This window comes from Bradyrhizobium cenepequi (assembly GCF_020329485.1).
Taxonomy (GTDB): domain Bacteria; phylum Pseudomonadota; class Alphaproteobacteria; order Rhizobiales; family Xanthobacteraceae; genus Bradyrhizobium; species Bradyrhizobium cenepequi.
In genome coordinates, this window is the sequence record NZ_JAGKJI010000008.1 from 115344 (window position 1) to 173014 (window position 57671).

Sequence of the window (57671 nt, forward strand, 5' to 3'; positions counted from 1 at the left end):
GCATCGATAGTGTCGCCGGCGCGGTCGGCGCGCGTGCCGGTATTGCCGATGAACAGCGCGGAGTGCTCCATCCAGCGCAGCGATTCGAACACCGAATAGGCGAGACCCCGCTTCTCGCGCACTTCGCGATAGAGCCGGGAGGACAACGCGCCGCCGCCCAGGATGTGGTTGACGACATAGGCCGCCATGAAGTTCGGATCGCTGCGCTTGAAGCCCGGACCGCCGAAGGTAATCACGGTCTGCGGCACGTCGAGCGGCACGAAGGCGCGTTGTGGCGGCTTGGCAGCTACAATATCAGGGACCGGCGTGAGGTTGGCCTTGGCGGGCAGGCTGCCGAAGGTGTGGTCGAGCAGCTTGCCGAGGGTGGCGGGATCAACGTCCCCGACGACCGCGACCTTCAGCGTATCCTTGGCAAGCATGCGGCCGACGTAATCCTTCAGGTCAGCGATCGTGATGGTCGGTACGCTGTCCAGCGTGCCGTTGGTCTGCCGCCCGTAGGGATGATCGCCAAAGGCGATCTCCAGGAATTTGCGGCTTGCCAGCGAGGTCGGGTTGGTGGTCTCGCGGCGCAGCCCCGAGATGACCTGCGAGCGGATGCGCTCGACATCAACGGTGTTGAAATGCGGTGAAGTCAGCGCCATCCGCAACAGGTCGAAGGCCTCGTCCTTGTTGTCGCGCAGCATGCGCAGGCTGCCGCGGAAGGTGTCGCGGTTGGCACTGAAGCTGAGCTTGATGGCACGGCGGTCCAGACGTTCGTGGAAGGTCTTGGAGTCGAGTTCGCCGGAGCCCTCGTCGAGGAGATCGCCGACCAGATTGGCGACGCCCGGCTTGTCCTTGGGATCCTGGGCCGAGCCACCTGCAAACGAATATTCCATGGCGATCAGCGGCACCGTCGCGTCCTGGACGAACCAGGCCTCGATGCCGCCCGGCGAGACGAGGTACTGGATCTTAGCGGCGGCCTCGGACGGCGTAACCGCGGCGAGCGCCAGCGCAGCGCCGGTGAGGAACGACAGTGCGATATGTCGCGCGCGAAGGAAGGGATGGGTCACGAACGCTTCTCCTCGCGCTTGGCGGTAGCGGTGTCCTTGATCAGATAGCCAGTCACCGAGCGCTTCTTCTCGAGCCATTTTTGTGCGGCGGCGCGAACCTGCTCGGCGGTGACGGCGCGGATGCGGTCCGGCTGGCTTCCGATGTCTTCGATGGAAAGACCAGTGGTCAGCGCGCCGCCGTACCGATACGCCAGCACTGCCTGATTGTCCTGGGCGTAGATCGCTTCAGCGATCAGCTGGGTCTTGGCCCGCTCCAGATCTTCGGCGCGGATCGGGTTCTGCACAACGTCGGCGATGACGCCGTCGATCACCTGCTCGACCTCAGCGAAGCTGACGCCGGATTTCGGCGCGGCCGAGATCGAGAACTGCGTCGGATCGAGCGAAATGCTCGAATAGCTGGCGCCGGCGGAGACCGCGAGCGGACGATCGACGACGAGGGCGCGATAGAGATAGGAGTTGCTGCCGCTGCCCATCAACTGCGCCAGCACGTCGAGGGCCGCGCTCTCGCCGGCCGCGGCTGTCGTCGCCGAGGGCACCAGATAGTAGCGGCGCATGCTGGGCTGCTCGACGCGCGGATCGGACAGCGTCACGGTGCGCGGGGCGGCCGGCTCCGGCTCCTGCGGGCGAATGCGCCGCGCAGGGATCGCGGGTTGCGCCGGGATCGGGCCGAAATTGCGTTCGACGAGCGGACGCAGGTCAGCGGCCTCGACGTCGCCGGCGATCACCAGGATCGCGTTGTTGGGCGCATAGAAGCGGCGGTAGAACGCCAGCGCATCCTCGCGGTTGAGCTTCTCGATCTCCTGGTGCCAGCCGATCACCGGCCGGCCGTAGGGCTGGTTGAGATAGAGCGCGGTCATGATCTGCTCGTTCAGCCGCGCGTCGGGGCTATTGGCAACCCGCATGTTATATTCCTCCAGCACGACATCGCGCTCGGGCAGCACGTTGTCGTCCTTGAGCACGAGGCCGGTCATGCGATCGGCCTCGAGCTCCATCATGGTCGGCAACTGCTCGCGTGGGACGCGCTGGAAGTAGCTGGTGTAATCAACTGAGGTGAAAGCGTTTTCGTTGCCCCCGACGCGAAACACGGTCTGGGAAAATTCGCCGAGTGCATGCTTGTAGGTGCCCTTGAACATTAGATGTTCAAGGAAATGGGCGAGCCCCGATTTGCCGGGCGTCTCGTCGGCCGAGCCGACCTTGTACCAGATCATCTCCGTGACCACGGGCGTGCGGTGGTCGGGGATCACCACGACCTGGAGGCCGTTACTGAGCGTGAAGCTGGTCGGCGGAGCCGACGTGACCGCGGTCTGGGCAAACGCGCCGCCGGTGGAGAGACTGCAACTCGTGAGCAGTGCAGCAACAAGACAAGCCGCCGATCGGTATGAGGACATCGGGATACGTGTAAACACCCGAGCCCAAAGGTCCCAGGAGAAAGCACGATAGGGTGACTGGTATTTTGCCCCGGCGTTGTCACCGACATAGTTCGTCAGCTGCTGGATCGGCATGGCCCTTCAAAAGCTCCATTGCAGTTCGTTTGGTATAAGGAATGAGGTGATGAACGAATTTCATCTCTCGGTTGCTCTATACTCTCCGATAATCCGATCGAGAGAGCCTATGCTTTTCCGCGGGACTATGGTCGGTCCAACGCGATTCGCATAACCCAAAGCATTACCCGTGCCAAAGAAAAAACTCTTTTAAATACAACGGGGGCACCCGAACCAGCTATGTCGCGTCTCCAACACCGTCGTACATCGGACAATGCCAATCGACATTGACCCGTTGCGGGCCGCGTCGACAAGAGCGCTCCGCTCATCGAAGTGCTCTTCACGCTGCTTTCCATCGAGTCACCCCTGAATTCAATGGTCGTTCCGGTCGCCCTTTTCCCGGCCGCAATTGGTCGTTGATCGTGATGACGTCGCCAGCCTTGAGCGTCGGCCAACGCAGTCTTCGGAGAAAAAGACTCATCGCGAGATCCGAAGCACGCACGAGCGCAAAAATCCGCGGATCGTTGGCCTGGATCAGGAGCAGTAAACGCCCTGGAAAGCCTTCCACATGATGCGACCCATTAGAGCTCGCGCGCATGGCGAAGGAAGGCGGGCTGTCGGTCTCAAGGATGCAGCGCATCTGGCGGGCCTTCAGGTGCAGCCTCACCCGATGGACACGTTCAAGCTCACGACCGACCCGGATCTCGTGGCCAGGGCGGTACAATACTCAAGCCCAGGCATCGTAATGTCGCGAATTTCTGGTTCGGGACACTAGCTAGATAGAACGAATTGGGATGGCGTCCGAATGAGGTCTATTGATGCAGGCCGGCACTCTCTAACGAGATGAATCAGTACTCGACGCACGAAGATATTTTGTCGTCTTCATCGCCGTTCGTTATCGTCAGGTCAAATGCCGTCGACGCTCAGCACCGATAGACCCCTTGCTATGAAACGCTGCCATCGGAATTCTCTATAGTGTGACCGGATCAAAGGCTCTCTGGGAAATTATCAGCTCGACTGGAGCATTCTTCAAGCCAAGCGAACCTCTGGTTGCTGGGTGGAGTATCGGCTTCACCTCAATGAGAGGGAACGCGAACCACTACGCCGTGACGGTCGAAACTTTGACGCTCATTTCCGGGGAAGCTATCGTACATCCAGCCGATCTACCTAACGACTTTGATCAACCGAGGAATGGGGGCCAAACACCGCGGAATTGAGTGCCGGAGCCGATGCATCGCTCCGGCATTCTGTTGCTCCGCGCGTCGAGGCCCCAAGACTAAACCGTTTGCACGCGTACCAACGTGACGAGATTGGTGCGCCGAACAACTTGGGTTTGGAATGGAAGATTCCACAGTGCTGCGAACGGCCAGTCAACTTGGAAGAGAGTGCTTTGCGATCTCCTCAGGGCGCCTCCTGGGCTTCATAGGGGTTTGATCTACCCGCAGAGAGACCAAGCAGACATTCACGTCCCGGCGGCAAGTACTAGATTTCAGCGCATGGTTGGGAATAGGGATGTTCAAGTTCGAACGAATGGACCGAAGAAGCATCCTAAAGAGCTGGAAATACGGCGCAGTGATCCCAATCAGAGCATCGTCAATAGTCGATGCTCCAAATTCCGGCCCACCAGCCTGTCGCGCGCGATCACGAGGCACTCTACCGTACCTGCCTCTTGATCGGCGGCAAGCGGAATGACGCCTTCCTTGTGTGTGCTATCGAATAGCAATCCCTCATCGACCAAATAATCAACCGCCATTCGGAGCGAGCTTAGTCGAACGTTCCGCACAGAGGAAATCACGTAGGAACGGGAATAGTCGGGTCCTAGCAACCGGTCAGCAATGCTGTGCAACACCGAGCCCCCGCCCCACCGACCGTTCGCTTCATTAAACAGCAGCCGCCCGTCAATCGAGAAAATGGCGTCTATGTTGATCATTCCGCAGTATCCCAACGTCCGCGCAAGCTCTACAAATCGATAGGCGTGCGCGTAAGCGGTCGCGCATTGCTCATTGCTCAGGTCGCTTGGAAGCTCTAGTCCGGTCCAGACGAGAGCTCTTTCGGATCGATCTTCGCTTGGACGCAGACGTATGTTCCCGCTGTTGACGTATTCGATTGAACCGTTTTCCTCGATTTCAAACTCAAGGTAGAACAGAGAACGAGCCAAGTGGTACGATTCGACGACCACCGTTTTGCACGACGGGGTTGTCATCTCATACCAAAGTGCGTCAGGATCAAACGACGGCCAAAGGACTCGCCGGGTGTCTCTTGCCCCAGGTAGTGGAGCGCTCTCCTTGCCGGTTAATATGACATTTCCAACCCCGCCGGCTCCATTGTCTAACTTTACAATCACGCTGCCGGTTTCAGACCTCAGGGAAGTGACCGCTCTGAATAATTCGTCTGAGCTTGTTGTCACGCATCCGCTGGGCAGCGGAAGTGCGACACTTGCTGCCAATTGACGGAAGTGGCTCTTGCGGTTCAATAGATCAGGCCCTCGCTGCAGAGCGAAGTCGTCCCCGTTCTGCGGTATGCCGAGCATCGCGGCTAAGCGAGCAACGCCTTCAGTAGAGTAGCAGGCACATAGTTTCCAATGTGTTTTCTGACCGATGTGGCGGCTGAGTTGTTCAACAACTGTATTGGACTGCAGAGTGAAATCACTAAGGATTGTCTCGTGCGCGTTTTCTGGCGCGAGCACCAAGACGGTCGAGGGGTCAAACTTAAGCGTCGCGCCAACGTAGTGTAGCAGGTCAGTTGGGATCGCTACCGGAGAGACAATTAGGTCGCCCGCTTGTGCGAACCATACGGAGCGCCAAGCCGATTTGGCGGCAAGCAAAAGTTGGATTGCCGTCAGATCGGCGCCCGACATTTGGGCGGTACCGGCATTCATAATTAGGATCCGCGGCATCAACTAGCTCCGGGGTATTTGGCATATTTGGAGGCAGTCCCGCACTACGATGAACGTGCGCCAGCGTATTCGTGTAGAACAGTTGACCGAAACGACTTCCGTGAGCTTGAGACGCAAGATCGCCTGCGGATGGCAAGGGAGTTATTGCTTAGCGCCAAACCGTCGATACTCAATTGCTGCCTCCTTGCTGGCTTGATCGCGCATCGAGCTCTTTCAGCATAAAATGCTGGATTTTACCCAGCGCGGTTCGCGGCAATTCTGCCGTGAAGATGATTTCGCGCGGCGTTTTGAAGTGGGCGAGCTGCGACTGCACATGCGCGGTCAGTGCTTCCGCGTCAATCCCAGCCCCCGACCGCCTGATCACGTAGGCGACCGGCACTTCATCCCAGCGCGGATCTGGCCGACCGACGACTGCGCATTCTGCAACATCGGGATGCTCCATAAGCACACGCTCGACTTCCGCCGGATAGATGTTTTCTCCGCCGGAAATGATCAGATTCTTTTTGCGATCATGGACCCAAAAATATCCATCGGCGTCGCGGCGGCCTATGTCACCAGTGTGATACCAGCCGTTATGCAGCGCCTCGCGCGTTGCTTGTTGATTGCCCCAATACTCGCAGAAGACATGAGGTCCGCGCACTGCGATCTCACCCGGGGTGCCTGGCGGCAGCTTGTTGCCGGCATTATCGATGATTGCCGCTTCGCAGCACAGGCCGGGCAGGCCAGTCGTACCCCCACGCGTGAGATCGCCGCCGAGTCTCGTATAGACAGCAATTGGGCAGGTCTCCGTGGAGCCATACACCTGCAGCACCGGTACGCCGCGTGCGACAAAGCGTTCGATCAGGTGCTGCGGCACCATGGTTGAGCCGGTGGAAATTGCTCTGAGTGAGGTTAGGTCGGTGGTCGACCACTGAGGATGGTCGGTCAGGGCTTGAATCGTGGCAGGCACCAGCACGGCTAGCGTAGGCCGGTCGCACTCGAACGCGGCAACCGTCGCCTCTGGCGTAAACCGAGTGTGGATCGTGACCGTCGCGCCCTGATGCAGCGCCGGCGTGGTCTGGATATTGAGGCCGCCGACGTGGAACAGTGGCAACACTGTCAAGACATGGTCAGCCGAGGTGAGTCCATGCATGTGCTGACTCATAACCCCATTCCACAGCAAGGCCTCTTGGCGGAGCACAGCGCCTTTCGGCCGTCCTGTGGTGCCCGAGGTATAGACGATCAGAAGCGGGCAGGACAGGTCCGTGTGCGGATTGCGACCATCGCCGCGCCCTCGGTCTAGCAGGCCATCCCACGTGCTTCCGCCGAGGGGCGCAAAATCGAAGCCGACGACGAAGATATCTGGCAGTTGCTCCGCCAGCGCCGGCAGGAGTGCCTCGAAGGCGTGTTCGACCACCAGCACCTTGGCGGCGGCGTCGGACAGGATGAAGAGCTGCTCGGCGACCGCAAGCCTCCAGTTCAATGGCACGAGCATTGCGCCGAGCCGTGCGCAGGCATACAGCAGCACCAGGTAGTCAGGCCGGTTAAGGCTAAGGATCGCGACGCGATCGCCTCTCCCGACACTGAGTTGGCTCTTTAGGGCGCGCGCGACCTGCTCGATCCGTCGATTGAAGACGGCGTAGCTTAAGGTCTCGCCCTCGAAATGGATCGCGGGCTTGTCGGGAGCGAACGCCGCGTTGCGCTCAATCAGCGTGCAGAGATCAACCATCAGTCTTCCGCTTTCCCTGGCTTGCACACTACTTCCCTCCCGAAGCGGCCAATGAGAGCTCCTCAACGTCCCTCGGAAGGTGTCGATGACCGCGTTGTTGTCTTAGATGAGGCGCCTCCGGTCAGGTATCTGCAAAACGGTGCAGCTTGTGACGATGTCATGAGGCTCAGGTACGGTGGAATGTAATCCGAGGACTCAAAGTGTAGGCTCTTGCTCACGTCCGTCAGTTTTGCTCGACAGGGGCTCCGTGCATCCGACAATGGTGATAAGCGCACCATGAGGAGATTTTGCTGCGCGATCTGCTCAATACAGGCTCGCCACACATATAGGCGGCTCTGGGATCCCCATCTTTGAAGCCGATAATGGCTCGGCATTGGCCTTCAGTGTGATTGACTAGCAAGACCGTCTTGGAGCCGTCAGGTCTTTTCACATTGCCGCTCCGAGATACGGGGCAATCTCTCGCAATGTCGCGCCGATCATGGCGAGCGAAAGTTGCCGCCAAAGCTCCTTGGGAACTTCTGCAGCCCGATCGACCTTTGTGCGATGTTGTCGCCATACCAGCTCCCAGGGATCTGTGCGCACACGACAAAACCACGTTCCTCGGATTGAGCGCGGCGCGGCCGGAAACCGGCGCCACCTACTTTGAGATCGTACAATCTGACGCCACGTGCGATTCAAGTCCCTTTGGGGGCCGTCGTGTGAATATGTCCAAACTCCGAGGCCTCCAGGAGCAGCGACGATACGAAAACTGAAAAAAGCACCGCCATTTCCTCAAAGGATCTGGCCCGAGCCGGGCTAGCGTTGCCGGCGCCAAGGCCTTGAGGCGCCGTCTTTGTGAGCAGCGCAGCTGATGCGCTGAGTTTCCCGTTCAGGGCTGATCTTCTCGCTGCCATGATGCTGTTCGCTTCTGGGTAAGAAGCCGAGCTGCCAGAGGAGTCGCTATCGAGACAGAGTAATTACTGGTGTCACTTGCATGCAGGGCAGGAACTTGCTGGATGCGAGCTGCCTCGGATTTTTCCGATCAGAACCTTCTTACGATGTGTGCGCGAATCGCATTTGCTTTGGCGTCAATCCAGCCGCGCTCGCGCGCGCTTGCGACCATCTTGGCGTAGGCCGCTTCCCAGGTTTCGTTGTCCTTGGGGCAGCCAGGCAGGATAGGCACTAAATCAATAGGCACCAGCGCATTGTCGTGGTCAACAAGCGTGATCCATTTCAAGTCTGAAGGCTTAGCGGCAAGTGGGCCCTTCAAGACGAGCTCAAACCTGCAAAAATCGAAGGGCTCCGCCAGTTGCACTCCCGTCTCGGGCGAGTATTCTATGATCACGACGCGGCCCCTTCATTGTGACTTTTCAACATGAGCCTAGCCGTAGAGTTTCGTTAGGAACAGCGACATTGCGGTGAAAGCCTGCACTCAGCCGTACGGTACCGTTCGAAGCTCGCTACGGAAGTTAATGAGTGGATTGCCTTGAGCTGATCGCGTCGCGACAATCCGGCCGATAAAGATCCCATGGGTGCCGACGACTTGGTGGTGATGCAAGACGCATTCGAGCACGCAGATTGCGCTTTGCAGAATCGGTACGTCAAGAACGCCCTGATCCCATGGCGCTGTATCGAAACGGTGGACACCGTTTGCGCCATGCCGGCCGGCGAAACGCAGTGCGAGGTCTTGCTGATTGCCGCCGAGAAGAGTCACGCCAAAAGTGCCGTTGGCGAGTATCGTGTCGTGAGTTTCGGAACTTGCATTAATACCGACCAGCAAGCAGGGCGGCTCATTGCAGATCGAGGTAATAGAACTGACCGTTAGTCCGCGCCGTCCGACAGCCGTTCCGGTCGCTACAATGGAGACACCGCTCGCCAGATTTCGCATGGCTTGGCGAAACTCGATCGCCTCGATGGACTGAATATCGCTCATCCGGGAAGACGATTGCCAGCTCACAGCCCAGCTCCGGAGTGGCGCTTGACTTCGAACGTTTGCGCTATGCGGGGATTGCGTGGGTCGCGACTTCCGAACTTGCGCCCGCGCAGTTCGTATTTGATCGTACCGATAATCTGACTGCTCCACAGCAGGATCTGGCGATGCAGCTGAACACAATCGGTGGCTCCGCTTGGATGACAACGTTCAGCGTACCTCCGCGTCGGATCGCATCCGTTCCGCGTCCTCGTGGCGTAGCAACAGCGATGGCGAAGGGGCCCCGTACGCCCGAAGGGCAGGCGGTCGGTGATCTGTCTGCGCGTGGCGTTAGTCGCTGCGAGTTGTTCCTCGGTGTGAGATTGGCATCGCCGTCGCGCCGTTTTGCTTTCCGACGCTGTTGAAAAGGCGCTCTTTCGCGACGAGAAGACGCTCGTCCAGCGTCGCGTGCAACGAAACCCGCAGCTCGGGCGGGATCGATTCGTCTGTATCGATCATTTCCCGAAACCTCCGAAACATGCGTTCGATCTTTGCGATCGATTCGAGTACCGTGATCATCTGCCAGGACATCATTGCTTGTCGCCTTTGGCGCGAGAGCGCGAAGCGTGAGTCCCCAAGCCGCTTGTCCTTTCGACGATCTCGGTGCGTCGCTTTGCACCGGCTCTCGCGATCTTAGCGGCGGTCGATCTGTCAGGCGCCGCATTGGCTTCGATCAGCTCGGCAAGGTCGATACGGTACGCAGGCGGCAGCCTGATAAGCGCGCTGCTCCGAGCATACACCGCCCTCATCTGACGAAGCTTCGCCTCGATTTGTGAAACATTTTCCATGATTTGCTCTTACTGTCTTAGGTTAAGCTACGGCTATTCCGTGCAAACGGTGCATTTCGTCCCACCATCGCCGGCCGCGCTTCTCGGCCGTCGTCAAATGCAAGACAGAGCACCGGCTCGGTGCGGACGTGATTGAGTTCCGCGGACCTCTGAATGCTGATCTAGCCGTTGTCGAACAGCGGCGACACCTCAATGTCGCTTGCGGCGAGCAGCATTCGGAGCGAAGCGAGCTCCGCTGGGAGGCGTTGCGCGCCATCACTGCGCTCCGATCGCAACCGTCGCCTCGCGCGAGAGCAGCGCACGGGTCGCCGCCGTCACATCGGCCTGCCGCATCAGGCGTTCGCCGACCAGGAAGGGCGAAATGCCGAGCCGCGAAAGCCGCATGAGATCGAAGTGCGAAGACGCCTCTTTCGCGGACGATCAGGCGATCTTTGGGAACGAGGCGCGCCAGCGCTTCGCTGCTCGCCAGTGTCGTCTCGAAGATGCGCAGTTTGCGGTTGTTGATGCCGATCATTGACGATCGAAGGGTGAGGGTGCGATCGAGTTCCGCGCGGTCATGGATCTCGATCAGCACGTCCATGCCGTGCGCCAGCGTGGCGGCCTCGATGCCGCGGGCCGCAGCGTCGTCCAGCGCGGCCATGATGATCAGGATGCAGTCGGCGCCATGGGCACGCGCCTCGGCCACCTGATAGGTGTCGAACAGGAAATCCTTGCGCAACACCGGCAGAGTTGTGGCCGCGCGCGCCGCCGCAATGAAACCGAGATGCTCCTGGAAGGATGGCGTGTCCGTCAGAACGGAGAGGCAGGCGGCGCCGCTCGCCTCAAAGGCGTTCGCGAGCGAATGTGGATCGAAGTCGGTGCCAATGAGTCCCTTTGAAAGCGAGGCCTTCTTGATCTCGGCGATCAGGGCATGCTCGGCTGCAGCATGTTTATTCCGGATCGCGCTGAGGAAGCCGCGCGGAGGCGGCGCACGCCGCGCGAAAGCCTCGACGTCTGAAAGCGGCAGCGCGCGCTTGGCGGCTGCGATCTCTTCGCGCTTATAGGCTTCGATCTTGGTCAGAATATCGGACATCGGCCAGCTCGGCTGTCAAGCGTTGGAGACGGCGATCAGGTGTTTTAATCGCGCCGCTGCGGCGCCGCTATCAAGCGATTTCTGCCCAAGGGCGACGCCTTCCTTCAACGTCTTGGCACGGCCGGCCACGATTAATGCCGCGGCCGCATTGAGAAGCGCGACATCGCGATACGGGCTTGGGGTGCCGTCGAGCACGCTTTGCAGCGCGACTGCATTGGCATCGGCATCGCCGCCCTTCAGCGCCTCGCTGCCGCAGCGGGGGAGACTGGCCTGTTCCGGGGTCACTTCGAAGGTCCGGATCTCGCTGGTCTCAAGCGCGGCAACAAAGGTCGGGCCGGTCAGGGTGATCTCATCGAGTCCGTCCGAGCCGTGCACCACCCACGCCGACTCAGCGCCAAGATCCTTCAACACCTGCGCCAAAGGCTTTACCCACTGCCGCGAAAACACCCCGACTACCTGTCGCTTGACGCCGGCTGGATTGCACAGCGGTCCGAGCAGATTGAAGATGGTGCGGGTCGCAAGCTCAACCCGGGTCGGGCGAACGTGCTTCATGGCGGGATGATGGACGGGCGCAAACATGAAGCCGATGCCGGCCTCGTGCACGCAGCGAGTGACGTCCTCAGGGGTGATGTCGATCCTCACGCCGAGCGACGTCAAGACGTCGGCAGCGCCCGAGCGCGAGGACAGTGCGCGGTTGCCATGTTTGGCCACCCGTACGCCAGCGCCAGCGACGATGAAAGCGGCGCAGGTCGACACGTTGACCGAGCCCGAAGCGTCGCCGCCCGTACCGACAATGTCGACGGGATCGCGCGGCGAACTGACTCGCAGCATCTTACTCCGCATCGCGGAAGCCGCGCCGGTAATCTCTTCCACCGTCTCGCCGCGCACCCGCAGCGCCATGAGAAGTCCGCCCATCTGCGAGGGTGTGGCTTCGCCCGACATCATGCTGTCGAAAGCGGATGCTGCTTCCTCGCGGGTCAGCGTGGCGCCACTGGCGACTTTGCCAATGATCGATTTGAGAGCGTCCATCGTGCTTTCGAACGGTGCTTAGTTGTTGCTACTGGCGGCAGTTGCCTAGGCGAAGGCGGCCTCGTTGATGAGCCGATCTCCTTTTCCAGATTGCTGACGAGGGCCGCCAGCCGCTTGTCGGCACAACATGCCTTGAAGGCTCTCTTTCAGCTCTTTGCTGTCGTCCGATGCGAACTCGACAGGCGGCACGACCTCGCAGCCTTCCGGCTTCATCAGCGGGAGGCCGATTCGAACAGGCGTCCGTGCCAAATTTGCAATCATGCGCACGACAACCCGGCTGCCGCGTCGGCCGGTACCCATTGCTTGCGTGGTGTAGGTCTGGTCATAATTCCAAGCCTACAACCTGACGCTGCGTAAGGTTCAACCCCTTTCAGTGGTTTGGCTGAACATTATTCCATTGTGCCGCCAACAGTATGTATTTCCTCGCGTTCCTGAGGCACGAGGACACAAGCAGCCAAATGCAAGCCGCCGCCATCGTGGGAACCGCTTCCCAGCGCAGTCTGGCTGACATGAGAACGCTTACTGCGGGCGTTTCCAGACAGACGCGCTCAAGATCCTTACGGCGCAAAGAGGAAGGATTGGAATGCAAAACGGTGGCCGACGTGCCCCGGCCCTGTCTCGGACATTCCAGAAGCGAATAACGCTAGCGAGGCCAGCGCCGAGCGTGTTTGAGACCGCCCATCGGGTTCGTGCTTCAACGACATATCGGCATCGGAAACGCATAGATCACCATTTGCCTGATGACGTCGCATTGACACACGACCGATTCTGAATCCGTGCGCCCGTGTTGCGTCAGAACGTCGTTTTTAGCCATCAGCGGCTCAGTGGTCTCCGCCGGAGCGGGTTTGAGGCCAATGCCCTCTGGCTGCTTCGGGAGTGTCGACACTGGGGCACATTGAAACCGGATCCGGCTGGTTGAGTTGAACTGACAACAACAACCGTCACGATTGTGTATAATGGCGTGGAGAGCGCCCCAAACTGCGCGCTGCGTGTCGCTGATTGTAGCCATCGATACCTCGCCTAGCATTTGGCAGCGGCAAGACAGCGATCCTTCATGAGACCCAGCAACGCCAGCGCCTCAATCTCGAAAATCCTCACAGAAGCGCGCGACCATCTCGGTATCGCTATCGATATTGACGTTCAAGACCAAAGCGAGCGTTCGAGCTGCTTCATCCGAGGCGATGGTGGACTTTGTCATGAATGAAGCGGCGGCTTCTGAGGCAACGGAGGGCATTCAATCTCTCGCGTCGACGGGACGGTTTTTGTGCTGCGGTGCGACTCGACGGACCGGAATCTGGGCAGGATCCTATCAGGGGGCACGCCGACATTCCGATGGCGCGGGGGTGAGCAGGAGGCTGCTGTTACGGCGCCGATCATCAGGGATGTGCGGATTGCTTTGTTCTGTTTCTGATTGTGCTCTGTCTCTGATTCGCGTCGTCTCGGTGAAACGCCTTCGTGCTCGCCTTGCCGTGATCGCCGCGAGCTTGCTCGCGGTGATCAGTCCTTGCGCCGCCTGATCTGTGCGGGCGGACGCGATGCATGGTGACGTTGATCGAGCGGATGCCGGCAAGGAAGCCGGCGCTGGCTTCGAGCTGGGGCCGGCGTGCGCCGCACTCGTGTGCGCGAGCAGCGCCGGGTGAAGGTGATGCGTTTCACTTGCCTTCCTTTCCGTGGGTGTGGAGGGAGACCCGGCCGCCGAGATGAAAGCCAGCCAAATCGAAGGATGGGCACGACCACCGCCTTGCGACCTGATCAGATCGCTACATTCTGAAGACGCCGTAATTTGGCGCCTCGATGGGAGTATTGAGCGAGGCGCTCAGGACGATTGCCAGCGCGTTTCTGGTGTCGACGGGATCAAGAATGCCGTCGTCCCAGATTTCGGAGGTTGCATAGTAGGCGCTCGATCGTTCCCGATACTCGTCCAGTATCGGCTCTCGAATGGCTGCCAACTCCTGCTCCGACAGGCGCCCGCCCACGTGGGCCAATTGTCTTGCCTTGACATGGGTGAGCACACCTGCCGCTTGCTCGGCACCCATCGCAGAAATCTGAGACTGCGGCCAGGTGAACATAAAGCGCGGGTCGAAAGCCCGTCCCGCCATAGCGAACGTGCCCGCTCCGTAGGAGCCGCTGCAAACGACCGTAAATTTAGGCACCGACGCTCCAGACACGGCCATGATCAGCTTGGCGCCATCCTTGGTGATGCCACGCCGTTCGTATTCGCGGCCGACCATGAAACCGGTAATATTCTGCAGGAAGAGCAGGGGCGTTCGGTTCTTGTCGCACAATTGGATGAAGTGAGCGCCTTTCAACGCACTGTCGCTGAACAGCACGCCATTGTTTCCAAGAACCCCGATTTGATATCCATGAAGCCGCGCGAAGCCGCACACCAAAGATTCGCCATAGCGCGGCTGGTATTCATGGAATCGGCTGCCATCGACCAGACGGGCGATGATCTCCCGCATGTCGAACTGCACTCGGGGATCCTTGGGAATGATGCCGTACAATTCGGATGCATCGTAGGCGGGAGGCTCTGGAGGGGCTCGATCGATGGAGGCTTTCGTAGGGCGATCGAAGCGCGCGACGATGTCGCGGGCAATGGCAATCGCGTGCATCTCGGAGCTTGCGAAATAGTCGCTCGTCCCAGACACGCTGGTGTGCATCTGAGCGCCGCCAAGCTCTTCGACAGACACGTTCTCGCCAGTGGCGGCTTTGACGACTGGGGGGCCGCCGAGAAAAATCGCTCCCGTGCCCTGCACGATGATGTTGTAGTCGCTAAGCGCCGGGACGTACGCCCCTCCCGCGGTGCAATGACCCATTGCGACGGCGACCTGCGGCACTCCCATCTTCGAGAGAATGGATTGGTTGCGGAAGATTCGACCCGCGTGGTAGCGATCCGCGAAGAACTCCGCCTGCAAAGGTAGAAATCCGCCGGCACAGTCGCACAAATGAACCACGGGAAGACGGTTCTCGATCGCCATGTCCAAGGCCCGCACGATCTTCTTGACAGAGAGCGGATACCATGCCCCGCCCTTCACGCTGGCGTCATCGGCGTGAACAATCACCTCGCGACCCGCTACGATGCCGATGCCAACGACCTGCGCTGCGCCCGGCACCTCGCCATCGTAAGCCTTGTTAGCGGCCAGCGTCGAGAGCTCGAGGAACGGAGTTTCTGGATCGAGCAAAGCCTCGATGCGATTACGAACAAACAGCTTGTTCTGCCGCCGCAGGCGCTCAAGGTCCCGTTCGGGACGGCTGAAGCGGGCGGCGCGCTGACGCTCCTTCAATTCGGCCGCAAGTCGTCTGTTGTGGACCTCGTTGATGCGAAATTCTTGCGATTTGACATCGGCCACAGAAGCGATCCGCTGCATCTCAACGCCCTTCCTTCGAGAGCATAACCAGAACAGCGTCTCGCTCGAAACTCTCGCCTTCGCTGAAGTGAATTCGGTCGACCACGCCGTCCTGTGGAGAGCGAATGACGGTTTCCAACTTCATGCTCTCGATCGTCATCAGCGCCGCGCCTGCGGAAACGAGTTGACCAGGCGAAACGCTGGTCTTAACGACGACGCCCGGCATTGGCGCGCGGGCCACGAGGTGATCTTCCTCATTATCTGCACAAGCGAGCGTTCTCAACGGGTCGCGGTAGTGCAAGATGCGCGTCCTGCCGCGGATATGCACGTGAATCACGTCTCCGTCGATGGCGAACTTGACCGGTTCGCTTTCGCCAGCGATGGTAAGGACGCCGCAACCGTCGCCTTGATAGGAGAATGCGACCGGGGCAATTACTTTGTCACGCAAGTGAAGACGATAGCCCTGCTGGCAAGGTGAAAGCCATAACTGGTAGTCTACGCCATCAACTTCGAAAGAGTGTTTCACGTCAGTTTCTCCAACTGCCCAGCGCTGCGTGAAGCGCGGGCACGGCATCTGCCGATTCGCGGACTGGTCTGGTCATGAGCGCGGCTGTCGCCAGGAAGGCCGACAAGTCGGACGCAGGGTTGCCCGCCGCAATATGCGGATTTTCCTCCAAATACCCCGTATGGACCTGTCCGCTCAGAAATGCCTCGTCCGCGAGGATCCGCGCGAGGAAGCTTGCGTTTGTCTCGCAGCCGAGAAGCACCAGGTCCCGCATCGCGCGATAGGCCTTCATCGCAGCCTCAATGCGCGTGGGCGAATGCACGATGATCTTTGCGAGCATGGGATCGAACACTGTCGTGATCTGCTGGCCCTGCAAGATGCCACTGTCAATCCGTACGCCGTCGCCGTCCGGGTACTGGAGAATTAGTACCTTGCCGGTCGTCGGAAGGTATCCGCGTTCCGGGGCTTCGGCATACAACCTAGCCTCGATCGCGTGTCCTTTCGAAACGATATCGGACTGCGAAAATCCAAGTTCGCGGCCCGCGGCGACATATATCTGTTGAGCGACAAGGTCGATGCCGGTGATCATCTCGGTCACAGGGTGCTCAACCTGCAGGCGCGTATTCATCTCGAGGAAATAGAACTCTCCTCCGCTGAAGATGAATTCGACAGTGCCTGCGTTTCGATAGTTGGCGGCACGGGCGATCCCAGTGGCAGTTTCGCAGATCCGTTTCCGCAAGCCCGGCGAGAGTGCCGGCGCGGGCGTCTCCTCAATGATCTTCTGGAACCGTCGCTGCACAGAGCACTCCCGCTCGAAGAGATGGACCACGTTTCCGAAGGAGTCGCCGAGCACCTGCACTTCGAGGTGCCGCGGGTTCTCGACATATCGTTCGACGTAAAGCCGCCCATCTCCGAAGTACCGCTGGCCCTCACTGCGCGCCTGCGCAATCGCATCCTCCAGGGTATCGAGATCGCGCACGATGCGCATGCCCTTGCCGCCACCGCCCGCCGAAGGTTTCACCAGCAAAGGGGCTCCAATGGCCCGTGCCCTGAAAGCGAACGTCGCTCGATCATCTTCTTCGATCGCCGAAGGCGCGACCGGAAAGCCGTTTCGCTGAACGAAGTTGCGGGACCGGATCTTGTCGCCCATCAGTTCTATGCTTTCGGGAGCTGGCCCGATGAACGCAATGCCGGCCTTTATCACGGCCCTGGCGAACTCCGCATTCTCGGAGAGAAATCCATAACCCGGATGGAGGGCGCCGGCGCCCGCCTTGCGGGCGGCAGCGATGATTTGCGCGCTATCGAGATAGGCCGCGATCGGCGTGTCACCGCTGATGGCAATCGCCGTGTCGGCCATGTCGATGGCCTGCGTCCTCGCATCGGCATCGTGGTAGACAATTGCGGAGCGAAGCCCGAGCTTGCGCAACGTCTTGATGATTCGTACGGCGATCTCGCCTCTATTGGCGATCAGAATGGTCTCGAAGGGTAGTTCACGCATGCGCCTATCCGTCCAAACAAGTGCCAAAGGTCGGGAACCCGCATTAGCGAGCGGTTGGTGCCGCCCTCAATTGCCCGCGGCCGTTCATCTGTCCGCATGCGAGATCCGGCGTTGCCGGCCTATAGATCAGGCTGGGGGCTAGTCACGAACGCGGGCCGATCGAAGGCTCGGCCTATTGGTGGTGGCTCATTTCGAGCCTCCTTTTCCTTTGAGAGAGTCTCGAACTGATATCACGTAGCGACATTGCTCACTCAAGCTTGCGAACTTGGCTCTGAGACAAGCAGTGATCGCGTCCTCATTCGGTATGAGGCTGCTACAAAGGTTAAACACGTCCGGCGTGCAAGCCTGTCGCTCCTCCGCTGTCACCGTCCGATCTCGCGCACCCGCCCGTTCGGTGCATAGAGCTGCTGTCGTCGCAACAGCAACAACAAGCGCTGTTGTATAGCGGTGCGCTTTGAAGATCCAAGACCGATGCGTTCGCTGCATTTGATTCACGATATCCTCTTCAAGTTGGTACATCCTGCGGTATTGTTCTTCCTGCGCGTGGCGCAATATGGCCTGTCTCCTGGGAAACAGGCCTGAACCATTCAAAGCATTGAGGGCCGCGAAAGCACTCTTGCGGATCTGCGCACCTATCTCAGTGGTGCTTCTGTCATCAGTCTCGCCACCGCAGTATCCAACATCGGCAGTGTCGGAAACGACGGCACAAGGGAGGCTGGCTGCACTTGCAGCCAAAACGCACGAGCAATTGGCATTTTGGGCTCCCGATGTTGGCCTGAATCTGCGGTCGGTTTTGCTATGCCATGGACCGCCTCAGACCTCGCTTAGTCATGACATACCGCAACCGTCGGGCACGCGGAGACAGCTCATAAGCCGCCAGCTGGCCGATGAGCTAAAGAGCCGCCAACGCAGGACGAGACAACCATTGCGCCCCGGCTAGACGAAAGAGGTCGCGATAGCGGTAGAATATGCGCCGAACGCAAGGAATTCCGCCATTCAGTTACGTCCAGCGCGTCCCTGAGGCTGCACCCATCGTCGAGAGCGACCATTGGGCACCCACGACCGCCGGGGTCATCACCCAGAGTGTCCTTTCCAGTCCGAAAACGGTGACTCAAGCACATCCCGCTCTGATCTCGAAATGCTCATCCTGTTCCGGCTGGAACTGGACCGGTACCCCTGCGGTGCACAGGCCGCTTTGTCTTCGGGGGAGTGCTCGAGGATCGTGACGGGCTCTTGCAGCGTGAGCTTAAGAGTGTGAGACATTCGCAATTCTCATTACCTGTCGGGAAGCTTTTTAGCCGGCCGGAGGCGGTCGCCACCTGCTTTGAGATCGTACAATCTAACGCTACGTGCGATTCAAGCCCCTCGAGCTTGGTTGTGTGAATATATCCAAACTCGCAGACCTCAAGAGCCATCTGGCGCCAACCCAGAGGCGGAGCCTTCATTGGCTGAAAATCGCACTTCATTCTCATCTAGATGGAAGCCGGGGCAGGCGTGCACGAATAGACAAGCCGAGGGCGATGTCATCTGATCTATTCGAGCCCAGCCGCGAGCTGTTGCCATGAGTTGCGCCGTCAGGTCAACGTCCTCATCTACATTGTAGAATTACGATACAAAAAATGCTCGCGACCGGTTCCGCTGGAGCCGCGGCCTCAGATCAAACCCTGGATTTGAGGAGACTGCGCACTCATCGTGCTCCCGCCGGGGAGGGTCCTTCAGCGCGGTTATCGAAGCGCTCCAGCGCTCAGCGCGCGGGCGCGAACGCGATCGTCGGGACGGCAGTGCTGAACATGAACGGCGCACCCGTAACCCTAGAACCGCCTATGTCTCAGCAGCTTCAAGCCGCTCATAACCGACATCTACTCATTCGTAATCACACAGGACGTCTATTCAGATGGTCGATCGCAAGAGCTCCGCGGCCGATGTAACGCATCGACAATGTACCCTCGCTCTCAAGAGAGTCGCCGCAGCACGGACCGACGCGCCGTCATTGGTGACGGAAATGAAGGAAGGCTGGGTAGGCGACCCCTGCTAAGCCCCACGCGAGATCTATCGCCCTAATTCGGTTGACCCGCAATGCGCAACGAAACAACGCTTTAGTCTATGGTCCTGCTGCGCTTCCGAGGTTTCCGTCGTGAAGCCTTTGTGGCCGCCCGTTTCGGCGAATGAAGGCGCGAACTATCGCTTCATGATCGTGACCAGCCGGCCTTTTTCCGAGCGCGTCGCGAAAGCGTGCGCAGCGGCGTTGCCTTTGGTCAGCGCGCTCGGCTCATCGAACTTTAATGACCAAAACATCAGGATACTCGGAACAAGGCGAGATAGTTAAGGCCGAGTGGCGAGTCCTTTCGGGCGGCGGCCTACGTAATCGTACGGAGAGCGGGTGTCGCATTTTTTTGATCTACAAATTGCATGCTCATCGACATGAACCCGAAAAATCCATTCTACGGTCCCAAACACTGGCGAGGGCGTGCGGAAGCAACGCGGACCAAAGCGGACTCATTCGCCTACGGCAAGTTCAGAGACAGGCTCCTTAAGATCGCCGAGGAATATGAGAAGCTAGCCCGACGCGCAAAGGAGTGGCAGACGCTCAGAAAGGATGGCGAGGCAGGTTCTAGTCGCAGTTTCTGATGCGTCGCTGATTCTCGACAAAGTACTCAGCTAGCTCGCTCGGAGTGGCTAGGTTTGTTCCTTGGCTCGATGGTCGGCCAATCCGTTCGGATCTCGGCCGCCGCTCGCCACCGGCGCGCAAATGAAGTCTCCACGACGTCGAAATCCGGAGGTCGTCCGACTACTGACTTGGATCCATCTTACTAGCAGGCGCAAACTAAACTATGCCGCCGAGCAGTTGGCCCATACGCACGCGCGTCCGCCCGCAAATGAAAACCTGTGCGGCCGTAGCACCGGCGGACTCGACGCCTATCATCGGCAACTTTCGCGCGGCACATCTTTTGCAAGAGTTGTCTGGGGTCTGGACACGGTCCTTTGCCGCGCCATGCCCCAACCGGCCCGACGCACCTCATACCCGGCAGTGTGCGTCGGGCTTCGTGCTCTTTCAGCATAGAACATCGCATTTCACGGTGGCTAAATCGGATGTACCCCGCTTCTCCGATGGCCGACAAAGCGACGCCATTCCACTCGCATTGTGGGAATTGTGACACTGCCACGCATGCAAAATCATAATCTCTTTTTGTGGTGCTGGAACAGCGTGGGCGACAAGCTCCCGGGTGTGTGCAGAGCGCGTTCGTCAACCTGCATACGCTGCATCGCGGGACTCATTTGCCGAGCCGAGCGAGTTTTGGAACATCTCGGTACCCCCAATTGTCTGTCTTTCCTACTACCGCATAGGGACATCTGCTATGTTCGATGTCGAGACGAGCCTCGCTCTGACGCGCAGTCCTGAACGAACTTTGCGACAACGTTTCCCAGCACCAAACCGGCGCGGGCACGCACGTTGCCTCTAAGATCGTTGAGGCCGCCACGCGCGGAGAGCCCTCAGCCGCCCACTCACGCGTGTAGCCAGAGGGCGCACCATGTGGCGCTGGCTTGGCTGCATTGGCACGCCATCGCGCTTATGAGAACGCATAGATGACCCAGCAGATACCGGCCCAGAGGAGCGCGCTGAGGAGCATCGCCGCAAGCGGCCAGAAATTCCGCGTTGCCCGCGGCCGCAAAGCATCAGGACGCGATGCGCGAGCGGCTTTACCGCCTTCAATCACGCGCGGTCTTGGTTTGTGCCAGTGCGTCATCCGTACCCCATCGTTGCGCTCCGGTAGTTGACAGAGCCATGGCTAGGGTCACAGCAAAATCGAAGATCGCCAAGCCAGGCGAACGGCGTCCGGATTCCGCTAGGATCACGGTCATGAGGCTGTCAACCTGATCATCAACTTAGCCGACTGCCAGATCCCAGCCGAGACCGTTTCCATATAGTCCAGCTCTGGCTCTCGAGCACCGAACCCTAGCGCTCGACGATCGCGTAAGCCGCCGGCCCTTCTGGAAAATTGATGAAGCCCTGCGCTGCCTCGCTGTCGGCGCCGCTCTTCAACTGCGCGCCACATTGCCGAATCGTATTATCGAGCTCCCGCGGCATCAGCCAGCACGAGGCGGCCTCATCGCCAACCAATTGAGATATCGCGACAAAGGCGAGCTCGTCATAGCCGCTCTCGTATTGATCGGCCCGCGTGATGTTTGCGCCCTCGACGCCCTTCGGCTGCATGGCGCTTGTGCAGTGAGGGACAGCTTCAACGCCACATTGATCAGTGTCAATCGAGCAGGTCTCATTGTGAATTCCTTGACTGGTGACCAGCGCACCGCCTTTCTAGCTGCGGCCGTCTTTCATCTCAGCAATCGGCGTGCCGCACGCGAAAATGCTGTGGGCGCCGCCTGAAAGAGAGAAAGACCAAGTTTGCCGCGGCACCCGCGGAATGATTTAGCTCCCGTAGTCGGGTTTCCCACATCGACGTCTTCAACCGGACACAACTGGTACGACAAGATGCAAGGCAATGACGTCGGTCGCCTCTCCTGCTGCCAACGCGGCAACAATGCGTTAGCACTTGCGGTGGATCACAATTCAGCGCCGGCCTTTCGCCAACCGGCGCGCCATCAGATCGACTGTTGGATAATTCTCTTTCTCAGAGGAGCGACTGAAGTGGCGATGGGAACTGTGCAGTGGCTCAACCTGACCGAGGGCTATGGCTTCATGACGCCAGACGGCTCTGACGTGTCGTGCACATCTCAGCGGTCGACAGGGCGGGTTACACGGGGCTCCCAGCAGGAGACAAGATCAGCTACGAACAAGTTACCGGCCGGCTAGGAAAGATATCAGCCGAAGATTTGCGTATTTAGCATTCTGCTTGCCGAGCCGAGACTTGCTTGGCACCGGCGCGCCTAAGGCAGGGGATTGTCTTTGACGTACGCTTATGCCGCGCGCATAGCACGTAGCGCGGAGACACTGACTACATGGGCTGTCTCGCTTTGCGTGGGGCGCGCATCGTGGCGAGCATCATTTTCGCTCCGTCCTAGACGATTCGACTTGAGCGCTCGGTACGCGCGCGCGGGGCGCCGTGCGAATCTTGCCGCGCCTTCTTGGATCCACATCCTAGCGATTCCATCGACTCTAAACCCAGTACGCCCACCCGGCGAATGCTCTCTAAGAGCGCGCACGACTTCCTCCAAGCCTGAAATTGCGAAGCTTCATCACTTGGCAAAAATTTGCGCAGGCGGTGCGGATCAATCCGTCCTTGGGGCATCACGTGTTCCAACGCATGATCTTTGAAACTGCCGCCTATCCGCGCACTTTCAGAAGGCGCCTCCGAAACCCGTTCCGAAACTCTCTTCCGCCGGTCTAACGGCTGGTGCTGCGCAGCCGCGTGGCGCAGAAGCAAATGCGAGCTCAATCCAGGCTCTCAACGCAAACGCAACTAGTCGGCCACATAGATGACGCATTGGCACTGTTTCTCGCTCGGCGAGCAGCGAGAGGCTAAGGATGAGCAAGGAGTACATCGAGACGCAGCATCAGGCCGGCATACTCCACGGCCGTTCGGGCCGATTACCCTTCGAGCTTGCCAAGCATTTCGGCGGCCATGCTGCAGAGCACGGAGTAAACATTCTCGATGTGATTGCTATTAAGGCGAGCCCCCAGCATCGACGACCAGAAAAACCTGTAACTATGCGGCTACTTTCGGGTGCTGACGCCTACCAACTTGTCTTTGCACGGGCAGGGGCGAGGAGCAGCTGGTTGCCAAATTCTGCTAGCCTCAACGGCGCGCATCTTCTGCCTGCCGCCGTGACAGACGTGGCCCGCTTCGTTGGGGATCAGGGCATGTCGCACCAAAGGTGCTGCTTCCAGAACTCGTCGCCATTAATGAGCAACATGTGGCGTTGTTCTAGGGGCGCGCCCGGCAAGGCTCGCGTCGTGACCGCGGCATTCAACGGGGCTCAACCCGTCGAGCCGCCGCGAGTGCGGCAGCAAGAGCAGCTCTTCCGAGCGCTGCCTTTCGGGCAGTCAAACGTGCATTGTGGCGGCTCGGGACGAAGCCGCGCGTAGCTGGAAAAAGGAAAAAATGTGAAGCTGAAACCAAAACCGCAGGCTGAAAAGCCTCTTCGCGACCGGATCGAGCAGATCCGTGCGGAGGCTGATGCGTTCGTTGAGGCAAAAGTGAAGGAGATTGTAAATAGGCGCGAAAGCATGCCCCCTCCAACAGCAAGTGTATCAAAGCCTTACTGTGCCGATCGGTGTCGGGACCCCACGCCGATTCACATAGGGCTCCTGCCCTCCGACTTCGTCCCAATCACATGTTTCTCTGTCAACCGTGAGCCCTACACGGCCGAGCTGGGGCCGGAAGGGCCCCGCGACGTTCTTCTCATCCATCCCTCCCAAGCTGGGCAGATGGATGAAGCCGGGCCATCGTCGGCTGCCAGGCCATCTCATGAGCGGCGACTGGATTTCGCGTCTGTGATCCGCGAGGGGCGTTGGGATTACAACCGCGAACGTTTCGCTCCGCTAGAGCTCGTCCAAGCACTGGACGACGAGGGTCTGCTGCCGAGCGCGGGCTGTCCAACGCATATTCTCATCGAAGGTGTGCCCCATAGGGCCGAGTTGGAAGAAACGGGCAAAGGACCGCGCGTTCGTCTTTATCCTCTTGGCTGAACAACTCGGTTGGATTGCAACCCCAAGGCTCAGCGGGTTCGCGCACCGGGTAGGCGTGCCACAGCCCAGCTCGCGGCACGGGCATGCCGCCTCACCAATGGACGTTCGGGGCGTCGCCGACGGCGCAAGGTCTTATGCCGATCGAGTTCTACCGCCTGTGCAAGTGGCTGACGAAATAGGATATCAGCGCCGCTACCGGCATCCACTTCGTTTCACTCGCTGCGACGTCCGCTGGAGGTGCTTTCAAAATCCCTGCCGGTTGAGACCCGGAAGGTTGCGGGGATGATGTGGGACGTTCTCAGCACAGATTGTCCTCCCAGCTCAAATGTGACGAATAGGGATGCTCGGCCTCCAAATGTGGCAATAGGTTTGCCCCTGCGGCACTGGCGACCACGCAGCATATGGCGGAGCACCATCTTACAACTCGTTCAGCTGGTGCTCAAAGCTCGTTGGATCCGCGGGCGGTGGAGGTGAGTCGGGCTGTGGGCCCGTGTTCAGTGGTCCGATTGGGTTGAAATCCATCTCGAGCTCGATCAATCATGCCCGCTCGATGAAGCGCTCGATCGGGGGCGAGCCGCACGTCGCTCCTGATTAAGCACGCCTCTTGCGCTACGTGCGCATTGGCGTCGTCCACTTCGAACCATCTTGACAGCGGCCAAACAACCTCACCAACAGGTCGGACATTATGACCGCAAGCAATCCGACCAACCTCAAAAGCTCTTGTATCACGGCAATTCGCCACATGTGGAGCCCGGCTCAAGCCGACCGCTGTAGCATCACCATCAATTCGAGATCGCGGAACATGGTGTAATTCCGCCGGATCCACTGATGCAACTCCGCGGACGAATCCTTCTCGTTGCGCAGATAGCCGGTGAACGAAAAACTCAATCGGTCGACGAAGGTCTTTAGAAATACCGGCAGCGGCGAAAAGCGGAGTACACGCGCGCCATTCATGGCTTCAGGTAATTCGCTGCGCAGCACGAATTCATTATGAACGGTGATCAGCGCCCCTGGCGGAATCTGCCACCGCAGCATCTCATAGCTGCGCGAGGAGACGCGGTCGGTGCCGGCGACGAATAGGACGAGCGGCGCGATATGGCGGCGCACCGCCTCCTTCATGAAGCCGATCTCCTCGCACATCTTGAAGAATTCATCGAAGGCATGGAAGCCAAGATCGATCACCTTGGCCACCCCGTCATTAATGATCAGCCGGTCCATTAGCTGCATCTTGCCGTAGGTGTCGATCACATCCGCGGTCTCAGTGATGTTAGGGAGGTAATCGACCAGTGACGGCTCCTTCAGGTTGACGTCGAAGGAGAGCGCAGTTCCGTGCTTCAGCAGCAAGAACTCGCTCACCAGACGAGAGACGAGGGTCTTACCGACCTGCGGGCTTGGGGAGCAGATGATGTAGACGGGCGTGGCTGACATCGCCGGTAATATCAAGCGAATTTCGTACGTAGTTCAGTCCTCATCGCGGAACGAGCAACTATTTTTCCCCGCCGCGGGTCACTGACTTGGCGCCGGCCAAGTCAGTCAAGTTGATGCGATCATATTCGCGCCAGACATTGGCGAGCCAGTGCCGAACATAGCCGCGCAGGACGAAGGAGTAGTTCGCGGCCTCGTCGTGCCGCGCCTTGTTGGCGACGAAGCTGACGAACGGGACGGAAGCGACTTCGACCTGCTCATAGGCCATCTCGTTGAGCTTGGGGATCGTCAGCTCGGTCGCGTTCTTGATGCGGTGAAAATAGGAGTTGTAGGTCGACTGGTCCCACTGGAAGAACTGAGTGTCGTTGATGAAGTTCTTGACCAGAAGATATTTTGCACCACCCATGAAATTGGCGGTCTCGGCGATCTCGTCCAGGGAAGCGATGGAGGATCCCAAGATATGGAACACGGCAAAGGTGATTTGGCCGGACCGCGCGGCATCCAAAAAGCCGATGTCGCGCAATGAGGCCAGCGCCGGGGACAAGAGGCCTGCGCGGACGTCGATCACGGTGACAGATAGCCCTGAGTTCAGGGTGTCGAAGATCTTCATCTGATCCGCGGTCGTGGTCATGTCGACGATCTCAGTGATCTCAGGGTGGAATCGCTTCAGCGTTCCTCGCGGCGACTCCGTATCGAATGCGCGTATCTGCACGTTATTGACGCTGAAATAGTCCAGAAGCGTTCGCGATACGGTCGTCTTGCCGACCCCACCCTTGTCCGCGCCCACTACAATCACAACTGGCTTCACCATGGAATTCCCTTCGCGCTATCCGACCGCAAAGCGCGCGATCGGCAAGTACCAACTCTGCTTTGGACGCGAAGATGGCAGAAACAAGGGGTGATCGAATCTTTGAGGCGTCACCAACCCGATTGGTGGGGATTTCCCAATACCAGGCCATCGGGACGTGGAAACACGAAGATGAGAACGGAAGGACCAATTGCTGTCAGTGGCGTTCCACGTCAGGTTTGTAAACATCCAGACGAGCCGTTTGCCAAAACAAAGACAGCGCCGGCGATTTTCACTGCGATCACCATCAGCTGAACGCCGTTGCGAATACAGATAAGCATTATATAGCTTGAATCTCACGTAGCGTCAGGTTGTAGGCTCTGAAGAGCGATGGCCAGGCTGTACCACGCAGATGCCTATGGCTCATTGGCTAATCAAATTCGCACGGTATGGCTTGCTAATCGTCAACCTTCTCGCTTGCGGGTGATGACGCGATCATCCAGGTACGTCTTGTGCCAAGACGGGAAGGGTCTCGCCCCACCCACTGCCATAACGTGGTGCTGCGCCGCGGCCAACGAATTTGAAGCGGTTTATGACCGTCAGGGAGAAACGGATGAAGCTAGGATTATTTTATGAACACCAGTTGCCGCAGCTATGGGAAGACGGCAACGAACGAAAATTGTTCAGTGACGCGCTGGAGCAGATCGAACTCGCCGACCGGCTCGGATTCGACCACATGTGGGAGGTCGAGCATCACTTCCTGGAGGAGTACTCCCACTCGTCCGCGCCTGAGGTCTTTCTGGGTGCCGTTTCGCAGCGTACAAAGACTATCCGCATTGGCCACGGCATTTGCCTTTCCTCCCCAAACTACAACCATCCGGCGCGGGTGGCAGAGCGCCTCGCGACTCTTGATTTGATCTCTGGTGGTCGTGTCGAGTGGGGGACCGGAGAATCCGCGTCGCTGATCGAGATGCATGGCTTTGGAATCGAGCCCAAGCAGAAAAATGCCATGTGGCGGGAAGGGGTCGAGCAGACCGCCAATATGATGACGATGCGGCCGTATCCAGGGTACGACGGGCAATTCTTCACAATGCCGACCCGTAACATCGTGCCAAAGCCGGTCCAGAAGCCGCACCCACCGATCTGGATGGCGTGTTCCCGGCGCGACAGTATTTTGCGTGCCGCGCGCCACGGGGTAGGGGCGCTGGTTTTTGGCTTTGTGGAAGCGTCCCAAGCGAAAGTTTGGTGCGACGAGTATTATCAGATCATCAAGTCCGATGAGTGCGTGCCCATTGGACATTCAGTGAACGCCAATATCGCCACTCTCAACGGTATGATGGTTCATGAGAACGCCGAAGAAGCCATGCGTCGAGGACTCGATGGTTTCAAGTTCTTCGGTTATTCGATCGCGCATTATGCGGTATATGGCGAACACCGTCCTGGGCGCACGAATTTGTGGCGGCGCTTCCAAGCGATCAAGGACGACATGAAGGAGACGCCAGGCTCAGGCAGCATCGGACAGCCCAAGAGTGTTCGCGAGCACCTCATGGGGTATGCCGATGTCGGTATCGATCAGATGATCTTTATCCAGCAGTGCGGCATGAATAAGCACGAACATATCTGTGAGGCACTCGAGCTGTTCGCCAAAGACGTCATGCCTGCGCTAAAAGAACGGGAAGACGAGCGCGTTCGACGTAAAGAAGAGGAGCTGGCACCCTACGTACAGGCAGCACTTGCCCGCAAGCCCTCGATGCCCGAGCTGAGCGAGTCAGACATCCCGAATGTCGAGGCGATTGGCATCGTCCTCGAGCGTTGTACAGGTACGGACTACGCTTCGGCGGGTGGCACCTACGCGGACCCGACCCGCGGAGGCGCCATTCCGATGGCTTCACGTGAGTCCTTCGCCAAGTCGACCAAAGTCGACTGAGAGAAGGCCACGATGGGATCTGGCCGAGTTCATGGGCGTGTGGCGTTAGTGGCCGGCAACGGCCGAGGAAATCCGCCACGCATCGCTCACGTCAGGCTGCGACGTTATCTTTCTTTTCGGGCCCGCTCGTAACAATGTTGAGCGCACAGCGCTGCTGAAAATGGTCCCGGAATGGACCAGCCGACGCAGCGGATTTGGTCCCGCGAGTGCGATGGCGTGCATTGGCAGCTTGTGTCCTGCTGCCCTGAGGAGTGCGAGGAGATGCACCTCGCTCGCGGCAGAAATCAGAATGAGATTCTGAGAGAAGAACAAAAACAGCTTGAATCTCACGTTGCGTCAGGTTGTAGGCTTGAAAAATGTTGACAAAAGCCACACCCATGCAGGCGTCGATTGCTCATTGGCAACTCAAATTTGAGTGCCATGCAACATTAGCATTGAGAGATTCGTGTCTTCGAACGCATGAAGCGCGGGCATCCTCGTGACGCTTTCAGTCAGTGTGCTTTTCGAGAGGCTGCCTCACTTCGCGTGATGGCAGGTCGAAACAGATCGGAGTCAAGGCAGATCGAAGATCTCGCAAATCCAAGAGGGCTCGAAGTGGTGCGCCGTGGAGGTAAATCAGTCCGTGGAAGCGCTTGGGGCGGCCGGCCTCCCGTAAGGCGGAGTCACCTATGTGGGTGAGGCGTGCGCCGCACTGGGTGGGTCGCGTGGCACGTTGCGGCCGTCTTAGGGCCGCGCACGCGCGCAGCCGATCTTCGTATGCAAGTGGCGAGAGCGCCGCACTCTTTGAAGTGCGGTACCACTGCGAAGGAGCTGAACTTCTGTGATGTCTTACTGCTTTCTCCTCGCCTCGTGGGGCACGTTGGGAAACCTCAGTCCGCTGCTCACCGCGGCCCGGCGGTTGCGCCGGCATGGTCACCATGTTCGGGTAATTGCGGATCCCGCCATGCGTGCAGAAGTCGACGCCGGCGATTTCGAGTTCGTGTCATGGCGAAGCGCCCCAATCGGTGAGGCTGCGGATCCAGCAGATGTCTCGAACCTGCGAGATCGGATGCGCAGGGTCGTCTTTGAGCCTTGCTCTGCTTACGCGACGGATATTCGGGACGAAATTGGCCGCCTACCAACGGATGCCGTCCTTAGCCTCGATTTTCTGTTCGGAGCGGCACTCGGGGCAGAAGCGTCCGGCGTGCCTTTTGCGTTTCTTTCGCCTCACGTCAGCCTTCGGATCCTGCCAGGAATGCCGCCGGCTACCTCCGGATTGGGCCAGCCGAAAACGCCAGAGGAGCGCGCCGAGGTGGCGGCAGCCTGTGCCGCTCTCTCTGGCGCGATGAATGCGTCTCTTCCTATCCTCAATCAGGCCCGCGTTGATTTCGGACTTCCCGTTCTTCCTGATGTTATGGATCTGTTCGACCGGGCTGACCGAGTTCTGCTCGCGACCAGTCGGGCCTTCGACTTCGAAGGCACCTTTCTTCCGGACAATTTCCGCTATATCGGACCGTTGCTCGATGTGCCGAATTGGTCCAAGTCGTGGCAGGCTCCATGGCCCGCGCAGCCTGATCGTCCCCGCGCGCTGATCGCCTGTAGCACAGGTGCGCAGAACCAGCGCGATCTGTTCCAGCGCGTCATCGACGCCGTCGGAAAGGTTGACATCGACGCTGTGTTCACAACAGGTCCGAATCTGGACGTGGCCGACTTTCGCGCTCCGCAGAACGTGCATTTGGTGCGCGGTGCTCCCCATGACTCCATCATGAGGGACGTTTCCCTGGTCATTTCACAAGGCGGCCACGGCACCGTCACCCGTTCACTGATCAACGCTTTGCCACAACTCATTCTGCCAATGGGACGAGACCAGTTGGCCAACGCTGCGCGAGTCGAGGCGAAGGGTGTGGGACTTCGATTGGGGCCGACGGCTTCCGAACCGGATATAGCGGCAGCCATAAACCGGCTGATCACGGAACCGCAATTCAAAGTCGCAGCCCAGAAGCTTGGCGAGGCTATTAAGGCCGATATCGATACATCTGGCCTTGTCACCGAGATGGAGCTTCTCGCCGCTATCGGACGTCAGCGACATAGCCACTCATGAGTTTGGGTCCGTCGCGGACCGGCCGGAAAGATCAGCGAAACGGCTATTGCTCGATGAATTGCCTCTCGCTGGTGAAAACATTTCCACGCGCCGGCTGGCGCAATCTTGGCGCCAATCGAAGAGAAGCCTGGGCCTTGCGCATTCATCCCGATTCATCTGCCTTCACCTTGTTACTTGGCCTTATGGCTTCCTTGCCGACGTTTGCCATTGACACGATCCTCCCAAGCCTTTCGGCGACCGGAGACGATCTCCAAGCGACCTCGGTCGAAGTGGGTTTGGCGATGAGCGTCTATCTCATGAGCTTGGGAGCGACCCCTCTCGCTTATGGGCCGATATCGGATCGCATCGGCCGCAAGCCGATCGTTCTGTTTGGCTGTGTACTTGTTGTCATCGCAAGCTTCGGCTGCATGTTGTGCATTTCGCTGCCGCAGTTCCTGATTTTTCGCGCGCTCGAGGGAGCCGGTGCTTCCGCTAGTGCGATTGCTGCCTTTGCAATTGTCGGAGACATCTTCGACGGCGAGGCCGCAGCCGCAAAGATGGCCAACGTGGTTTTGGCGATCTACATCGTCCCGATGATTGCACCAACCATCGGCGCGGCGCTCCTCGCGCTCAGTAGCTGGCGGGCTATCTACCTCGTGCCAATCGCAGGAGGACTGGTGTTGCTTATGGCAATGTCAGACTTCAGCGAGAGCGCGAGGATTGATCCGAACGTTAGGCTCAGCCCTGCGCCGATCGTCCGGAACTATCTTCGCATTCTCCGGCATCCCGTCTGCGTGGGCAACATCCTTTGCAATGCCGCGGCTGCTGGAGCCATGTTTGCTTATTTCACCGGCTCATCCCTGTTCTTCATCAATGCTCTGGGTCTCAATCCGTATGAATATGGTGTGATCTTCGGAGCAAGTTCGCTGTCGGTCATGGCCGGCACTCGGGGCAGCAGAAAACTCAGCGGTTGGGGGCTATCGCCCGCGCAAGTGATTACGGCGGGGCTCGCACTCTCGACTATCGTGGCCACATCTCTGCTTCTGATGGCGCTCGTGGGAGGCAAATCGGCTGTTGTCGTGGTGTTGGTAATGGTCGGTGTCGCATTGTCGTTCGGCTTCATCTCGCCGCATGCCATGAACGAGGCGCTGCAGCAGATAGCGGAAATCGTGGGGTCCATCAGTGCCGCAAGAGCTTTCGTGCAAATGATCGGCGCCGCTTCGTCCCGCGCAACGGTCGCTGCTCTTTTCGACGGGCATTCGGTATTTTCGATGGCGGTAGTGATGTTTGCTTTCTGCTTGCTGTCGGTTGCCGCTTACGCCGGCATCGTTCTTCCGGCCGAAGGCTGAGCCGAGGTCCATGGAAGGCAGGCCCAGCTCAGGAGGAAAGACCGTGATCTCCTATGACAAGTTGAAGCCCGTTCTGTTGAGCCGCGACGGTGTACGTTTGGCACATGTTGAGGCCGGACCTGCAGCCGCGCAAGTCCCTCCGCTGCTCCTTGTCAATGGCTGGACAGGTGACCACGGTATCTTCACGCCCCAGATCGCCCACTTCGCTCAAAGCCGTCGCGTCGTGGCGGTCAATCTTCGCGGTCACGGCTCCAGCGATGCCCCCCAGCAAGACTACACCATGGCAGGATTTGCGGACGACATCGCCTGGCAATGCGCTCAACTGGAACTGCACAAGCCGGTTGTGATCGGCCACAGTATGGGAGGCCGGATCGCGCTCGAACTGTGCGGCCGCTATCCGGATCTGGCCGCAGGCATGGTGATGATCGATACGATTGTCATGCCGCCCCCGATCTTGCGCGAATCTCCCGGAGTTCGAGCGCTTCTGGAAGGTATCAGCGGGCCCAACTATCTGGCGGTCTTAAAGGCGAACGCGTGGGAACTCGGCTGCGATTTCGAAGATCCTGCCCGACGAAAGATGATCTACGAAACCTATGTACTTCCGCCTTGCGAGAGAACGCCACTGCATGTGGCTCATTCGATGATGCGGAACGCTATCCTGAACTATGATCCGGTCCCGGCTGCAGAGGCCTGCCGGATTCCCATGGCTTATATCTCGGCCGATGTTCCGCTGGTGAACATGGCGCGCGACCTCGACCGGCTCCAGGAGATCTGTCCACAGCTGGTCATAGCGAAGACGATGCTCGCCGGACATTACAACACGATCGAGGTTGCAGATCAGGTCAATGCCATGCTCGATCGGTTCCTAACCGTCGGCCTCCACCGGTGCAGAGACTGACGTGGAAGTCTTGAGCAGATCCGGACAGTGTGAAGCGGTTTTCCCTGGCGACGAAATGACGATCCTTTCCGGTAGATGAGTGCCCGAGGCGCAAATTTGGTTTCATCCAAGTTCAAGCCGGCAACATCGAAGTTGATGTGAAGCCGCAGCTCCAGAGGTAGAGCCTGGAAGTCGGCGGAAGCTGACTCGCGCAGTGTGTCGTGAGCCCGCAAGATTGGACCGTCGTGGCAACACAGGCGCCGAGGCGGAATGGCTTTGGCCGGTCTTTCAACGGCGACCACAACGTCGCCGATAATCAATGGCGTGACTCTTATAGCGAGCCAACATTCAGAAGGAAGCAGAGTCTTGACTCAAGCCGAAAAAGACGTGGTCGAGCACATGCTTGCATCATTAACGATCAGCTCGCTGCAGAGTGGCATTGCACCCACTAACGAACAGGTTGCGCATCATTTTGAGCTAGCATGCGAGAGAGCCGGACTTATCGTTACGCTTGCATCTGCGATCCGGATCTTCGAGCGCGTCTCACGTGAGATCCACAAGGCGCAGTCGGTGCTCGAGTTCGTCGGTCGCGGCACGGGTCAAATACAGTGAGCGATCAGGCTAGCTACCATAAAGTCAGCTCAGATTAGCAGCTTCACCATTCCCCAGAACAAAGGTTCGCCTAAGCTATGAAAACGCTCACGACGTTAGGGGCTGCCATCGGCGCAGCTTTGGCGCACGACATCAGCTTTTCGGGGGGATCGATATGTGACCCGGTTCCCCTCCCATTTCCGGCTGAAGTTGAAATGTTGGGGAACGTCTCGCTTCGTCGACGGCGTGAGTTCGCCTGGGGACGGCATCACGCTCATGAGGCCTTGCGTAAATTGGGTTTTGCTCCTGTTCCGATTTTGTCGAGAGTGGATCGGGCACCTCTTTGGCCTTCGGGAGTCGTCGGGAGCATTTCCCACTCTTCGTCTGATTGCGGAGCTGTTGCCGGACATTCCGACAATGTGCTCGCTCTGGGATTGGACATTGAAGATCAAGAACCGCTCGGAGCGGACCTTCTGCCGATCATATGCACCCCTGAGGAAGTCGAGCGTAAGGAGTGGTGCAGCAGTCGCTTCGGCCCGAAATTAATCTTCGCAATAAAGGAAGCCGTATACAAATCATATGCGCCCGCAACTGATGAATTCTTGGATTTTCAAGATGTCAGTGTCAGAACGAATGACCAGAGCGGGGTGTTCGAGGCCGAGATTGTCAACCCGGAAAAGCCTATTAGTTTCGGCAGTCGAACCATAAATGGAATTTATCTCCCATTTGTCGGAGGAATTCTAGCACTTGCTGTACGATTTCGAGGTGCGTAATGCAGCGTGGCTTGCGTGCTCATCATCTCGTTTCCTAAATGCTGGCCAAGGCCAAAGGAGACCTCATCGAGTTTGCCTTGCAATCGAAGAATAATCTTCGGTTCTAATAGCGAGTGGGTGCCGGGCTTCGATTCCGATAAGAAGCTTGATGTGTATGACTCCGTAGCGTCCATTCCCGTCTCCGTGAACCGACCGGACAACGTCCTTCACCGGGCCCCTTCACATCGACGTGAGCTGACATGCCGGTCAAACCATGCGGGTCTCTCAATCAGGAAACCCATCCGGGCGCACACAGGCGAACGCCTATCGACTCACGCGCCATCGACTGGGCGCGGCTCCCGTCTATACGTACCATGACCCCCGTCTTCCGTGGCTCCCTCTCGGGCAACCCATAGTTGGAGCTAGGGGAATTTCTCCAGCCACCCCGCCTACGCGACGCCTGGATATGGTCGGTTTCACTATGCCGCAAGTCTGTATGATCACGGGCACCGCGATGTGTTTCTGTTCTTCGCGCACAAGGACCTGAGTGCCGCACTGTCACGCAAGGCAAAGTTCGAAGGCGATGGCTATCCTGAGGCTAAGGCGAGCTTTTCCGAACTCCAGGCCAAGATCGAATCGACCATCAACATCAAACGCGCCGAACGCCTGGTGGTCATGGAAGGCTATCCGACCGGGCGCTCCCAGGCGGAACGTCAGTACCGTCGCTGGGTCTCCCAGAATGGCTTGTTCCTCAACCCGCTGAATGACCTCGGCTCCTATTCGATCGCGGCGCAGGACGTCCTCTCCCTGCCATCCATTTGACCGCAAACGGACAGTTTCCGCCGCTTATCGGCTTCTTCAATCAGATGAAGCAGGAATATGCTTCGGGACGGTGGCTCCTCTATGAAGGCCTATACGTCCGAAGCGTTCATTTCTCCAACCGCAAGGTCGCTCTCATCAACACGCTGGACTATCCGAGCTATGGTCTTGCGGTTGAAAAGGTGAAGGCAGCATATCGCATCGCCTATTCCATATTCGACAAGATCGCCTTTTTTCTCAATGACTATGCGACGCTCGGCATCAAGGCGCGCGACGTGTACTTCAAGATAGTCTGGTGCGAGAACCCGCACAGGAAGCCACGCGCCATCCGTCACGAATTCACGCCGGCAAGGAATTGGCCCTTGCGCGGTCTCTACTGGCTTTCAAAAGACCTGTTCGATCCAGAGCTTCAGGGGGTCATGGAGCCGGAGGCGCAAGATCTCTACGCTATCCGGAACAAGCTGGAGCACAGCTACCTCAAGGTCCACGAAATGCTGCTGCCGCGATCCGGCGGCGACCCGATCTCGGATATGTTTGCGGACCGCCTTGCCTATTCCATCGCCCGCGACGATCTTCAGGCAAAGACGATTCACCTCTACCGGCTCGCGCGTGCGGCTCTGATTTATCTTTCGCTCGGCATGCACCGCGAGGAAGAACGGCGCAGAGCTGATAAAACGCCAAGTCTAATCGCTCCCATGATGCTCTATCCGTGGCGCGATCAGGACAAGCTCTAGAGTCTAGTTGCCTGGTTTCATCGCCCGTGCTGGAGTCTGCGCGCCTGACCAGCAGGCGGGCACCACGGCCGTTGGCGGCGAGAAGCACCGCGCTGAATTCCGTCGCTCCGATAGCGAGGCCCAACTCCGGCAGCTGCCCGCGCTTTCTCCGATCAGATCTCCAGCACAAGCGGATTGGCCTTCAGCGTTTTCACCTTGAGCTTGCCGCCGCTATCGGCCTTCGCTTCCGCCAGCGCCTCCTCGACCAGCAAGAAATGCTCGAGCGATTTCTCCAGTTTCTTGGTCGACTTGCCGGCTTCCTCCTTGGCTTCGATCTGCTTCTTGAGATATTGGCTCGAGCAGTTGAGCCACACCGTAAAGGGCTGGCCGGCCTCGGGATTGCGCGAGAGCTCGTCGTCCTCTCCGAGGCGGGACTTCAACAGCACCTCGATGATCCGCAGGTCGGGATTCTCGTGCTCCCCATTGGCGCAGAAAACGTAATGATCGGCGGTGATACGCTTGACGAAATCCCGGTCCAGGTTGTGCTCCGAACCGTGATGCTGGATCTTGAGCAGGTCCACGTGAAGTCCCTGGCCGTCTGCGAGGAGACCGTGATGCTCCAGCCCGGCCAAGACGTCCTCGTGGTGGCCGTCGCCGGTCATGATGGCGCGCGTGATGCCGCCGCCGGTTTTTGTTTCCTCCAGCAGCAGCATGAGCGAGGCGAGATTCGGCTCCGTGACCTTCGCGCGCCGGCCAATCTCGTCGTCGATTGACAGGCCGAGCGTCCCGGCGGGAAGACCCGCGCGGTTAATTTTAAGCCACTGCTTCAAGCTCCCTACCGCATTGGCATTCTTCACGTCCTTGAGCCATGCATTCCAATAGTCCCGGAGTATCTCCAAATCCTTCTCGAATGGCCCGATGACGCGGATCGACAGCTTGCTTCCAGGCTTGAGCTTGATTGAGTTGTTGCCGCGCACCATGGCAAGGAGGTGGTTGAACTCGCCGTTCAACGGGATGTCGAGCTGATCGGCCGCAATGCGCCGTGAGACCTTGATCGCCTCCGGGATGGAGTTGGCGATGTTGCTATAGGCGGCCGCGAGCTTGATCGCGGCGGGATTGCCCGAACTCGACAGAGTGTTCGCCTGTGCCGCCAGCATGGTGCCGATTTCGCCGGCATTCTGCGGAACCAGCGCCTTGAAGGAATTGTGCCAGATGCGCTCGACGGCAGGCGGCTCATCGAACTTGGGCTTGGTCGAAGGCCGGTTATTGGCGAGCTTGTGCTTGTGGACACGCCACTGGACCATGTCTTCGAGGAGCTGCAGGACGCCGGCAATGTGATCCTGGTCGACGTGCGAGACATACACGAGATCGAGCTCGCCACCAGCCGCAGCGAAGCGTCCGAGAAAGGGCCGTACCTCGGCCGCGTAAGAGCCGGGCATGCCGCCATCCGCCAGGATCGCGACACCGTCGGATTCGATCAGCAAGCAATCGCCCTTCTCCGAAGGCAGCAACGTGATCTTCATGACACGCGCCCCTTGAAACGATCCTTCGCGTCGAGCCGGGCCGTGACGTGTCCCGCCTCCCTGAGGCAGGCCTCCGGCATGATTACCCCGAAGCCGCAATCGTTCACCCATTCGAACGTGCCGCCCGGCAACGGTTGCGCGGTCGCTTTCAGAATGCCCAGGATCTGCGCCGCCGTGAGGGTCTTCTCGACCGCGAGCATCAATCCGATCACGCCCGCCACATACGGGCTTGCCATGCTGGTGCCAGTCATGGGTATCCACGGCTCAGCCGGATCGCCGAAACCGTTCGCGGCGACGATGTCTGTGCCGGGTGCCACGATGTCGGGCTTGGGTCGGCCGTCGCGGGTCGGCCCCTGGCTCGATGTGATATGCGCGCTGCGGCGCGCCTCGTGGAGATTCGCCACCGAGACGACGCGCTGGCCGCAAGCAAGCGCGCTCACTGAGGAGGCATCGACGTTCGATCGCGCCGAGAAGAACGAAGGCCAGTAGTGCGCGCCGTCGCCGATATCGACCGGATCGTCGCGTTCGATCCAGGCGTGGAAGCGGCCATCGCGGACGACAAGACCGTGGAGCTTCACGAGCCAGGTTCCTGCCTTCACGCCGACCACGACGTCACCCATGAAGGGTGTCAGATAGACCGCGATATAGTTGGCGCCGTTCGCGGGATGATGCAGCTCGTTGTAGATGCTGAGCATGGTGCGGTCGGCGAGCTGGAAGTTCTCCAGAAATTCGCCCGGCGCGATCGGTCCGATCCATTGCCCGTCCGGCGGGCAGATGCTGATCGCGAAGCGGTCCTGCGGTTCGTACCAAAGCTCCATCTCGTTTTCCGAGGCGTCCTTGATACGGTCTCCGACCACTTCCCATTCAAGGTCGTGATCGAGCCCCTGCGCCGCGATGCGCGAGCCAGCGTGAATGCGGCCCAGCATGTATCCGAGGTCGTCCGGAGCTTCGGGTCGTTCCTGGCCCGCATTGCCGGCCGCAATGCAGATCGATCGGCCGGGTTCGGCGAGCAGGACATCGAGCCACCGATCGAGCGCGCTAGAGCCGTCGTGCGCATGGCCGTTGGTTCCAAGGCTGATATTGATCGAAATCGGCCGGCCGGCTGCGAGATCAAGCAGGTAGATCACGGCGTCGAGCAGCCGCGTCGAATCGTAGAATGAGGTTCTGCGCTCGAGGTCTTCGTCCGGAAGCGAGACTAGGACTGCGGCGATGTCGGCGTTGCTGCAAACGCCGCTATTGCCCGCCGCAATGCTGGCCACATGCGTACCGTGCGAGCCCACGATCATCTGCGACTGCGGCTCGAGATCATGCGGCGACACATGCACCTGCTTGGCCTCGGCTGCCGCCTGAGCCATGTCGGCGGAAGTAATGACCCGGCCGTAATCGAACCCGGTCGGCCGCGTGCCGTCTTTCACGCCCTGATCCCAGATGCTGATGAATCTCGATTTGCCGGCCTGGTCCAGGAAATCGGGATGGGCCCAATCGAATCCTTCGACGTCAATGACCCCGATGATGACGCCGGCACCGTCACCATGTTTCTTGCGCTCGTTGCCGACCACGCGAGCCGTTGGGGTATTGGTCGTCGCGCTGCCCTTGAGGGGCCGCGGCGGTTTCAAAGTCTCGGCCGGCTCGATGATGACGATATTGGCATCGCCGGCGAGGTTCTCGATCTCTTCGAGCCCGAGCCGCATCGCGGCCAACCGACCTTGAGCCCGATCATGGGGGCCGAGTCGCACCGGTTCAGTCGACCGGACGAAAACATTCACCTCGACATTTTCACGCCGGTCGGCGGTATTCAGGTTTTTGACCGCGGTTTTACGTTTGGAAATCTCCCCGGGAGCAACCGCGGAGCCGAGCCGCGGGGCCTGTGCGGCGAGGGCGGAAGTCACCTTGAGGCAGCCCTGTACCTCAGCTTTGGCAGCGTTGACCCGCGCGTCGCTGTTGGCCAAGACCCGAAGCTTCGGATGCATGCGCCGTCGCGCAAGCGACTCATACTTATCGGTCATGGTTGTGAGCCTCCCCTTAGCAACCATGGCACGAAATTGTTGCAGGTTCTACCATCTGGAACCGGCTGCGTCTTTTTGCCTGGAGGGGCGTGGATAGCCGCGGACAGGCGCAAGGAGGGCCAATAAGGGCCTTGAACGTCAGAAAAAGATATATTATTTTCTGACACATGAAGTCGCCCGCATCAGTTCCGGACAAGATCATAAAGCGCGCCCGCGCCAGTGGACGCGGCGGCGTCTTTACGCCCAGCGACTTCCTGGATGTGGCCAGTCGCGCGGCCGTCGACCAGGCATTGTCCCGCTTGGCTAAGGCCGGCAAGCTGCGTCGCTTGGCACGCGGTCTGTACGACTTTCCCAAGGTACATCCCAAGCTTGGACCGCTTTCGCCGGCTCCCGATGATGTCGCACAGGCGCTCGCCCGAGAGACCGGCTCGCAGGTGCAGATCGCCGGCGCCCGAGCGGCGAACGCTCTCGGCCTGTCCACCCAAGTCCCGGCCAAGAGCACCTATCTGACCGACGGTCCGTCCCGCCGTGTCGTGCTTGGCAAGCGGGTCATAGACCTGCGCCATGCCTCGCCCAAGCACCTTATTGCCCCAGGTAGCCCTGTCGGCATGGTCGTCCAGGCGCTGCGGCATCTCGGATCGGTGCGGGCGACTGATGTTGCTCGTGTCGCCGCGCGCCGACTGTCGGCAAGCGATAAGAAACGGCTTGCGACAAGCGCCGTCCAAGCGCCCGCATGGATGCGGCCGACGCTCGTCTCCATCGCCGAGATGTCGAGTACGGCCGATGGATAAGGTTGCCCTTCTCGACGGCTCCGAGCGCTCGGCTCTGTTCGGCGAGACGGGCGCGGCGCGAGGCGTCGCCAACACGATCATTGAGAAGGACTTCTGGGTCTGCTGGACCCTGAAGCGCCTCTTCGAGCTGCAGAACGAGGATGCACCCACCCTGATCTTTAAGGGTGGGACATCCCTGTCCAAGGCCTTCGACGCGATTCGCCGCTTCTCCGAAGACATCGACCTGTCATTCGACCGTGCCGATCTCGGTTATACCGGTGAGCGCGACCCCGAAAAGGAAGGGATCAGCAAGAAGCAGGCGGACAAGCTGATCGACGATCTCGTCCGAGACGTTGAAAAGCATATCGCCGAAAAGCTGATGCCCGCCCTACGCGCGGAGATCGCCAAGCACCTCGGCGAGCCAACAAACGGCGAATGGTCGCTGGAGATCGATGAGAGCGATCCGCAGACCGTGAACTTTCACTATCCGACCGCGCTCTCCCAGGAGGAGTATAAAGGCATGGCCTACATTACTCCGCGGGTAAAGCTTGAGTTCGGCGCGCGCGGCGACCCATGGCCGAGCGAAGAGAAGACCATCCGCCCCTACGCAGCGGATGATTATCCCGATTTCTTCGAGAACCCTGATTGCACTGTCACCGTACTGTCTGCGAGGCGCACCTTCTGGGAAAAGGCCACGGCGCTCCACGCCGAGGCGCACCGGCCCAAGGAGTCACCGACGCCGCAGTATTTCTCGCGGCACTATTACGACATCGCGATGCTGCTCGACACAGACGACGGAAAGGCGGCCACCACCGATTTCGAACTCCTTGAGCAGGTCGCTAAGCACAAGGCCGTGTTCTTCCGATCAGGTTGGGCGAGCTATGACACCGCACGGCCGGGGACGCTGCAGCTAGTGCCGTCCGAAGCGAGGCTGAAGGATCTTCGCACCGACTATCGCGACATGGCTCCGATGATGTTTGACGAGAAACCGCTTTCATTCGATGAGATCCTTGCTCGCATCCGGACACTGCAGGACACCATCAACGCATCGCCTCCAAATGCCCCAAGACCTGCACCCACCGGACAGGCACCGCGCCACACAAGCAACCGCTTTGGAGGATAGTGTGTGCGCAGATAGGACCTTCGTGCGGACCCGCATCGGATGTCCCAAAATTCTTAATGGTATGAGTCCTGCTTATCGCGCGGATGATCGACGCTTCCGAAGCAAAACGCGGGGGTTGTGTGATGGACGTCTCCCTCCGGGACCGGGCTCTCGGCTTCGCCGAAGCCCCGGCTTTCGCCAGTCTTCGCCCTTCGGGCTTCCGTCCCTTCTGTAGTCAGATCCCGGCCATAAAATCTCGGATCGACGCCCGGACTTCTTCTTTCGTGGGACTTGCGCCTACGGCGCTCGGTCCCGCGGCCTGGCTTCGCCGCCGTTAGCTGCGGATTCCATTGCGTGCGGGTGCGCTTGATTGTCTACTCCAATTACGCCAACTGACCTATCGGCGGGACGTGTGATGACACTGCAGCAGCTCAGTAAGATATGGTCAAGCTCCTGCCAGCGTTCAAGTCGCTTCAGCTCGATAAGGTGACGCTCGCGGACCAGCGCCTTCGCTCAGGCGCAGGCGTGCCTCACGGGTTCGGGCCCCATCCCGAAGCAGACCTTTGCCGAGAAGATTCCAACGTCGGACGCCGCATCCATCGACTGCACCCCCAAGCTCGACTGTACGCCCACTCAGGCATGCGACCTGCAAACAGACACGCGGGATTGTCGACGTCCACCCCATTGCACCCGAAACCACGACACAAGAAATTGCAGCGGCCTGGGAAAAATTGCCTGCGAGATCGCAAAGGCCGCTCAGAACCAAGCATACGATCGCGCCTTTGATTTATGCAACGCGGGTGCGCGGATCGTGGATCGGGTCTGCGAAGGTGAGAAAGCCACCCAAGATGGACTCTACGCCACGCAAAAGGCGCAGTGCGAGGCGGGTAAGTCAGCAACGAAGCTCGTGTGTGAGACACGAAAGACGGGCCTCGAGGCAGCCTGCGAGACGTATAAAGGCGCGGTCGACGCTCTTCATCCTACAGGCCGAGTACCGCGGACAACTGAAGGCGTCCTCCATCCGCATGCACTTTGAGCCGAGTCCGCGCTCGCTCATTCTTCAAAACATCAACTTCTATTTGGCTTGTCCGGTCACCGCTCAACTGGTCAACGGTATGACCCTCAATTTGGCACCGTTTGTTCCCGAGCTTCTGAAGGACTACACCCACACGCTCGATCCGATCGATTTCTCTTTTGTCCCCACGATTCCAGACCAGCCGCTGTTCGGACGTACCATCAAGCCGAGGCCGTCCCAGACATCCAAGGCCTTAATCGTTTCCGGGGCGCCTTATGGTCGGCGACGAAGATGAAGATTGAGCGTCCCGTCGGGGTTCTGTGACCTCTTGCATTGGGTAGATGCCGCGAGCGTCTCCGGCGCCCAGTCCTCATGAAGGTTAAGTGAAGAAGTATCCAGAGTGCGTAGGCCCTTGCCGAAGCGGTCTACAACTCTCATGACCGAGACGACGAAATCGGCCCGATCATCGGCACCATTGGCAGACCCGCGATCGTCGAAGCGGAGATTCCGATCGCATGGCTCGGCGATCGAGGCCTTGGATTGGCGCTCAATGTCGGCCGGCGTTTCGTTGTCGCGGAGGGAACCCCCAGCCGGGAGCCGCTTCACATCGAATGCAACATCAGGCATCCCCTTCCGGCCGAATTGATCAGGAGCGTCGACATCCGTCGGCCGAATTCCAACACCTGACCGACTGCGTCGACTGGCGTCGGCCGCTCTAGGACGACGTGTCGCCATCGCCGTCAATCCGCCCCCCGGCGAATGGCTTCCGCGTGAAGCGATCCACTCGAAAGCGGCCGGAGCAATTCCTTTTCCGTCTTCGTCAGATAGATCCAATGCGCCCAGTCACCGGGTTGCAGCACGACGATTTGGCGGTCGTGATAAGGCTCGATGTCCGGGCCCGGATCAACGGTCAGCATCGCGAACGCCGGCGGGGCGCCCGCGTTGCCCTCGCGCCATATTCCGGCAATGGCCAGGAACGGTGAGCCATTCAGCGTGAGCCGGTGCTTCGCCTTCGGATATTTCTTCCCGGTGAATTCAAAGAACGCCGAGGCGGGGATCAGGCACCGATTGCTTTTATCGAAGTAACGACCCTCCGAGCGGAAATTGAACACCGGATCACCGCGACCGGATGGCGGGAAACTGAACTTCATTGGTACAAGTTCAATGACGTTGCCGGCGGCACGCATAACCGGCCCTTTGTCATTGATCTTGATGCTGTCCGACTGCGGCAGATCGAGTTCGCTTTGCTGCGTCGGAATGCCAAGCTCCAGATCCTGCATCATCTTGCAGTACTCGGCCCAGCGGACGTGCTGCTTGTAATCATTGCACATACACATCATGTAGGGCCGCAATGCCGCCGGTACGAGGGCCGGGATGGGACGTCTCCCTGCGGGACCGGGCTGTCGGCTTCGCTGAAGCCCCCGCCATGCCGGGTCTTCACCGTTCGGGCTTCTATCCCTGACGCAACGCTTGCGGGTTCGTTTCGCGGTGTCAAAACCGGCCGCGCGCGCTGAAGGATCGCGGCAGGAGAGCGAGAGTGCGGACGGGTTTTCGGTGACGGGTTCCAGGCTGCGAGAGAGGCTCGCGGCGCCCGTCGCGGAGAACCGCGATGTCCAGACCCACCGCTCGCGCCCGTACCGGTCAAGACCGCCCGGGACTTTACCAGGAAATCACCGACAAGATCATTGCCGAGTTGGAAGCAGGCCGTGTGCCGTGGGTCCAGCCGTGGAGAACGGCGGCGGCGAACGCGCCGCTCGCGATGCCGAAGAACGCATCTATCGAGCGCCGCTATTCCGGAATCAATGTGCTGATCCTGTGGGGCGCCGTCATCGAGCGCGACTTCTCCGGCCAGAGCTGGCTCACGTTCCGGCAGGCGCTCAGTCTTGGCGGCAATGTGCGGAGGGGCGAGCGCGGGACGACCGTCGTCTATGCCGACCGCTTCGTGCCGAACGACGAGAAAGAACGCGCCGCTGAAACTGGCGACGATGCCCGAGCGATCCCGTTTCTCAAGCGCTTTACGGTCTTCAATACCGATCAATGCGACCGTCTGCCCGAACAGGTCGTGAAGGCCGCGCCACCGCCGCCGCCCGGAATGATCGAACCGGAGGCGGAGAGACTGATCGCCGCGACTGGGGCGGACTTCCGCATCGGCGGCGCACGGGCCTTCTACTGTCCCTCAGGTGATTTCGTGCAGGTGCCGCCTCCGCAAGCTTACTTCGAGCCGATCAACTGGCACCGCACGGCCTTCCATGAGCTCGGCCATTGGACCGGTCATCCGTCGCGCCTCGGCCGCGACCATTCCGGCGCGTTCGGCTCGAAGTCTTACGCGCGTGAAGAACTCGTTGCCGAGATGGCCGGCGCGTTCGTGTGTGCGACACTCGGCATCGTACCCACGGTCCGCCATGCCGACTACATCGATTCGTGGCTAGAGGTGCTGCGAGAGGACAATCGCGCCATCGTCCGCGCCGCGAGTGCCGCATCGAAGGCGGCCGACTATGTGCTCGCGAGCGATCACACCGCGTCGGCTGCGGTGCCGTCGGCCGCTTAAGCCGGATCAACTGGCCGAAAGCCCACGATGACGTTCTGGACCAGCTGCGTCGCTCCTTCGGCGTCCTGCTTGACGTAATAGGGGTTGGTCGTTTCTACGTGCTTCAATTCCACGTCCCTGATCTCGTGGAGCGAACACATGGTCAACTCGGCTACGTCGAGATCGAACAGTGCGATATTGAACTGGTCATTGCCGAACGCGCTGCGATAGGCAAGACCATCGAATCCCTCGTTGCGGAAGACTTCGGCGATCACCTGCGTCGCGGCATAGCTCGCGACATCGTCGTCGCGCGTCACGGGTTCGCGGAACGCCTGGGCGATGTGGCTCCAGACCGCCTCGGCCCGCTTCTCGGCCGAGGGTTCTCCATCGATATAGATGGGATGCCGTTCCGCACCCTTGGTGCAGTCGACGACCCGCAGCGGCCTTCGCGTTTGAAATAGGCCAAGCGATACCAATGAGCCGATCCATGGCCGCACCTCGGCCATGGCGGTATGCTTGTCGCTCGCCATGTAGAGGCGCGGGATCCCCTTCGGGTTGACCCGGCCTTCGGTGGCGCGGTCGCGGAACGGAAACATGCGTTGCGGCAGCGCTGGGCCGGGAAGTTCTTCACCGACGTTCTCGTCGAAGACATTCTGGTGCGCGACTTGTGCGCGATAGAACAGGCGGCCTTCCTTGATCTCTGCGGATCGGGCATGACAACCGGCCGCCACAGCCGAAAGAAACCGCTGGCCTTCAGGCGACCGGACATAGCGCCAGCCGCGCGTGACCTGCCGCTGGAAGTCCCAAAAGCTGCGCCACGACGCGAACTCTCCCTGCGATGTTGTATTTCCGCTCTCATCGGCCTCCATGTGACGGTCTCCTCCCAGCAACACCGTCTTCACTCTATATCAACAATATTGCCCGCCGGCGTGGACGGGCTACCAAGAGCGCATCGTCCGAAATCAAGAGTGAGAGGGCGGGCCGGTTTTTCGTGACGGGTTGGAGGTCGAGAGAGGGGCTCCGGCCGCCCGTCGTGGAGAATCCGACATGGCTAGCGCTGTTCAGAAGATCAACATCAGTCCCTCCCGCGATATTCCCTTCAACAAGCTGGTACTTAGCCAGTCCAACGTCCGTCGCATGAAGTCCGGCGTCTCGATTGAGCAACTGGCCGAGAGCATCGCACACGGCACGTTGCTGCAGAGCCTCAACGTGCGTGCGGTTCGCGATGCCGACGGCAACGAGACCGGCATGTTCGAGGTACCGGCCGGCGGGCGCCGGTACCTCGCCCTTGAGCTGTTGGTGAAGCAGAAGCGCATGGCGAAGACGCAACCCGTTCCGTGCGTGGTTCGCGAGGACGGCATCGCCGAGGACGACTCAATGGCGGAAAACGACGAACGAGTCGGCCTGCATCCGCTCGACCAGTTCCGTGCATCCCCTCACGGGGAAGCCCGAGACGGTAACCGAAGTGGGTGGTCTCAGACAGACTAGTCACTACAACTACGTCGTCGCCTAGGTCCTCGAGCCAACGATGGAAAGCGAGCACCCTGGTGGGATTGCGGCAATGGAAGACATTGATGCGTCCACGACGCAGCGCTCTCAGGCGCCGGCGTAGTGCAATCAGCTCGCGCGTGAAGCGCAAATGATTGCTCATCGCTCGATCGCGATCCAGCCCGTCCCACCAGATCCTATGGTTCGGATCGTGAGGAGAGTCATTCCAGAGTTTGTCTTCGAGAAACTCCTGTCCCATAAACAGCATTGGCACGCCGGGGCCGGTGAGCAGAATGCCGTTGGCGACGCGGGCGCGCGAGCGCGCGTACCATGACCGTGCGTCGGACGGATCGGAGATATGGGCGACGCGCGGCTTCTGATCCTTCGGTTCGTGGTTCGTCAACAGTACGTCATGGTTCTCAAGCATTTGCACGGCGCGCCGAGCGCCGTCGAACCCGGCCGGTGGCATAAGCGCATCGCGTATCCCTTCGAGACTAATCGGCGAAGGCGCCATGCGCAGCCTGTTCGAGCACGCTGCGCACGCCGTCGCGCATGCGGTCGGACCAAACCATGTCGAAGCCAGCGCCGCCGCTGCTGCTCGGCCGCACGACCGAGTCGGGACCTGGATTCCAGAACGCGGCGATCTGGACCGCTGATGGTTTCGCTGTCCTCACCGTGCTGGTCAAGTCTTGGCAGAAGTACCAGCCGCCGAACCGGTCGATCACGCTCACTTCGTCATATTGGAAGCCGTCGACGTGAAAGTCGTGCATCATTGCCACGGCGTTATCGATCAGGAACTGGCGCACGGAGGCATTCCAGTACGCGAAAGCAAGGCTGCCGGCCCAGCCACGATCAGTGAAATACAGGCTGTCGTTGTTGTTGCCCCGGCCGGCGCGATCGAAGAAATACAGACTTTCGTTGCCGAAATCTCCGCCCGCATGGTTGTAGACCACGTCGAAGATTACTGCGATGCCATAGACGTGCAGAATGTCGATTATCATCGGGATTTTGAAGAAGCACGAGGCTGGCGTTTCGATTGCCGATCTGTGACGGAAGCATGACGTCAGTGACGCCAGTATCAGCCCGAGGCGACCCAACCAGGACCGTCGCCGCATGCGCAGGATGAGCCCGAACGCGTCCGAAAAACAGCCTGTGTCGAAAGCCGATCCACTGATAATCGACACCTCCGTTTTAATGGCTGCTCAGCCACAACGCTGGCCGATGCGCGGCATGCCTTGCCGACGCTCCAAAAAGATCGGCGGTGGCGATGCCTTTTATCGAGTCAGGTGGAATAAAGCTCTATTTCGAGGAATACGGTCGCGGCTATCCAATCATTTTCGTTCATGAATTTGAATCGGACCTGGACAGTTGGGAAGGGCAGATCCGTTATTTGTCCCGTAGCTATAGATGTATCGCCTACAACGCACGGGGATATCCAGCGAGCGACGTTCCTGATGATCCAGCCGCATATGGCTGGGAGTTCGCGGTGCAAGACATTGATGCCGTCATGCGTGGCCTCTCGATCGGGCGGGCCCACGTGGTTGGATCGAGCATGGGGGCATATGCTGCTCTGCTGTTTGGCTTGCGGTACCGCGAAGGGGTCAGCGCGATCGTTGCGGCCGGAGCAGGGGCAGGATCTCCAGCGTCGGATCGGGAAAGTTGGTTGAAGAATGCGTCGGTTCTCGCGCGCGCATTGGCGGCACGAGGTATCGATGCGATGGCCGAGAAAATGGCAGGCCACTCGACGCGGATTCGACTGAAGCACAAGGACCCGAAGGGCTGGCACGAGTTTGTAGAGCGGCTCAAGCAACATTCCGCGCGGGGGCTGTCGAATACTTTGCTGCAGTGTCAGGCCTTGCGACCCTCCTTATTTGATTTTCGAGATCAGTTCGCACAGATGACGATCCCGGTGCTGCTCGCCGTGGGTGACGAAGACAAGCCATGTCTTGAAACCGGCTTAATGCTGAAAACCACCATTCCGGCCGCCGGTCTTTGGGTGTGCTCCAATACGGGCCATGCCATCAATCTTGAAGAACCTGCGGCCTTCAACGCGCAAGTTGAAGCTTTCTTCAGCGCCGTCGAGCGAGGGAGCTGGGGTCATCTCGATCGGCGGAAACAGTCCGTCTCCGGACATGAGAAGTCAACGGCCGCTCGATTGCATTTCGACGGAGCGCTTCCATGAAGCCGTGGATCGGTGTCTACCTTTCCGAGTCCGTCGCCGCGCGGCTCGCAGTCGCAGCGCAACGTCCTGGGGCCACCAAATCGGCGATCATTGAGACTGCACTCGCTCATTTCTTCGATCCGGATCGTGACATCAAAGAGCCGTCGGTTGATCGCCGGCTGAGCGCCATCCACCGGAACCTCGAACAGCTTCATCATGATTTGCGGATTGTGAGGGAGGCTATTGCGCTTCAGGCTCGATTTCTTCTCGCCGTTACGCCGCCACTCGCAGCTGCCGAACAACCTGCCGCCTGTACCCTGGGACTCGCGCGCTTCGACGAATTTGCTGCACAGGTGACAAGGCGGGTCCATCTAGGAACGTCGCTCATCAAGGAAACAATCGAGCGGCTGAATTCGACTGATTCGGAGCATCTTGCAACACGACCGGTGAGGCAAGAAGGGACAACGCGCTCCACACACCCGGAACTAAAGGGCAATGCGGCGACTGTCGCCAGCAACAAACCACAATGTCCGCCTGCTGGCCGAGACGCAGCTTGCGAGCGCGGACCCGATACAAGAGCAGAGCGAACAATGGTTGGCGCGATATTGCGGCCGCTTCTGGCGCCATGGCGTGCTACGGGGCCGCAGCGGTCACGAGCCTTCTTCCCAGATTGGCTTTTAGTTTTGCGCGTATTCTTACCGTTCGTCGCAGCTTACTACCTTTCTTTTCTCTTTCGCACCATCAACGCGACCATAGCTGGACCACTGACCTATGAGTTTGGTCTGGGTGCCGATGACCTCGGTCTCCTGACGTCCATCTATTTCCTGACCTTTGCGGCCGCCCAGATTCCCATTGGGGTGTTGTTGGACCGATACGGTCCACGGAAAATCCAGGGTGTCGTGCTGATGGCAGCCGCCGCCGGGGCAGCGCTATTTGCCATCTCCGACAACTTTTTGCTTCTTCTTCTCGGCCGGGCGTTGATCGGTTTCGGCGCCTCTGCAGCATTGACGGCCGGATTGAAAGCCGTCGTTTTCTGGTTTCCCGCCGAGCAGGTCCCGCTGCTCAATGGCCTGATGATCATGCTGGGTGCCTTAGGCGCCGTGACGGCAACGTTGCCAGCCGAACACCTGCTCGTGTCGATCGGGTGGCGGGGATTGTTCGAACTCCTAGCCATCGGATCCGTTGCATGCGCCCTTGCAATTTTCCTCGTCGTGCCAAAGGGCACGTGGTCCTTCGCAGCGAGGGGGACCACCATTGGACTGCGAATGATTTATACAGATCCTCGCTTCTGGCGTTTAGCTCCGCTCTCTGCGACCTGCATTGGTACGGCCTGGGCGCTACAAGGGTTGTGGGCTGCCCAGTGGTTCTCCGATGTCGAGGGCCTGGGCCGGTCGGAATTGCTTCGCAATCTCTTTGTCATGGCAATCGGATCGAGTGCGGGCGCCCTGGTTCTAGGCGTTGCGACTCAAAAGCTTCGTCGATACGGGATAGGTCCACGATCGCTCTTGGGCTTGGTCGCAGTTCTGTTCTTCGTGGCCCAATTGGCAGTGATCCTGCGGGTACCTCTGCCATCATCTGTTCCGTGGATGATCGTCGCTGCCGGCGGGGCAGCGACCGTCCTTAGCTACGCGATTTTGGCCGAGTTTTTCCCAAAAGAGCTTGCTGGACGTGCCACCGCGGCGCTCAACGTCTTTCACATCGGTTGCGCGTTTCTGGTCCAGTATCTGATGGGCTTCGTGGTTCAGCACTGGACGCCTCAGCAGGGCCACTACCCGGAAGTTGCTTACCAGACCGCCTTTGCAGTGAACCTTGCAGTCCAGCTCGGAACGTGGTTCTGGTTTATTGTCCGCGTGCCTCTATCGGCGAGACGAGGCACTGGTGCTGGGAGCAAGGGGTCGCTCTAGCAGCTCTGCAAGATGTGGACAAGAGCGGCACTACCGAGACCCGCTGTCCATGTGGCCGCACTTCAACGTGACGTGCCCGGCTTTGCCGCGAAGTTACTCATTGCGTTCGGTGGGCGACGGGTGAAGCCACTCAACTCGAGTCGTTCACGTGGAGTTAGTCGACTTCCTTCTTGCGTCAGCCATGTGATAAACTGTTCAACACTTCTTGCTTTGCGCGCTGAGGGGTTGAATAGGTCGTAGAACCCAGAGCCAATGATGCGTGATTGAGGAAGAAGAATTCCAACGCGCCGCTCTGCAATGTCCAGCGAAACGTGAGCCTCCAGCACAAGAGCAATATCATAGCCGTTGATTGCTGCCTCTATGCAGAGGAAGAAGTGGTCAAAGACTTGGCCACGTGGCGTCTGGCCGATATCTATACCAGCCTTGCGAAGCCAGTCTGGCCATGCCGAGATACGGCTTTGGCTGTGCTGGCGGGACCTCGCGCGACCTGGTAGGCCGAACAGTTTGCTCGCCAAAGGCGAAAGTGAGGTCATGTGGAGGTACGGCGACTATGTTCAAATGGTAGAGCCGGAATGAGCCCGGTCGAAAGCATCTTCCAGGAATTTATCGATGCAATCCAAACCGCAACCAACGCGGATGAATTCGAGCGTGTCGCAGCGCGGCTGACGCAAAGGCTCGGCTTCCAGCGATTTGCCTATCTGCGCCTGACCGGCGACACGCCGATGTTGATCTCGTCCTATCCAAAATCCTGGACCAGCCGCTACTTCCAGCTTGGATATCAAAAGCTCGATCCTGTGGTACGCCGTGCGCGTGTCGAGCACGCATTGTTCGGTTGGGGAGGAGAGGGCTCAGCCCCAGTCGGAAACCGCGAGCAGCGCCGCTTCTTCGATGATGCAGTGACCTTCGGCATTAGATCCGGCATCACTGTGCCGATCAGGGGCGGATTTGGACGGATGGCCGCCTTTACGCTGGCCACGGACGACCGCGACGTTCACACCGAGCGGCTCGTGGCCGACTGGAAGGATCTCGTACAACTCGCCGGGTTGTATTTCCATAGTCATGTCGCCAGCAGACCTGAGGTACCCTCTACCGATAAGATTGCCGGAAGTGTACTCACTCGGCGCGAGCGCCAATGCCTTGCATGGGCCGCGCAGGGGAGAACTGTCGCGGATATCGCGGTGCTGGTCCAGATCGCGGACGCGCACTGTAGTCTTTCACCTTGAGAACGCGCGCCGCACACTCGGTGCAGCATCTATTGCCTAATGCGTCGCGGAGCCTTGCGACGCGGTTTGTTGTCCTAATCATCCACACCCTCCCATTTCGCGCGAGATGCAGAAGAGACCTGGCGCTTGTCGCGCCGGTCATTAATGTGTTCTGTCCGAAAAGGTCTAGCGTGATCAAACTGAACCAGAGTGACCTGTAAAATCTGCCAGGCGATTAGCAACTCTCTTTGTGGTTTTGAGGCCTCCCGATAATTTCAGGAGGTCGCTATGCATGCTATCGCACTTCACACCTCTCAATTTGGTCGTCATCTGGAGTTGCTCGCGGCGATGTATCGGCTGCGGCGCCGTGTCTTCAAGGACAGGCTCGACTGGTCAGTGTCGGTCTCGGGCGAATTCGAGCTCGATCTGTATGACATTCTCGGACCGACTTATCTCATTCTGGTGGCAGACGCCGGAGAGCCGATTGGTTCGGTTCGTCTGCTTCCGACGACCGGACCAACCATGTTGGCCGACACCTTTTCCGTTCTGCTCGGCGGGACGCCAGCGCCACGCGACGAAAGAGTTCTCGAAAGCTCGCGCTTTTGCGTCGACACCAGGCTTGTCGCCGAGCAGGCGGCCAATAGTCTCAACCGCGCAACGTTTATCCTCTTCGCCGCCATGATGGAGGCGGTACGCGGCGCGCGCGCAGATAGCATCGTGACAGTCACTGATACCCGTATGGAGCGCATTCTCCGGCGAGCGGGCTGGCCATTGAGACGGATCGCTGCGCCGCAGCAGGTCGGATCGACCATGGCGGTCGCCGGCTTTCTCGACATGTCCGAACACACGCTTCACAGGATGTACAAACAAGCCGACGTCAACGGCCCTGTGCTTGTGTCACCGGATCTTGCTAACGCGGCCGCCTGATGCCTTGTGAGCAGCGTCCAGCAAAAGTAATTTGACACGTAGATGTTCGCAGACTCACGCCATAGTCGGGTGGTTTTGATCAATCTGACGCGCGGCGAGACGCCGGCTTCGGCCGATCTTGCCGCGCGACACGTCAGTTTCTCATTGCTGCGGACAGGCCTGGAGATGTTCGCCGTCGCGTTGACCCTCATCGGCGAATGCCAGCCGTTCGGGATTAAGGGTGGTCAGCAACTCGTGAACTCGATGACGCAGCTGGACGTTGACGCCTTTTCCATTTGGCAAGATCGGCGGTTTACGGACGATCTGGCTTCACCCGAAACCGGTATCATTTTCTTCGGAGGAAGTTGGCTCGAAGAGGAGATATTCATTGCCGCACTGCAGGCGGCTGAGCGTGGATATGACGTACGCTTGCTATCGGACCTCATCGCGGCGCGGATTGACGCGGACCGATCACTCGTCTTCGATCGGCTGGCGCTTCATGGCATCTTGGCGACTACCGTGCGGCAGACGCTGCTGGAATGGGCGGTGTATCTGCATGATCCGGTTTTGACGCAAACAGTGCAGCAGCTTCTATCGTGATCTGGGTTACCCTCGGGCCCTTGAGGCGGGGCACCGGGGTCCTCGTGAACCGCCCCGGGGTTGGCTGCATACCGCAAAGCACCAATCCGGTGAGAGAGCATCGGCTTGGCGGTTGCGTCATCGAGATCCAGGTGGTACCCGGCCAGGAAGCGGACCAGATTCTCTAGCTCGCCTTGCTTGCTCCGAGAGCAGGTGCGAGTCAGTTCGCGGTGGCTTCGTACCTGCCATCACAAACCACCAGAACGCTATCATGGCGCAGACGGCTGCCGCCGTCAGCGCGACGAAGATTGCGGGCTCAAGGCCGGGCAGGATCGTAGTGCGTCCTTCACAGACGATCGAGGAAGCCTTTTCCGTGACCTCACTGCAGATGGTCGCAGGATTGTCCAACGACGTCAGAGCGCGCCAATCCCACATTCCGCCTGGAATACGCACCGGCTGCGGGTCGGTCGTGACGAGCTGAGCGCTAGCTGCGACTCGCCAGAAATGGATCAGCGTCAGGGCTGGAATAAGCGACAATAAAACCAGCATCACGGCTTGGTAGACTTTGGCTTCGACCTTGGTCATGTCAAGCTGCTCGAAGCCGACAAACGGAATGCGGTCGGCCCAACGAGGCCCATTTCGGCGTGCGAACACGATGCCGATCAAGGACGCAAACAGCAGCAGAAATGAACAGATTGGAATCGCCAGAAAGCCCGCCGGCACGCGCGACTTCACGATGAGCGTCGCGCCAAAGATGGTTTCTCCTCCTTGCGTCACGAGATACGAGTTTAAGGCATAGTAGAGAAGGAACAGACTGACGACGGACCAGACCTTACTCATCTGTGACGGTGTCATGGCGGCCTACTTGTTCATCATATCGAGAAGGGAATTGAAGGTCTCGCTTGTCATGCGTGCGTTGCCGTGCGCTCGGATCAGCAGGGTGCCGCCGTCACTTGCGAACGACGCATCGGTAATCGAGCCTTCAAGACCGGGAAGGCTCGGTAGCTTGGCGCGTGCCTCTTCCGTACTGAGGGCGTTCGTCAAGGCATTGGTTATTGAGGCGCTGATGTCGCCAGTGAATAGTCGGATTGCTTCTTGAGTTAAGGTGCTGCCAGTTTTGACCGTGACAGGCCCGGCGAGTTGAAGGCCAAGCTGCTTTCCATCAATAACGGCGACGCGCACCTTGGCGGAGATTGATACGCTGTCACGTGGGCCTTCGGTTTTCACGGTAATACCTGCGGGCTTGGCGCAGACCCAAGCCGTCACATGGCCCTTAATGGCGACGACGGCCGTATCCCCGCTTGGTGCGATCGAGGCTTCATCGATACTATTGACGACCGGATTGATACCCTGGCGGTCACAGTTCCCACGCGGTACAGGCAGGGCGCGGGCAATCTGCAGCGCGTTGTCCTGGAGGCTTTTGAGGCTCGCTTCGGCGCCGAGCTGGAGCGCAACAGCATCGCCTTCGGTTTTCATATCGAAGGCGATTGTGACTGGAAGATCGCCTTGTATCCCTAACATCTTTACCGGAAAGGTCTTTGGCTTGAGCGTCACAGCGCAAAGACTGGCGGCCGAGACGGTTACAAGCCCTAGCGCTAGCGAGATCTTGCCGACAAAGCCGGCTCGTCTATAGGCGACCGACATAGTTGGCCTTCTCCCATTTGAGCTCAATATCGTCAGCAACGTATTTCGGCGCCTGCGGCGTGCTTTGATCGAAGTAATGCTTGAAATCCACGTGAACGCGCATGTTGTCCGGACGATAGTCCTCCCTTCGGTCGTACAGCAGGACTGGCCCCGCGTAGAACCGCTGATAAACGGATTTATGCATCGGTGAGGTGGACTCGCCGGTCTCTGGGTCCACGGGGAGATGACGCACACCGGCCTTTAGAAACCCACCCGCCTGCTCGTTGTGCTGGGGACCGGTCGGATCAGGCGAAAGCCTCAGAACACTGCCATCATGCTTGAGCCCATCTGGAATTAACGATGCGCCAGCGACCATCCATTTGAGAGCCACGTCCGATAGCCTGGCTTCGTTTTCCAGGTAGCCACCGCCGATATCGGCGTGCACGCCCGGAAACCATACCTGCTCGAAATACAGGTTTTCGCGAGCGTCTCGTTCGTCCTCCTTCTCCGCCGTCGGTGACCAACCGACCCGCTTGAAATCGGCGCGATTCTCATCGATCGAAATCGCGTGCTTGGCGTAGCCGACATTCCGATTCAATGTGGTGTCGTAGAACTTGTGCTTGGGTGGCGCCAAGTGCAGCGTCCTCAACCGTTTGAAGAAGCCGTAGCCTGGCAGGGGCGGTGCGATCTTGAGATAATTCATAAGGAACGCGATCAGCGCCGCCGCAACGCCGACGCAACTCAGAATCCAGGCGGCCCCTCCCGCCCAGGGGAAGACGGGCTCAAGCACGCCGCCGAGCCAGTACAGGCTGATCAGCAGCGCGACGCCAAATGTCACCAGCGCCAAACCGAGATATTTGTGGCCGAGCGCCGCGACCGTATCGAAGACGCCGATGAAGTACGGAAACACGTTCGCCTGTTCGACGCCGTTTACGGTCTGCGAACTCCCATGTTGGCGCCGAAACTGCGCCGCGATGGCGTCCCGCGTCTCAAGCAGGAACTGACGGTAACCCTTGGTATCCTTGCGACTATAGGACGGGCAGAACTGATAGACATCCTTGACCGCGTGCTCGGCGAGCTTGTGGATGCTCTTCGGGTCACGTCGCAAGGGAGAGCCGTCAGGCAGATGTCGCGGGATCCCGCAATATCCCATGACGCCTGCAACCGAGCGCGCTGTATAGGCGCCGCGGCTGAAGCCGATCAGATAGTTACGATCACCTTCTTCGTAGAGGCCGATGATCGCGGCGTAACAATCGACGATATTCCGGGTAATTCCGAGACCGGTCGCCATGCTGGCGAGGTTATAGAGCCACCGCATCCAGCCGATCTTGAAGTGGCCGCCATCGGAGGCCGAGCCGAGACCGGGATCGTAAAAGGCGACCTGCTCTGATGGCTCGATCTTGGTGTCAGGGCCTACGCGGCAGGCTCGGTAGAACTTGTAGACGTTGGTACGTGCTTCGTCGAAATTGATGCCGCCGGCCTGGCCAGTGCCGTCGGAGAAGATGACGATATTCTTCTGCATTGCACGCTATCCCCCAAAGTGCGCCAACGAATAATTCATATCATAGATTGTGCAGGCCGGAATGTGACCTAACTTACTTTCAGAGTTGTCTCCGCGGCGTGGCAGCGTCATTTGGATCCTGGAGTGGGATGCGTCAGCGCAGCTACGTCCCGGCAACAATATTGACGCCGATCCGATCAGCGAGGCCTAGGAGGTCCGCGTAGACCGGGATATCAGTCAGCACAAGACGTGGGTCTCCCGTTGGCGAGAGATCCGTTGTGGCGACGCGATCCCCGAAGAGCATCACCGCCAAGACGCGATCGTCCTGGCGCGACACCCAACAGAGTCCATCGGTCGTACACCTGGTCGATACAGGGCTCCATATCCCGCCTGATTCGTACTACGCGGCAACGGCATCGTGGTACCCGTGGATCCGTCGTTGGTGTCGCGCCTCAAACTTTGTGTTGATCGTTGGAGCGACCGCGTTCCTGCCGGTAGGTCGCCTGATTGCTTCGCAATAACTTTCTCTCTTACAATCTGCGGCGAACGCGGGATCGCTCAAATGCTCCAACTTTGGTTGCCCATTTCATTGACGGGCACGCCGTTCCGGCAGATATTCCGCTATCGGCCGGATGTGCTTCTCAGGGGCACCGCAATGAGAACGAATGATCGAAGTGTGATGCGCGACATGCGAAGCTGCATGCCCCATCGCGGCGTCTCGGCGGTGACCGGCGTCTGTTGTTGATCGTACTGACAAATCCAAACAATCGACAATCAGACAGGAGCGCCGAGGTTCGGCGATTGAGCACTCATGTCCCAAGCCTACGTCATCGAAGTATCGAATCGAACCGCTGGCATCATCGTCCGCGAAGAACGCGGCTTTCGTTTCTTCTCATCAGAGCGCACTTTTGACAGCCTTGATGGCGGTCATTTTCGCTCCGCGCACGCCGCGGAGCGCGCGGCGAGGGCACTTGTCGAGCGGCGCGCGCCTGCAAGCGGGCGGCATTCACTCTGGGCGTCGAAGCAACCTGAAACGTGGGTCTTTCAATATCCCCCTCTCTCAACTGGGTACGAGCGTGGAGCCGATGAAACTCCCTCATGCGAAAGAGTGGGTAAGGTACTGCAGGTTCGGCTGGCGTGGGGAAAGTGTAGCACCCGCGCTACCATCTGTAGAGCCGGTAAATCCGTCACGTCACGGGAAATTCGGTCGGGCGCCTCCTAAATGATACCTGCCCCCCAGCTTCTGCTTCCAGCATAATTCGCGCTAGACCGGACGACCAAAGGTCGACGTGCCGGATTTACACCGATCAAAATCCTGACCGTAAGTCACGGCCTTGCTGCGTAAGGCTCCAATAGTGGCTCTCGCCATGATCCTCGTCGGTGCGCTCACCGCGTAGGAGGGAACGAAAGGCTCGCCCAATACGCGCGCGTTGAGACAAATTTTGGGTGATTGCCAGCTTGGTCACTAGTACCTCGACACAGAGGTTTTGACTGATTGGTTTGGGATTTCCAAGACGGGTAGCTGCTCAGCAGGGACCAGCACTTCGATGCGGCGCGGCGAGCCGGGCTGGCGCCTGATGAGGCCCGCGCGCGCGAGGGTCAACCCCATCAGGTGGACGGAAGGCGGAGACACTGTGTTTCGGCTTCAAATATTCGGCCGCAGCTCAGCAGCCCCGGATTGCCACCAGGGCCACCAAATGCTCCTGGGTGAACCCTAGCAGGGACATCCCACAGGTCTTGCATGTGACTGGGCGATGCCCCGGTGGCGCTTCACGGCCATGTCAGCGCTTGGAGCAAGAGACCGCCCAAAATGTGCAGGGCGGAAGCGTTGGGGGTGGATTGCGGAAGCGCGCAGATCCGGCTGCCTGCGTCGCGTGCTCCTGTCCGAACGCAAACGTGCCTGATGTCTGTAACCCGCCAAGTAGTTTGCAAACGTGACATTGGTCTCGAAAAGCTGGCAGCGTTCCTCCGCATCGCACTGGCCCAAATCCTGCACCGCGCGCACGTGCGAGAGAAGACAACCGAGGACGACAGAATGGAGGTGCGTTTGAGTCGCGATCTGCCAAGTGGCAATGCGATCGCCGTTCGCCGTCTGCTA

At 59.3% G+C, this 57671-nt stretch carries 44 protein-coding genes and 2 pseudogenes (1 of these 46 only partly in view); 19 read left to right on the forward strand and 27 right to left on the reverse strand.

Annotated elements, in window-relative coordinates; translation table 11 throughout:
- The 16 genes and pseudogenes from J6497_RS12265 to J6497_RS12345 all read right to left on the reverse strand — a co-directional run.
- Window positions 1-1049, reverse strand: the 5' portion of a protein-coding gene (locus J6497_RS12265; protein ID WP_225704514.1) for a M16 family metallopeptidase. It extends 325 nt beyond the left edge of the window; only the first 1049 of its 1374 coding nucleotides appear in the window; its start codon is at window positions 1047-1049; its stop codon lies beyond the left edge, outside the window.
- Window positions 1046-2437 (reverse strand): M16 family metallopeptidase, encoded by a 1392-nt coding sequence (locus tag J6497_RS12270; RefSeq protein WP_225704579.1) that lies wholly within the window; start codon window positions 2435-2437, stop codon window positions 1046-1048. The genes J6497_RS12265 and J6497_RS12270 overlap by 4 nt, the downstream gene beginning before the upstream one ends.
- 433 nt (window positions 2438-2870) lie before the next feature.
- A complete protein-coding gene (locus J6497_RS12275; protein WP_225704515.1) occupies window positions 2871-3197 on the reverse strand; it encodes a hypothetical protein in 327 nt (108 codons plus the stop codon).
- A 915-nt stretch (window positions 3198-4112) separates the two neighbouring features.
- On the reverse strand, window positions 4113-5408 hold the full coding sequence (locus J6497_RS12280; RefSeq protein ID WP_225704516.1) for a preATP grasp domain-containing protein: 1296 nt from the start codon (window positions 5406-5408) through the stop codon (window positions 4113-4115).
- 187 nt (window positions 5409-5595) lie between these two features.
- A complete protein-coding gene (locus J6497_RS12285) occupies window positions 5596-7134 on the reverse strand; it encodes a class I adenylate-forming enzyme family protein (protein WP_225704517.1) in 1539 nt (512 codons plus the stop codon).
- Between the two features lie 1021 nt (window positions 7135-8155).
- Complete coding sequence (locus J6497_RS12290; RefSeq protein WP_225704518.1) at window positions 8156-8428, reverse strand: hypothetical protein; 273 nt, start codon at window positions 8426-8428, stop codon at window positions 8156-8158.
- A 117-nt stretch (window positions 8429-8545) separates the two neighbouring features.
- Complete coding sequence (locus J6497_RS12295) at window positions 8546-9070, reverse strand: flavin reductase family protein (RefSeq protein ID WP_225704519.1); 525 nt, start codon at window positions 9068-9070, stop codon at window positions 8546-8548.
- A 303-nt stretch (window positions 9071-9373) separates the two neighbouring features.
- Window positions 9374-9616 carry a hypothetical protein gene (locus J6497_RS12300; RefSeq protein ID WP_225704520.1) on the reverse strand — a complete coding sequence of 81 codons (243 nt, stop codon included), beginning with the start codon at window positions 9614-9616 and terminating at the stop codon, window positions 9374-9376.
- A gap of 509 nt (window positions 9617-10125) precedes the next feature.
- Window positions 10126-10942, reverse strand: a pseudogene (trpC, locus tag J6497_RS12305) (indole-3-glycerol phosphate synthase TrpC).
- A 15-nt stretch (window positions 10943-10957) separates the two neighbouring features.
- Complete coding sequence (trpD, locus tag J6497_RS12310; RefSeq protein WP_225704521.1) at window positions 10958-11971, reverse strand: anthranilate phosphoribosyltransferase; 1014 nt, start codon at window positions 11969-11971, stop codon at window positions 10958-10960.
- A 45-nt stretch (window positions 11972-12016) separates the two neighbouring features.
- Window positions 12017-12238: a hypothetical protein gene (locus J6497_RS12315; RefSeq protein WP_225704522.1), complete on the reverse strand. Its 222-nt coding sequence runs from the start codon at window positions 12236-12238 to the stop codon at window positions 12017-12019.
- A gap of 811 nt (window positions 12239-13049) precedes the next feature.
- Entirely contained in the window at window positions 13050-13205 is a 156-nt protein-coding gene (locus tag J6497_RS12320; RefSeq protein WP_225704523.1) for a hypothetical protein, read from the reverse strand.
- Between the two features lie 526 nt (window positions 13206-13731).
- The gene (locus J6497_RS12325) at window positions 13732-15339 is read right to left on the reverse strand and encodes an acyl-CoA carboxylase subunit beta (protein WP_225704524.1); all 1608 of its coding nucleotides are present in this window, start codon (window positions 15337-15339) and stop codon (window positions 13732-13734) included.
- A 1-nt stretch (window position 15340) separates the two neighbouring features.
- Window positions 15341-15844 (reverse strand): acyl-CoA carboxylase biotin carboxyl carrier protein subunit, encoded by a 504-nt coding sequence (locus tag J6497_RS41545; RefSeq protein WP_225704525.1) that lies wholly within the window; start codon window positions 15842-15844, stop codon window positions 15341-15343.
- Between the two features lies 1 nt (window position 15845).
- Entirely contained in the window at window positions 15846-17321 is a 1476-nt protein-coding gene (locus J6497_RS12335; protein WP_225704526.1) for an acetyl-CoA carboxylase biotin carboxylase subunit, read from the reverse strand.
- A 3955-nt stretch (window positions 17322-21276) separates the two neighbouring features.
- Window positions 21277-21534, reverse strand: a complete 258-nt coding sequence (locus J6497_RS12345; protein WP_225704527.1) for a type 2 periplasmic-binding domain-containing protein — start codon at window positions 21532-21534, stop codon at window positions 21277-21279.
- Window positions 21535-23382: 1848 nt separating this feature from the next.
- Here J6497_RS12345 and J6497_RS12355 point away from each other — a divergent pair.
- Window positions 23383-23967 carry a hypothetical protein gene (locus J6497_RS12355; protein ID WP_225704528.1) on the forward strand — a complete coding sequence of 195 codons (585 nt, stop codon included), beginning with the start codon at window positions 23383-23385 and terminating at the stop codon, window positions 23965-23967.
- 756 nt (window positions 23968-24723) lie between these two features.
- On the opposite strand, the gene J6497_RS12360 is transcribed toward J6497_RS12355, so the two are convergent.
- Together J6497_RS12360 and J6497_RS12365 are read right to left on the reverse strand one after the other, a co-directional pair.
- Window positions 24724-25395 carry a hypothetical protein gene (locus J6497_RS12360; RefSeq protein WP_225704529.1) on the reverse strand — a complete coding sequence of 224 codons (672 nt, stop codon included), beginning with the start codon at window positions 25393-25395 and terminating at the stop codon, window positions 24724-24726.
- 58 nt (window positions 25396-25453) lie between these two features.
- The gene (locus J6497_RS12365; protein WP_225704530.1) at window positions 25454-26203 is read right to left on the reverse strand and encodes a P-loop NTPase family protein; all 750 of its coding nucleotides are present in this window, start codon (window positions 26201-26203) and stop codon (window positions 25454-25456) included.
- A gap of 589 nt (window positions 26204-26792) precedes the next feature.
- On the opposite strand from J6497_RS12365, the gene J6497_RS12370 reads away from it, so the two are divergent.
- The 8 genes from J6497_RS12370 (at window position 26793) to J6497_RS12405 (ending at window position 35287) form a co-directional block, all read left to right on the forward strand.
- Window positions 26793-28106 (forward strand): LLM class flavin-dependent oxidoreductase, encoded by a 1314-nt coding sequence (locus J6497_RS12370; RefSeq protein WP_225704531.1) that lies wholly within the window; start codon window positions 26793-26795, stop codon window positions 28104-28106.
- Between the two features lie 943 nt (window positions 28107-29049).
- The gene (locus tag J6497_RS12375) at window positions 29050-30186 is read left to right on the forward strand and encodes a glycosyltransferase (RefSeq protein ID WP_312010278.1); all 1137 of its coding nucleotides are present in this window, start codon (window positions 29050-29052) and stop codon (window positions 30184-30186) included.
- A 53-nt stretch (window positions 30187-30239) separates the two neighbouring features.
- Entirely contained in the window at window positions 30240-31514 is a 1275-nt protein-coding gene (locus tag J6497_RS12380; RefSeq protein ID WP_225704533.1) for an MFS transporter, read from the forward strand.
- A gap of 43 nt (window positions 31515-31557) precedes the next feature.
- Complete coding sequence (locus J6497_RS12385) at window positions 31558-32412, forward strand: alpha/beta fold hydrolase (RefSeq protein ID WP_225704534.1); 855 nt, start codon at window positions 31558-31560, stop codon at window positions 32410-32412.
- 345 nt (window positions 32413-32757) lie between these two features.
- On the forward strand, window positions 32758-33003 hold the full coding sequence (locus J6497_RS12390; protein WP_225704535.1) for a hypothetical protein: 246 nt from the start codon (window positions 32758-32760) through the stop codon (window positions 33001-33003).
- Window positions 33004-33080: 77 nt separating this feature from the next.
- Entirely contained in the window at window positions 33081-33755 is a 675-nt protein-coding gene (locus J6497_RS12395) for a 4'-phosphopantetheinyl transferase family protein (protein WP_225704536.1), read from the forward strand.
- A 495-nt stretch (window positions 33756-34250) separates the two neighbouring features.
- The gene (locus J6497_RS12400; protein WP_225704537.1) at window positions 34251-34556 is read left to right on the forward strand and encodes a hypothetical protein; all 306 of its coding nucleotides are present in this window, start codon (window positions 34251-34253) and stop codon (window positions 34554-34556) included.
- Window positions 34553-35287, forward strand: coding sequence for an LA2681 family HEPN domain-containing protein (locus tag J6497_RS12405; protein WP_225704538.1), 735 nt, complete (start codon window positions 34553-34555; stop codon window positions 35285-35287). Before J6497_RS12400 ends, J6497_RS12405 begins: the two co-directional genes overlap by 4 nt.
- 152 nt (window positions 35288-35439) lie before the next feature.
- Here the strand turns inward: J6497_RS12405 and J6497_RS12410 are convergent, their stop codons facing one another.
- Window positions 35440-36789: an MBL fold metallo-hydrolase gene (locus J6497_RS12410; protein ID WP_225704539.1), complete on the reverse strand. Its 1350-nt coding sequence runs from the start codon at window positions 36787-36789 to the stop codon at window positions 35440-35442.
- Window positions 36786-38795, reverse strand: a complete 2010-nt coding sequence (locus J6497_RS12415; protein ID WP_225704540.1) for a S8 family serine peptidase — start codon at window positions 38793-38795, stop codon at window positions 36786-36788. The genes J6497_RS12410 and J6497_RS12415 overlap by 4 nt, the downstream gene beginning before the upstream one ends.
- 167 nt (window positions 38796-38962) lie before the next feature.
- Here J6497_RS12415 and J6497_RS12420 point away from each other — a divergent pair, with 167 nt between their 5' ends.
- The 3 genes from J6497_RS12420 to J6497_RS12430 all read left to right on the forward strand — a co-directional run bounded on the left by J6497_RS12420 (window position 38963) and on the right by J6497_RS12430 (window position 41977).
- Window positions 38963-39586 (forward strand): DUF6088 family protein, encoded by a 624-nt coding sequence (locus tag J6497_RS12420; protein ID WP_225704541.1) that lies wholly within the window; start codon window positions 38963-38965, stop codon window positions 39584-39586.
- Window positions 39579-40688 (forward strand): nucleotidyl transferase AbiEii/AbiGii toxin family protein, encoded by a 1110-nt coding sequence (locus J6497_RS12425; RefSeq protein ID WP_225704542.1) that lies wholly within the window; start codon window positions 39579-39581, stop codon window positions 40686-40688. Before J6497_RS12420 ends, J6497_RS12425 begins: the two co-directional genes overlap by 8 nt.
- 1004 nt (window positions 40689-41692) lie before the next feature.
- Entirely contained in the window at window positions 41693-41977 is a 285-nt protein-coding gene (locus J6497_RS12430; RefSeq protein WP_225704543.1) for a hypothetical protein, read from the forward strand.
- Between the two features lie 445 nt (window positions 41978-42422).
- Here J6497_RS12430 and J6497_RS12435 read toward each other — a convergent pair whose 3' ends face one another.
- Window positions 42423-43013, reverse strand: coding sequence for an SOS response-associated peptidase family protein (locus tag J6497_RS12435; RefSeq protein WP_225704581.1), 591 nt, complete (start codon window positions 43011-43013; stop codon window positions 42423-42425).
- 278 nt (window positions 43014-43291) lie between these two features.
- On the opposite strand from J6497_RS12435, the gene J6497_RS12440 reads away from it, so the two are divergent.
- Complete coding sequence (locus J6497_RS12440) at window positions 43292-44230, forward strand: ArdC family protein (protein WP_225704544.1); 939 nt, start codon at window positions 43292-43294, stop codon at window positions 44228-44230.
- Here the strand turns inward: J6497_RS12440 and J6497_RS12445 are convergent.
- Window positions 44227-45078, reverse strand: coding sequence for an RES family NAD+ phosphorylase (locus J6497_RS12445; protein ID WP_225704545.1), 852 nt, complete (start codon window positions 45076-45078; stop codon window positions 44227-44229). The two genes, J6497_RS12440 and J6497_RS12445, sit on opposite strands and share 4 nt — an antisense overlap.
- A 178-nt stretch (window positions 45079-45256) precedes the next feature.
- Here J6497_RS12445 and J6497_RS12450 point away from each other — a divergent pair.
- A pseudogene (locus J6497_RS12450) lies at window positions 45257-45640 on the forward strand (ParB/Srx family N-terminal domain-containing protein); the annotation flags it as partial.
- Between the two features lie 551 nt (window positions 45641-46191).
- Here J6497_RS12450 and J6497_RS12455 read toward each other — a convergent pair.
- Window positions 46192-46698: an alpha-amylase family protein gene (locus J6497_RS12455; protein ID WP_225704546.1), complete on the reverse strand. Its 507-nt coding sequence runs from the start codon at window positions 46696-46698 to the stop codon at window positions 46192-46194.
- A gap of 266 nt (window positions 46699-46964) precedes the next feature.
- Between J6497_RS12455 and J6497_RS12460 the strand changes: the two genes are divergently transcribed.
- On the forward strand, window positions 46965-47879 hold the full coding sequence (locus J6497_RS12460; RefSeq protein ID WP_225704547.1) for an alpha/beta fold hydrolase: 915 nt from the start codon (window positions 46965-46967) through the stop codon (window positions 47877-47879).
- Entirely contained in the window at window positions 47876-49762 is a 1887-nt protein-coding gene (locus tag J6497_RS12465) for an MFS transporter (RefSeq protein WP_225704548.1), read from the forward strand. Before J6497_RS12460 ends, J6497_RS12465 begins: the two co-directional genes overlap by 4 nt.
- A 62-nt stretch (window positions 49763-49824) precedes the next feature.
- On the opposite strand, the gene J6497_RS12470 is transcribed toward J6497_RS12465, so the two are convergent.
- Window positions 49825-50295 (reverse strand): type 2 periplasmic-binding domain-containing protein, encoded by a 471-nt coding sequence (locus tag J6497_RS12470; RefSeq protein ID WP_225704549.1) that lies wholly within the window; start codon window positions 50293-50295, stop codon window positions 49825-49827.
- Window positions 50296-50334: 39 nt separating this feature from the next.
- Here J6497_RS12470 and J6497_RS12475 point away from each other — a divergent pair, with 39 nt between their 5' ends.
- From J6497_RS12475 to J6497_RS12485, 3 genes are all read left to right on the forward strand, one after another.
- Window positions 50335-50985 carry an autoinducer binding domain-containing protein gene (locus tag J6497_RS12475; protein WP_225704550.1) on the forward strand — a complete coding sequence of 217 codons (651 nt, stop codon included), beginning with the start codon at window positions 50335-50337 and terminating at the stop codon, window positions 50983-50985.
- 267 nt (window positions 50986-51252) lie between these two features.
- On the forward strand, window positions 51253-51891 hold the full coding sequence (locus J6497_RS12480) for an acyl-homoserine-lactone synthase (RefSeq protein ID WP_225704551.1): 639 nt from the start codon (window positions 51253-51255) through the stop codon (window positions 51889-51891).
- 42 nt (window positions 51892-51933) lie between these two features.
- Complete coding sequence (locus J6497_RS12485; protein WP_225704552.1) at window positions 51934-52470, forward strand: cysteine hydrolase family protein; 537 nt, start codon at window positions 51934-51936, stop codon at window positions 52468-52470.
- 117 nt (window positions 52471-52587) lie between these two features.
- Here J6497_RS12485 and J6497_RS12490 read toward each other — a convergent pair whose 3' ends face one another.
- Genes J6497_RS12490 through J6497_RS12500 form a run of 3 tightly spaced genes read right to left on the reverse strand, consistent with a single transcriptional unit; the run spans window position 52588 to window position 55594 of the window.
- A complete protein-coding gene (locus J6497_RS12490; protein WP_225704553.1) occupies window positions 52588-53289 on the reverse strand; it encodes a hypothetical protein in 702 nt (233 codons plus the stop codon).
- Window positions 53290-53310: 21 nt separating this feature from the next.
- Complete coding sequence (locus tag J6497_RS12495) at window positions 53311-54093, reverse strand: hypothetical protein (RefSeq protein WP_225704554.1); 783 nt, start codon at window positions 54091-54093, stop codon at window positions 53311-53313.
- Window positions 54077-55594, reverse strand: coding sequence for a T6SS phospholipase effector Tle1-like catalytic domain-containing protein (locus J6497_RS12500; RefSeq protein ID WP_225704555.1), 1518 nt, complete (start codon window positions 55592-55594; stop codon window positions 54077-54079). The genes J6497_RS12495 and J6497_RS12500 overlap by 17 nt, the downstream gene beginning before the upstream one ends.
- Window positions 55595-57671: the final 2077 nt, after the last annotated feature.

Bases quoted from the DNA above. Each gene is read 5' to 3' on its own strand.
- J6497_RS12415 (WP_225704540.1), bottom strand. From the start codon at position 38,795: ATGACCGATAAGTATGAGTCGCTTGCGCGACGGCGCATGCATCCGAAG.
- J6497_RS12490 (WP_225704553.1), bottom strand. From the start codon at position 53,289: ATGAGTAAGGTCTGGTCCGTCGTCAGTCTGTTCCTTCTCTACTATGCC.
- J6497_RS12280 (WP_225704516.1), bottom strand. From the start codon at position 5,408: ATGAATGCCGGTACCGCCCAAATGTCGGGCGCCGATCTGACGGCAATC.
- J6497_RS12435 (WP_225704581.1), bottom strand. From the start codon at position 43,013: ATGTGCAATGATTACAAGCAGCACGTCCGCTGGGCCGAGTACTGCAAG.
- J6497_RS12460 (WP_225704547.1), top strand. From the start codon at position 46,965: ATGCCTTTTATCGAGTCAGGTGGAATAAAGCTCTATTTCGAGGAATAC.
- J6497_RS12375 (WP_312010278.1), top strand. From the start codon at position 29,050: ATGCGTGCAGAAGTCGACGCCGGCGATTTCGAGTTCGTGTCATGGCGA.
- J6497_RS12480 (WP_225704551.1), top strand. From the start codon at position 51,253: ATGCATGCTATCGCACTTCACACCTCTCAATTTGGTCGTCATCTGGAG.
- J6497_RS12430 (WP_225704543.1), top strand. From the start codon at position 41,693: ATGCACTTTGAGCCGAGTCCGCGCTCGCTCATTCTTCAAAACATCAAC.
- J6497_RS12365 (WP_225704530.1), bottom strand. From the start codon at position 26,203: ATGGTGAAGCCAGTTGTGATTGTAGTGGGCGCGGACAAGGGTGGGGTC.
- J6497_RS12335 (WP_225704526.1), bottom strand. From the start codon at position 17,321: ATGCGTGAACTACCCTTCGAGACCATTCTGATCGCCAATAGAGGCGAG.
- J6497_RS12465 (WP_225704548.1), top strand. From the start codon at position 47,876: ATGAAGCCGTGGATCGGTGTCTACCTTTCCGAGTCCGTCGCCGCGCGG.
- J6497_RS12300 (WP_225704520.1), bottom strand. From the start codon at position 9,616: ATGATGTCCTGGCAGATGATCACGGTACTCGAATCGATCGCAAAGATC.
- trpD (WP_225704521.1), bottom strand. From the start codon at position 11,971: ATGGACGCTCTCAAATCGATCATTGGCAAAGTCGCCAGTGGCGCCACG.
- J6497_RS12495 (WP_225704554.1), bottom strand. From the start codon at position 54,093: ATGTCGGTCGCCTATAGACGAGCCGGCTTTGTCGGCAAGATCTCGCTA.
- J6497_RS12445 (WP_225704545.1), bottom strand. From the start codon at position 45,078: ATGGAGGCCGATGAGAGCGGAAATACAACATCGCAGGGAGAGTTCGCG.
- J6497_RS12455 (WP_225704546.1), bottom strand. From the start codon at position 46,698: ATGATAATCGACATTCTGCACGTCTATGGCATCGCAGTAATCTTCGAC.
- J6497_RS12370 (WP_225704531.1), top strand. From the start codon at position 26,793: ATGAAGCTAGGATTATTTTATGAACACCAGTTGCCGCAGCTATGGGAA.
- J6497_RS12440 (WP_225704544.1), top strand. From the start codon at position 43,292: ATGTCCAGACCCACCGCTCGCGCCCGTACCGGTCAAGACCGCCCGGGA.
- J6497_RS12470 (WP_225704549.1), bottom strand. From the start codon at position 50,295: ATGACCTCACTTTCGCCTTTGGCGAGCAAACTGTTCGGCCTACCAGGT.
- J6497_RS12500 (WP_225704555.1), bottom strand. From the start codon at position 55,594: ATGCAGAAGAATATCGTCATCTTCTCCGACGGCACTGGCCAGGCCGGC.
- J6497_RS12425 (WP_225704542.1), top strand. From the start codon at position 39,579: ATGGATAAGGTTGCCCTTCTCGACGGCTCCGAGCGCTCGGCTCTGTTC.
- J6497_RS12285 (WP_225704517.1), bottom strand. From the start codon at position 7,134: ATGGTTGATCTCTGCACGCTGATTGAGCGCAACGCGGCGTTCGCTCCC.
- J6497_RS12475 (WP_225704550.1), top strand. From the start codon at position 50,335: ATGAGCCCGGTCGAAAGCATCTTCCAGGAATTTATCGATGCAATCCAA.
- J6497_RS12345 (WP_225704527.1), bottom strand. From the start codon at position 21,534: ATGCAGCCGAAGGGCGTCGAGGGCGCAAACATCACGCGGGCCGATCAA.
- J6497_RS12410 (WP_225704539.1), bottom strand. From the start codon at position 36,789: ATGAAGATCACGTTGCTGCCTTCGGAGAAGGGCGATTGCTTGCTGATC.
- J6497_RS12380 (WP_225704533.1), top strand. From the start codon at position 30,240: ATGAATTGCCTCTCGCTGGTGAAAACATTTCCACGCGCCGGCTGGCGC.
- J6497_RS12270 (WP_225704579.1), bottom strand. From the start codon at position 2,437: ATGTCCTCATACCGATCGGCGGCTTGTCTTGTTGCTGCACTGCTCACG.
- J6497_RS12395 (WP_225704536.1), top strand. From the start codon at position 33,081: ATGAAAACGCTCACGACGTTAGGGGCTGCCATCGGCGCAGCTTTGGCG.
- J6497_RS12485 (WP_225704552.1), top strand. From the start codon at position 51,934: ATGTTCGCAGACTCACGCCATAGTCGGGTGGTTTTGATCAATCTGACG.
- J6497_RS12360 (WP_225704529.1), bottom strand. From the start codon at position 25,395: ATGTCAGCCACGCCCGTCTACATCATCTGCTCCCCAAGCCCGCAGGTC.
- J6497_RS12320 (WP_225704523.1), bottom strand. From the start codon at position 13,205: ATGCCCTCCGTTGCCTCAGAAGCCGCCGCTTCATTCATGACAAAGTCC.
- J6497_RS12420 (WP_225704541.1), top strand. From the start codon at position 38,963: ATGAAGTCGCCCGCATCAGTTCCGGACAAGATCATAAAGCGCGCCCGC.
- J6497_RS12325 (WP_225704524.1), bottom strand. From the start codon at position 15,339: ATGCAGCGGATCGCTTCTGTGGCCGATGTCAAATCGCAAGAATTTCGC.